Here is a 57,255-nt window from a genome sequence, read left to right as displayed (position 1 = left end):
GCTGGGGCCCGGCCACCGCATCGTCACCATTCTCTGCGACTATGGCAGCCGCTATCAGTCGAAGCTCTTCAACCCCGCCTTCCTGCGCGACAAGGGCCTGCCCGTGCCGGCCTTTCTCGAGCGCCGGAGCGACATCGCCATTCCCTATGAGCCGGTGACCTGATGGCCTTCGAGACTGCCCTGCTCTTTCGCGACGACGCCTATGAGACCCGCGCCGAGGCGACGGTTCTCGCCGTCAACGAGCGGGGCGGCGTCATCCTCGACCGCACGGTCTTCTACCCGACCGGCGGCGGCCAGCCCGGCGACCGCGGCGAGCTGATCCGCGCCGACGGTTCGATTCTCCCCGTTGCGACGACGGTCTATGGCGAGACGAAGAGCGAGGTGGTCCACGTCCTGCCGGAGGGCGCCGTGCCTCCGGAGGTCGGCGAGCGGGTGAGCCTCGCGGTCGACTGGCCGAGCCGGCAGGGCCACATGCGGATCCACACCGGGCTGCACCTCCTCTCGGTCGTCCTCCCCTTCCCGGTCACCGGCGGGCGGATCGGCCCGGAAGAAGGCCATCTCGATTTCGATATCGACGGCACCGTGCCGGCGAAGGAGGAGATCGAGGAGAAGCTCAACGCCCTTGTTTCGGGCGATCATCCGGTGACGACGGAGTGGATCACCGACGAGGAGCTGCTCGCCAATCCCGGTCTCGTCAAGACGATGAGCGTCAAGCCGCCGATGGGCAGCGGCCGGGTCCGGCTGGTGCGGATCGGCTCCGTCGACCTGCAGCCCTGCGGCGGCACCCATGTCGCCTCGACCGCCGAGATCGGGCCGCTCGCGATCGCCAAGATCGAGAACAAGGGCCGCCAGAACCGCCGCGTCCGCATCCGCCTCGTGTAAGGGAACATCCGATGACCGGCCCGCTCGTCTCGACCGAATGGCTCGCCGAACGGCTCGGCGCGCCGGGGGTGAAGGTGGTCGACGCCTCCTGGTATCTGCCCGCCGCCAACCGCGACGCGCTCGCCGAATACCGCGCCGGCCACATCCCCGGCGCCGTGTTCTTCGACATCGACGCGATCTCCGACCGTGCCTCGCCGCTGCCGCACATGCTGCCCTCGGCGGGGGATTTCGCCGCCGCGATGGGTGCGCTCGGCCTCTCCGACACCGACACGATCGTCGTCTATGACGGCGCCGGCCTCTTCTCCGCACCGCGCGTGCGCTGGACGCTGCGCGTCTTCGGCGCCCGCGACGTGTTCGTGCTCGATGGAGGCCTGCCGCAATGGCGCGCCGAGGGCCGGCCGCTCGAGAGCGGCGACGCCGCTCCGGAGGCGGCGACCTTCCACGCCGCGCTCGATGCCGAGGCCGTCGCCGGGATCGGGACCGTCGCCGCGGCGCTCGGCGCGGACGGCGTGCAGGTGGTCGACGCCCGCCCCGGCGACCGCTTCCGCGGCGAGGCGCCCGAGCCGCGCCCGGGCCTGCGCTCCGGCCACATGCCGGGCGCCCGCAACGTGCCGGCGAGCGCGGTGATCGCCGACGGCCGGCTCAAGGACGGCGCCGCGCTCGCCGCGCTCTTCGCCGACGCAGGCGTCGACCCGACGCGCCCGGTGATCGCGAGCTGCGGCTCCGGCGTCACGGCCGCCGTCGTGGCGCTGGCGCTCGAAACGATCGGCGCGCCGCAACCGAAGATCTATGACGGTTCCTGGGCGGAATGGGGCGGCCGGCCGGAGACCGCGGTCGTCACCGGCCCCGCCGACTGAGCGGCCCACCCCGGGCGGCCGACATCCGCCGGAACTTCGCCCGAATGGCGCCATTTTGCGTTCAGGCACGGTTCAGGCGCCCTGCGGCAGTCTCGCCGCCAGGGTGCCGCGATCCGGCGCCGATGAAACAGAGAATGCGGCCAATGGGGGCGGCCCCGGCGTCCCGAACGCCGGGCCGGCAGAAGAAGGAACGTTCATGAGCACTTCGAGGATCATCCTGCTCGGCACGGTCGCGGCGATCGCGCTCGCCGCGCCGGCGGGCATCGCGGCGGCGGCCAGCGAGGCGCCGATCGTGCTCGCACAGGCGGACGGCCGCGTCGCCGCGGCGCAGGCCGCGGTCGACGAGGCGGAGGCGGCGCTGCGCGACGCGGAAGCGAGCGGCGGCGATGTCCGCGCCGCCCGCCGTGCGCTCGCCCGCGCGCTGCAGGAATTGAAGGCGGCGCAGGGCGCCGGCGGCGAGGAACCGCCGCGCGAGCGCCGGCGCGAGCGCGCCGAGGAGCCCGCCCCGGAGGCCGCACCGGCCGAACAGGCCGCGCCGCCGGCGGAGGAACCGCCGCGCCGCGAGCGTCGCCGCGACCGGGACGAAGAGGCCCAGCCGGCTCCGGAAGCCGCATCACCGCCCGAGGCCGCGCCGCCGGCGGAGGAACCGCCGCGCCGCGAGCGTCGCCGCGACCGGGACGAAGAGGCCCAGCCCCCGCCCGCGCCGGAAGCCGCCCCGCCGCCGCCGGCGCCCGAAGCTGCACCCCCGCCGCCCGCTCCCGAGGCTGCGCCGCCGGCCGAGGAGCCGCCGCGCCGCGAGCGCGAGCGTCGGCGGGATCGCGACGAGCAGCCCGCGCCGCCGCCGGAAGCCGCTCCGCCCCCGCCTGCTCCCGAGGCTGCGCCGCCGCCCCCTCCGCCCCAAGCGGCCCCCCCGGCCGAGGAGCCCCGCCGCGATCGCGATCGACCGCGTGATCGCGACGGCCAGCCGCGCGACCGCGATGCCGGCCCGCCGCCGCGGGATGGCACGCCGCCGCCTCCGCGCGACGGACGCGACCGCGGTGATCGTCGCGACGAGAACGGCCGCGACCGGGGCGAAGGCCGGCCCGATCGGCGGCGCGACGGCGATGCGGAGATCATCCGGCGCGACGATGGCCGCATCATCATCCGCACGGATGAAGGTGTGACGATCCAGCACGACGATACGCGGCGCTTCCGCCGCGATGCGCGCGATGTCGAGGAGGAGGTGCGGCCGAACGGCGACCGTGTCACCACCATCACGCGGCCGAACGGCGTACAGATCGTGACTGTGACGGATCGCGACGGCAATCTCATCCGCCGCATCCGGATCGACCGGAACGGCGACGAGACGGTGCTGATCGACAATGTCCGCGATCGGCGCGACCGGCCGCGGCGGGATCGCGACCGCCCGGACTTCGACTTCGGTCTCGATCTGCCGCCCGTGGTGATCGACATTCCACGCGACGAGTATATCGTCGATGCCGACCGGGCGAACGCGCGGGACATCGAACGCGCCCTCGAGGCGCCGCCGGTCGCGCGGGTCGAGCGTGATTACACGCTCGACGAGATCCGCCAGAACCGGCGGCTGCGCGACAAGATGCGCCGCATCGATCTCGATGCGATCACCTTCGACACCGGTTCGGCCGAGGTCCGGGGCGGCGAGATCGACAAGCTCGACGCGCTCGGCCAGGCGCTCGCCCGCGCCATCCGGCGCAACCCGAATGCCGTCTATCTGATCGAGGGCCACACGGACGCCGTGGGCACGGAACTGTCGAACCTCGAACTCTCGGACCGCCGCGCCGAGTCGGTCGCCTCGATCCTCACGGAATACTTCAATATCCCGCCGGAAAACCTTGTCACGCAAGGCTATGGCGAGGAGGAGCTGAAGATCCCGACGGACGGACCGGAACGCGCCAACCGCCGCGTCGCGATCCGCCCGATCGGCGGCCTGCTCAACAGCGGCCGGTAACCCGTCGACCCACACGACAAAGGGGCGCCTCGCGGCGCCCCTTTTTCGTTTCCGCACCGCCGGCCGGGACCGGCCCCGGCAGACGGCGGCCCTCAGTGCAGGATCTGGCTGAGGAAGAGCTTGGTCCGGTCGTGCTGCGGATTGGTGAAGAAGGCTTCCGGCTCGTTCTGCTCGACGATCTGGCCGGCATCCATGAAGATCACGCGGTTCGCGACCTGGCGGGCGAAGCCCATTTCGTGCGTCACGCAGACCATGGTCATCCCCTCCTCGGCGAGGCCGACCATCACGTCGAGCACTTCCTTGATCATTTCCGGATCGAGCGCCGAGGTCGGCTCGTCGAACAGCATGACGCGCGGATTCATGCAGAGCGAGCGGGCGATGGCGACGCGCTGCTGCTGGCCGCCGGAGAGCTGGCCCGGATATTTGTGCGCCTGCTCGGGGATCTTGACCCGCTTCAGATAGAGCATCGCCACCTCCTCCGCCTCGCGCCGGGGCATGCGGCGGACATGGATCGGCGCGAGCGTCAGATTCTCGAGGATCGTGAGGTGCGGAAAGAGGTTGAAGTGCTGGAACACCATGCCGACCTCGCGCCGCACCTCGTCGATCTTGCGCAGGTCGTTGGTGAGTTCCTTGCCGTCGACGACGATGCGGCCCTTCTGGTGCTCCTCGAGCCGGTTGATGCAGCGGATCATGGTCGATTTGCCCGAGCCCGACGGGCCGGCGACGACGATCCGCTCGCCGCGCATCACCTTGAGGTTGATGTCGCGCAGAACGTGGAACTCGCCGTACCATTTGTTGACGTCGACCATCTCGATCGCCACCTCGGTACTCGACACCCGCATCTTCGACCGGTCGACGGCCAGTTCCTCGCCGGGGGCGGCGCTAACGTCCGACATCGTCTCTCCCCTTGTTCATCTCTTGTAGCCGGTATCGAGCCGCCGCTCGACGAAGCCGGCATATTGCGACATGCCGAAACAGAAGATCCAGTAGACGAAGGCGGCGAAGATATAGCCGCTGATCCCGGTGACCGGCGAGGCCCAGGTGGCGCTGTTCGCCGAAGCCTGGATCTGGCCGAGGAAATCGAACAGGCCGATGATCAGGACGAGCGTGGTGTCCTTGAACAGCGAGATGAAGGAGCCGACGATGCCGGGGATGACGAGCCGCAGCGCCTGCGGCAGCACGATCATCCGCATCATCTGCCAGTAGCCGAGGCCGAGCGCGCGGGCCGCCTCGTACTGGCCGCGCGGGATCGCCTGCAGGCCGCCTCGGATCACCTCCGCCATATAGGCCGAGTTGAAGAGGGCGACGCCGACCAGCGCCCGGAACAGCTTGTCGATCGTCACGCCCGAGGGCAGGAAGAGCGGCAGCATCACCGAGGACATGAAGAGCACGGTGATCAGCGGCACGCCGCGCCAGACCTCGATGAACACCACGGAGGCGAGCCGCACCACCGGCATGTTGGACCGCCGCCCGAGCGCGAGCAGCACACCGAGCGGCATCGACGCCGTCATGCCGGTGACCGCGACGACCAGCGTCACGAGCATGCCGCCCCAGTTCGCGGTCTCGACATGTTCGAGACCGACATCGACGGACACCGCGAGGAGCACGACCGCGAGCACGGCGAGCGCGGCGGCGAGATTGCGCAGCGTGCGGGCGACGGAAGCGCCCTGCCAGGCGGCGAGCGCCGCGGCAAGCGCAAGGAGCACGGCGCAGACGGCGCCATATTCGATCCAGAAGCGGAACGCCGAGGGTGCCATCACGTCGTCGGGAATCAGCCCGCCGTCGAGTTCCAGACCGCCGCCGGTCAAGAGCACGAAGGCGACGACCGGGAAGACCAGCAGCATGAAGGCGAGCGTCGCGCCCTTCGCCGGGATGCGCGGCACCATCAGGAGCACGAGCCCGAGCGCCAGCATGGCGTAGACGAGATCGACCCGCCAGCGCTCGTCGATCGGATACCGGCCATAGATGAACTGCGGCAGATAGGCCTTCACATAGGCCCAGCAGGCGCCATTCGCGGCGAGGCAGGCCTCGCGGCCCTCGCCGCTCCACACGGCATCGACGAGGGTGAAGCGCACGGTCGGCACGACGATTGACACGATCAGGGCGATCGCGAGCAGCGTCAGGACCGTGTTCCACAGACTCGAAAACAGGTTGGTCCGCAGCCAGCCGGCGACGCCGACGGTCGAGCGCGGCGCCGGCTGGGCCGGTGCCATCGCGGCGCGGACATAGACGGACGGGTTGCTCATCCGGCCGCTCCCCCTAGCGCTCGACCAGCGCGACGCGCCGGTTGAAGGCGTTCATGATGATCGAGGTGAGCACGCTGAGCCCCAGATACACTGCCATCCAGACGCCCACGATCTCCACCGCACGGCCGGTCTGGTTGAGCACGGTGCCGCCGACCGAGACGAGATCGGGATAGGCGATCGCGACCGCGAGCGAGGAGTTCTTCGTCAGGTTGAGGAACTGGTTGGTGAGCGGCGGGATGATCACCCGCATCGCCTGCGGCACGACGACGAGACGCAGCGTCTGGCCGGGCCGCAGGCCGAGCGAGGAGGCGGCCTCCGTCTGGCCGTGACTCACCGCCCTGATGCCCGCGCGCACGATCTCGGCGATGTAGGCCGCGGTGTAGATGGTGAGGGCGAGCAGGAGCCCGACGAGCTCGGGGATGACGACGAGGCCGCTGCCGCGTTCGAAGCCGCGCCGCAAGAGCGGTCCGGTCTCGTTGAACACCGGCATGCTGAAGGAGATCGGGCGCCCGACGAGGAAGAAGACGAGCACCGGCAGGCCGACGATCAGCGCCAGATGGACGGGCCAGACCCGCGGCGGACGGCCGAGCTCCTCCCGGCGCGACGCCGCCCAGCTGGAGACGATGATCGAGACGGCGACGCCGCCGAGCAGCGCGATGCCGATCAGGCCGGCATCCGGACCGAACACCGGGCGTGGCAGGTAGACACCGCCGATGTTGAGGTGAGCGATCCCGAACAGACTCCATTTCGAGCGCATGTCCGGCACGGAGCGGAGCACCGCGAAATACCAGAAGAAGATCTGCAGGAGCAGCGGCGTGTTGCGGAAGATCTCGACATAGGCGGCCGCGATCTTGGCGATCAGCCAGTTGCGCGAGAGCCGGGCGATGCCGATCAGAAAGCCGAGAAGGGTCGCGAAGACGATGCCGAGCACAGCGACGAGCAGCGTGTTGATGAGCCCGACGAACAACGCCCGGCGATAGCTCGACGCCTCGGAATAGTCGATCAGCGACTGGATGATGCCGAAGCCGGCGGTGCGGTCGAGAAAGCCGTCGCCCGGAACGAGATTGAGCCGGCGCAGATTGTCGAGCGCATTCGAATAGATGTCGTAGCCGATCCAGCCGACGACGAGAATGAGCGCGACCTGGTAGAAGAGACCGCGGAAGCGCGGATTGTTGATCAGAGACGACGTACGGTCCACCGGCGGACCGCTCACATCCGTTGACGCCATATCCCCTCTCGAGCCAGGGCGTTCATCCGCCCGGTTCCCGATTCCGTTGCGCCGTGACCGTTTTCGGCCTTGTCGGCGCCTCGCCCGTCAAAACCGGGGCCGCCGGTGAGCGGCCCCGAGGATGTGTCTCGATCAGCGGATCGGCATGCCGTATTGCAGGCCGCCCTTGGTCCACAGATTGTTGAGGCCGCGGGCGATGCCGAGCGGCGTCGAGGGACCGACATTGCGGTCGAAGATCTCGCCGTAATTGCCGACCTTGGCGACGATATTGGCCGCCCAGTCGTTCGACAGGCCGATCGCGGAGCCGAACTCGCCCTCGGCGCCGACGAAGCGCTTGATCTCCGGATTCTCGGAGGTCTTCATCTGCTCGACATTCGCCTGGGTGATGCCGAGCTCCTCGGCATTGACGAGCGCGTAATAGGTCCACTTGACGACGTTGAACCACTGGTCGTCGCCCTGGCGCACCACCGGGCCGAGCGGCTCCTTCGAGATGATCTCCGGCAGGATCATATGATCGTCCGGAGCGGCGAGCTTCAGGCGCTCGGCATAGAGACCGGAAGCGTCGGTCGTATAGACGTCGCAGCGGCCGGCCTCATAGGCCTGAAGAACTTCTTCGTTCTTCTCATAGGCGACCACTTCATAGGGCATGTTGTTCGAGCGGAAATAGTCGGCGAGGTTGAGTTCCGTCGTGGTGCCGGTCTGCGTGCAGACGCGCGCATTCGACAGTTCGAGAGCCGAGGAGACGCCGAGCGCCTTGCGCACCAGGAAGCCCTGGCCGTCATAATACATCACGCCGGCGAACTTCAGGCCGAGCGAGGTATCGCGCGACATGGTCCAGGTCGTATTGCGCGACAGGACGTCGATCTCGCCCGACTGCAGCGCGGTGAACCGCTCCTTGGCATTGAGCGGGGTGAACTTGACCTTGGTCGGATCGTTGAAGATCGCGGCAGCGAGAGCGCGGCAGAAATCGATGTCGAGGCCCGACCACTCGCCCTTCTCGTCGGCGGTGGCGAAGCCGATCAGGCTCGGATTGGCGCCGCACTGAACGAAGCCCTTCGCCTTGACGTCGTCGAGCGTCGCGGCCGAAGCGGCCCCGGCGAGCCCGAGCGCGACGCCGATGGCGGCTCCGAAAACGGCAGTGAAATTGATCCTCATCATGCAGCCCTTCTGTTTGGCGCGTTACCCGCGCGATCATCGGAAGAAAGCGGGCCGCACGCCCACACCGTGCGCATCGTGCCGTTCCCCATCGAGGCCGGCAAGCACCGGACCCGCCCGCTAAGCCCCCTCGGCGGACCGCCGATCCCCTCGCATCCCTGCGGGATCGGCGTTGACCCCCGCATTCGAGGTCATTATTCGACCTCGGTCAAGCCGATACACGGTCTAATTGACTCCGGTGCGCGAGTTTTTTTCGTAGCCGAAATTTGCGGGGTTTCATGTCCTCTCCCGACGAAGGCGCGCCGCGCCGGCCGGCCACTCGCCTTGTTCGCGCCGGCCGTGACGGCGATCTGACCGGCCCCTTCGTCAATCCGCCGGTCGTGCACGCCTCGACCGTGCTGTTCGAGACGGTGGAAGCGATGCGGCCGGGCGGCCAGCGCTGGACCTACGGCCGGCAGGGCACGCCGACCACCGCGGCGCTCGAGGGCGCGGTCGCCGAACTCGAGGAGGCGGAAGGCGTCGTTCTCTGCCCGTCCGGCCTGTCGGCGATCTCGACCGCCCTGCTCTCCGTACTGTCGGCGGGCGACCATCTCCTGATGGCGGACAGCGTCTACGGGCCCGCGCGCAGGCTCGTCGACACGACGCTCGCCCGGCTCGGCATCCGCACCACCTTCTATGATCCCCGGATCGGCGTCGGCATCGCCGACCTCTTCGAGGAACGGACGCGGGCCGTCTATGTCGAGAGCCCGGGCTCCTACACCTTCGAGATGCAGGACGTGCCGGCGCTCGCCGCCGTGGCGCACGAGCGCGGCGCGGTGCTCGTCGCCGACAACACCTGGGCGACGCCGCTCTTCTTCAAGCCGCTCGTCGCGGGCGCCGATCTCTCCATCCAGGCCGGCACCAAATATCTCGGCGGGCATTCGGATGTGATGATCGGCACCATCGCCGCGAACGCACGGGCTTTCGGAAAACTGCGCGAAACGCACCAGGCGCTCGGCCTCACCGCGGCCCCGGACGATGTCTATCTGACGCTGCGCGGCATGCGGACTCTCGCGGTGCGCATGGAGCGGCAGATGCGGTCCGGCCTCGAGGTCGCGTGCTGGCTGCAGGGCCGGCCGGAGGTGGCGCGGGTGCTCCATCCGGCGCTTCCCGGCGATCCCGGCCATGCGCTCTGGCGCCGCGACATGACCGGGGCGAGCGGGCTGTTCGGCGTCGTGCTCAATGGCTGGAGCGATGGAAAGGCCGCCGCCTTCCTCGAAGCACTTTCGCTTTTCGGCATCGGCTATTCCTGGGGCGGGTTCGAGAGTCTCGCCGTGCCGGCCCGGCTCGCCGGTCTGAGGACCGTCGCGCCGTTCGAGGCCGGCGGAGCGCTCGTCCGCCTCCATATCGGCCTAGAGGACCCGGCCGACCTGATCGAGGATCTCGAGGCGGGCTTTGCCCGCGTCGGCAATCTCAGCTGACGACCGGGGCGCCGTTCGCCTCGCGCTTCTCGCGGCGGATGAACCAGATGTTGCGCAGATAGATGAAGAGGCCGGCGGCCTGGCCGAGGATGAACACCGGGTCCTCGCGATAGATCGCATAGACGAGCAGCATGCTGCCGCCGAGGATCGAGAACGTCCAGAACGCCGCCGGCACGACGCTGCGGCGGGCGCGCTCCGAGGCGATCCACTGCACCACGAAGCGCATGGTGAACAGGAACTGCGCGAGGAGTCCGACCACAACCCAGATGTCGAGCTGGTCGATGAAGACGGAATGAAGCCAGCGGCTGAAGCTGGCGAGGACGTCAGGGGCCATTCGAGCCGATCTCCGAAACGGTGGGTACGTTCCGCCGCCTCCGGCGCAGCCACCACACACCGAACAGATCGAGCGCTCCGACGAGCGCCCGATCGAGAATGCCGTATTTGGAAACGCCGTGGCGGCGATTCCGGTCCACGACGTCGACATGGGCGACGCCATAGCCTTCGCGCAGGACCAGCGCCGGCAGATAGCGATGCCAGCCGTCGAAGAAGGGCAGCAGCACGAACACCTCGCGCCGCACCGCCTTGAGGCCACAGCCCGAATCGCGCGTTCCGTCCTTGAGGATCGCGCCGCGCAGCCGGTTGGCGAAGCGTGAGGCGAGCCGCTTGGCGCCGCTGTCGGTGCGCTTCAGCCGCTGCCCCGCGACGATGCCGAGCTTCGGGCCGCCGCGCTCGAGCGCCGCGAGCAGCGCCGGCATATAGGCGGGGTCGTTCTGGCCGTCGCCGTCGATCGTGACGATCACCGCGCCCCGCGCTGCGAGTACGCCGGAGCGGACCGCCGCGCTTTGTCCCGAACGGCCGTCGTGCCGGACGCCGCGGATCCTGGGACTGCGCCGGGCCAGACCGGCGATCACCGTGGGCGTCGCGTCGGTCGAGGCGTCGTCCACGAGGACGATCTCGTAATCGACGGCGCGGAGCGCCGCCTCGATCTCGCCGACGAGTTCCGGCAGGTTCTCCGCCTCGTTGCAGGCGGGAATGACCACGGAGACCGCGGGCGCACCGGCGGTGGACGGCCCGGTCGGCCGAAGAGCGGCTGTCGTCATCACCTTCCCCGGATGGGCGCCTGCCGAAGCGACAAGGCTGTGCCGAGCGCCGCGAGGAGCGCCCGGCCGCCCCGAGGCCGCGCCAGGAGCCGCCGCAGTGCCGCGGTGCGCGCCCTTATAGAGTCGGGACCGTGCCGTGCAAAGCCCCAGCCGCAACGGCGAAACACCGCGGCGAGCCACAGCGAGAACAGGATGCCCACGGCGAGGCCGGCGATGATGTCGCTCGGATAATGTGCGCCGACGAACACACGGCTGATCGCGACGCCCAGGCCGAAGGCGAGGAACGCCCCCTGCCGGCGCGGAAAGACCAGCGCGCCGATGACGAGCAGCGCTCCGGCCGTCGTCGAATGGCCGGACGGGAAGCTCTGCCAGGTCCAGTCGAAGCGGAACGGCTCGAAGCCGAGCCAGCCGATCTCGCCAAAGGTCTGCGGCCGCCCCCTCCCCACCAGTTCCTTGGCGATGTTGACGAGGATCGCCGCCCCCCCAACCGCACCGAAGATGAAGGCGGCGAGCGCACCGATCTCCGCCCAGGCGGCGCGCGCCCGGGGCTCGACCCGCCGCCAGTCGCCGCAAAGCAGAAGAAGGACCAGAAGGCCGCTCGGCACCAGCGTCCAATAAGAACGGCCGAGTTCCGAGAGAACGGCGAAGAAGGCGATCACCGGTGCCGGCGAATCCTGCGCGATTGCGATCGAACGCCGGTCGAGGCCGAGGCCGACCGCGAGGATCGCCGCGGCGAGGACGAGCGTCACCGCGGCCGCACTGACGATCATCGCGTCGACGCGGCGCGGCGGCCGGGTGCGGCGGCCCGCGGCCCGCCGGGCGTGCGACGCCACGCCGGCGAGATTGGCGCGGAGCCCTCCGCCCGACGCCGACATGGTCACCGCGGCGCGCCGGCGAGCGTATAGAGCTCCATGCGCTGCGTCCGGTCCTTCGACAGATTGTAGCCGAACACCGTGCCGTGGCCGACGACGTCGAGACCGAGATCGTCGATCCGGGAATTGAAGCTCTCCAGCTCGCGCCGGTCGACGAAGGCGAGCCGGCAACCACCGCCGGCAAGGAAGTCGGCCGCGTCGTCGCCGCCGCCGAGCACGGTCTTCGTTCCCGCGATGAAGACGAGGCTGGGCTCGCCGAAACCGGCGCTGGCGAATTCCGGCTCGGGGCAGGTCAGCACGGCGCGGCCCGCCGCGACGAGCCGCTCGCTCAACCGGAGCGCCTCGAGGCCGGGCAGGACGAAGCCGAACACGCCCAGATAGGTGACGAGCGCTCCGGCGACCGCGAAGGTCGAGCCGGCCACGGCCGAGTGGCGATAGACGAGGCCGGCGACCATGCCGATCGCGACCGCCGGCACGAGGATCGCGAGCCCGGCGATCGGCAGCGGCTCGCCGAAATGGAAGGAAAGCAGCACGGAGGCGACGGCGAGCGCCGCCGCCATGGTCGCGCCGCCGAAGCTCGCGAGCCCGGTCAGCCAGCCGCGCACCCGCCCCCCGCCCTCGTCGAGCGCCGTCGCCACGGCGAGCGCGATCAGCGGATAGACCGGCAGGACATAATGCGGAAGCTTCGTCGGCAGCGCCTCGAAGATCAGGAAGAGCGGCACACCGGACAATAGAGCGAAGCGGATGGCGGGGTCGCGCAGCCGGTCGAAGATCGATCGGATCGCCGGGACGAGCGCGATCGAGCCGGGCCAGAAGGTGACGAGCGCGAGCAGCGCATAGGTGCCGGGCGGTGCGCCGTGCGATTCGACGCCGCTCGACACCTTCTGCAGCATGTCGCGGCCGACCGACTCGCGGAAGAAGGTCAGCCCGCTCGTCGCGGTAATGGCGATGAACCAGGGCAGCGCGAGGAGGAGCATCCAGACCGCGCCGAGAGCCGGCCGCAGCGGCGCCAGCCAGCGAAGATCGCCGCGCTCGACGGACAGGGCGAGCGCGGCGAGCGCGACGAGGCCCGGCCCGATCGGGCCCTTGATCAGGATACCGAGGCCGAGCGCGGTCCAGAACAGAAAGGGCAGCCAACGGCCGAGCGGCGCGCCCCGCCCGACATAGGCGCGCGCCAGCACGCCGAGCGCCACCGTGCTGGTGAGGAGGAGCGCGGCATCCGTCTTGGCGAGCCGCGCCTCGACGCCGAGCACGAGGCAGGAGGCCATCATCAGCCCGGCGAGCAGCGCGGCGCGCGGCCGGCCGAAGGCGAGCGCCATCCACCAGACGGCGCAGGCGCTGCCGATCGCGGCGAGGAACGAGGGCAGCCGATAGATCCAGATCGGCGCCGCGGCGCCGTCCCCCGAGAGATGGACGGCCGCCGCCTGCAGCCAGTAGATGCCGACCGGCTTCTTGTAGCGCGGCTCGGTCTGGAAGCGGATGTCGAAATAGTCGCCCGTCTCGACCATCTGCTTGGTCGCCTGCGCGAAGCGCGGCTCGTCGCGGTCGGACGGCGCGAGCGTCACGAGGCCGGGCAGGAAGGCGAGGAAGGCGACCGCCGCGACGAGGGCGAGGCTCGCCGACCGCGAGGCGGCGACCGCGCCGAGAAACCGTTCGACCGCCTCGGCGAGGCGGCCGATCATGCCCGCTTCGGGCGCGGAGGCCATCGTTCCGACCGTCGCCACGTCGTCCTCGCTCGTCCAGGGCCCCCGACGCGGCTTACAGGGAAGCCGGCCGGGCGGCAACATCGAACGCGCGCGGCGCGCGGTCTCAGAACACCACGACGGAGCGGATCGACTCGCCCTTCTCCATCAGTTCGAAGGCCGTATTGATCTCCTCGAGCGGCATCACATGGGTGATCAGCGGGTCGATCTCGATCTTGCCGTCCATATACCAGTCGACGATCTTCGGAACGTCGGTCCGGCCGCGGGCGCCGCCGAAGGCCGATCCCTTCCAGACCCGGCCGGTGACGAGCTGGAACGGCCGGGTCGAGATCTCGGTGCCGGACGGCGCGACGCCGATGATGATCGACTCGCCCCAGCCGCGATGGCAGCATTCGAGCGCCTGGCGCATGGTGTGGACATTGCCGATGCACTCGAAGGAGAAATCGGCGCCGCCACCGGTCAGGTCGACGATCGCCTGAACGACCTTGTCGCGGCCGACCTCGTCCGGATTGACGAAATGCGTCATGCCGAAGCGGCGCGCCATCTCGGCCTTGGCGGGATTGAGATCGACGCCGATGATCTTGTCGGCGCCGACCATGCGGGCGCCCTGGATGACGTTGAGGCCGATGCCGCCGAGGCCGAAGACCACGACATTGGCACCCGGCCAGACCTTCGCCGTGTAGACCACCGCGCCGATGCCCGTCGTCACGCCGCAGCCGATATAGCAGATCTTCTCGAAGGGGGCGTCCTCACGCACCTTCGCGACCGCGATCTCCGGCAGCACGGTGAAGTTCGAGAAGGTCGAGCAGCCCATATAGTGGAAGACGGTGTCGCCCTCGCAGGCGAAGCGGCTGGTGCCGTCGGGCATCAGGCCCTGCCCCTGCGTCGAGCGGATCGAGGTGCAGAGGTTCGACCGGCGCGACAGGCAGGTTTTGCACTGCCGGCATTCCGGCGTGTAGAGCGGGATGACGTGATCGCCGACGCGCACGCTCGTCACACCGGCGCCGACCTCGCGGACGATGCCGGCGCCTTCGTGACCGAGGATCGCCGGGAACTTGCCCTCCGAATCGAGGCCCGACAGCGTGTAGGCGTCGGTGTGGCAGACGCCGGTCGCCATGATCTCGACGAGCACCTCGCCCGGGCCCGGACCATCGAGCGACACGGTCTCGATCGTCAACGGCTTCTTCGCCTCCCAGGCGACGGCGGCGCGGGTCTGCATGGCCTCTTCTCCTCCAGTGAATCGCGGGCGCCATGCTACGGAGCGGCGGGCGATCCGGCCAGTCCTCGCGGCGACCGAGCGCGTTCGCGTGTGGAACCCCTCCCCGCCCGGCCTGTTGGTCAGGCGAAGGAGATTGAACCATGTCCGATCCCGCGCAGCCGACCCGCACGCCCGAGCAGCCGCAGCCGCTGCACGACCCGCAGCCCATGCCGCAGCCGCCCGAGCCGACACCGGAAAGCGAGCCCGGCAATACGCCGTCCGAGCTGCCGCAGAGCGAACCGCAGGAGATTCCGGCGACCAATCCGCTCGGCCGGGTCCGCGGCGAGCCCTATCCCGTCGACGATGCGGGCATCGACGACCAGGCGGGCGCCGAACCGGATTACATCCCGCCGCTCGGCCAGGACCTGCCGCGGCTCTGATCGGCAGAAGACGATCACCCCCGACATTCCGAGGGGCCGGAGGAACCAGAAGGAGAAGAAGATGCCGCGCATTTCGGACGCGAAGGTCCTGATCATTTCGGCCGACGGCTTCGAGGAATCCGAGCTGAAGACGCCGCTCGAAGAACTGCGCCGGGCCGGCGCGACCGTCCAGATCGCCTCGCCGGGCGGCAAGCCGGTCAAGGCCTGGGCGGAGAAGAACTGGGGCGACACGCTCGACGCCGACCTCGCCATCGAGGCGGTCGACCCTGCCCGCTATGACGCCCTCGTCATACCCGGCGGCCAGATCAACCCGGACATCCTGCGCCGGGACGAAAAGGCCGTCGCGCTGGTGCGCCGCTTCGTCGACGACGGCAAGGTGGTGGCCGCGATCTGCCACGGCCCGTGGCTGCTCGTCGAGGCGGATGCGTTGCGCGGCCGGACGGCGACATCCTTCGGCTCGATCAAGACCGACGTGAAGAACGCCGGCGCGAACTGGGTGGATCAGGAGGTCGTGACCGACGAGGGCATCGTCACCAGCCGGTCGCCCCAGGATCTCGACGCCTTCGTCGGCAAGATCATCGAGGAGATCGGCGAAGGCCGGCACGATCGCCGCCGCGCGGCCTGACGCCGCCGCGAGCCGGATGCGAAAAGGGCCTCCCGCGGCGCCGCGGGAGGCCCTTTTCGTTGTGCTGGGAAGCTCAGAAGCGCAGGCCGAAATCCGCCCTCAGGCCGTGATCCTGTGCGTCGTCGCCGATCCGGCCGCGATAGCCGATATCGAAGCGGGCGGCCTCGGAGAGATCGACGGCCAGGCCCGCCTCGACGAGCGCCGCGTCGGTGCCGATCGGCGCGCCGGCGACCGTGAAGGCGATGCCGCCGTCGAAGGCCTGGCCGATGGCCGCCTCGGTGTCACCAAAGGCGTGCTGCCAGGCGACGGTGCCCCGCAGGGACGCCATCTTCTGGCCGAGCAGGAAGGCGCTCGAGGCGCGGATGCCGAGCGTCGCGAAGGCGGTGTCGTTGCCGCTGTCGTCCACGACGAGCGCCGAGAGCCCGCCCGTCTCGGTGAAGCCATCGGTCGCGAGATGGACATAGGCGAGGCCGGCGAAGGGCTCGAAGCGGGCATGGTCGGTCGAGATCGTGTAGCCGACCTCGCCGAAGACCTGCGTCGTCCCCGCGTCGTAATCGCTCTTCAGCGTCTCCTCGAGGCCCGGCACCGCGATATGGCGCGTGCTCGAGATGCTGTGGAAGCTGTAGGCGAGGCCCGAACGGACGGCGAAGGGTCCCGACGTCGTGCCGGCATAGAGGCCGAGATGGACGTCGTCGCTGTCGGCCGACGACGTCCGCGCGTCGGCGTCGGCGCTCGTCACGCCATAGCCGACCAGCGCACCGAGCCGCCAGCCGCCGACCGCGCCGTCGGCGCCGATCAGCACGCCGCCCGTCGAGGTGTCGATGCCGGCGGCATTGCCGTCACCGTCCTGGCTGCCCCAGGCGCCATAGCCGCCCATCCAGTAGCTGAGCCGGTCGGCGGCGGCGGCGAGACGGTCGGCGCCATCGGGTCCGTAGCCGAGCGCCTGCGCGACCGGCGCGTCGAAGGCGGAGTCGAGGCGCATCGTCGCTGCATCGCGGACGAAGCGGCTGTTGACGATCAATGCGCCGGCGAAGGAGGCGTGGATCTCGCCGGAAAGCTGGTCGAGAATCCCGGCCGCCTCGGCGTCGTCGGCGGCGAAGGCAACGGCGTTCCACACCGCGCTCGATGTCGGCAGCGAATCGGCGCCCGCCGCCGTCTCGGCCTGATTGCGCGTCACAGCCGCGTCGACGAAGCCGCGGCCGTTGCGGGTCAGCGTCAGCACGACGTCGTTGTCGTCCGCCCCGGCGTCATAGACGACATCTGCGTCGAGGAAGGCGAAATCGCGGATCGAGCCGAACTGCGCGACAGAGGCCTGCCCGCTCTGGTTCTCGATGATCACGAAGGGCGAATCGATCACCGAGACGGAAACGCCGGAAGAAGGCCAGGGCACGATGTCGAGCCGCGCGGCCGAGACGTCGACCTCGCCGGTGACGATCAGCTTGTCCCAGCCGCCGACGCCGATTTCGACCCGCAGCGTGCCGCTATTGGTATAGTCGCCGTCGATCGTCTGCGTGCCGATGGAATTGCCCGGCGCATGGACGCCACCGGCGAGCACGACCGTATCGCCGATCGTGCCGACGCCGCCGAGGGTCGCCCCGGAATAGACCGTCACGTCGCCGCCCGAGAGGTCGCCATTGACGCGCAGCGTGCCGCCCTCGACGTCGACCGCCCCCGAGAAGCCGGGGGAATCCGCCGACAGGATGGTCTCGCCGGCCAAGGCGCGGATCGTGCCCGCCCCGTCCATGACGAGGTCGAAGTCGTAATCCTCGGCCGTGTGATTGAAGAGGACCGTTCCGTCACCATCGCCGAAGACGATCTTGGGGGCGGTGACGGTGCCCGGCGCGGCGGCAGGGCTGTCGGACTCGGAGCCGATGACCAGCGTGCCGACGCTCGACGCGATGCCATAGGCGATGCGGATCTCGTTGGCGGCCGAAATGGCGCCACCCTCGGCCACCACGATCACGCCCTCCCCGGCGTAACCGACATAGAGATTGCCCGTCATGCTCCGATCGACATTCGGCACGGCGGAAAGCGACGAACCCGCCCCGGCGACGACGATGCGGCCGAACGAGCCGAGATCCATGCCGGCGCCGACCGAACTGCCGGTGACGTGGGCACCGTCGAGGATGAAGACGAGGCCGTTGCCATCACCGCCGGACGTGTTGCCGCTGACGCCGCCGACATAGAACCAGCCGTCGGTCGTCCAGGACGTGGTCGGCCCGACGACGCCGAGGATCGCGATCGTCGCCTCGGACGAGCCGATATAGGCGTCGTAGGTCTCGACCGTCGCGCCATCGTCGACGACCATCTGGCCGCCCGTCATGCTGATGTTGCCGGCGGAAACGTTGATCGCCGTGCCCTCGCCGGTGAAGAACGCCGCGCCGTCCTCGCCGACATAGAGGCCGGTCCCCGTGAAGGTCAGGGCGCCGCCGTCGCTCACCTCGAGATAGCCCGAAGCCCCGACGCGGCCGAGATCCATGCCGCCGGCATTGAAGAGCGTCGAGCCCGCCCCGGTGATCGTCAGTTCACCCGCTCCGGTGCCGGAGTCGCCGTCATAATCGAAGGTCGCGCCACCGACGCCGATCCGTCCGGTCACGGCCCCGGCGCCGTTGGAAATCACCACCTCGCCGTCGCCGGCCTGACCGATGATCAGGTCGATCGTGTTGGTCCAGAGCGAGCCGGCGCCATCGACGAGCACCGAGCCGTAGCCGCCGAGCTCGCGCCCGAGACGCCCGTTCTTCGTCTCGAGCTCGCCGCCACTCGTGATCTCGACCACGCCGACACCGCTGTCGCCGATATCCGTCCTGTCGCCGATATCCGTCCAGATCGCACCCGCACCGTCGATCTCGACGACGCCCGTCGCTCCGGCGTCGTAGCCCAGAACGCCTCCGGGAAGGCCTGTCGTGCCGGTGGTCAGATGCTCTCCCGGGCCGACCCGGACCGTCCCTGACTCGCCCGACAGAATGCCGACGGCGAGATCGTCGTGTGTCTCGTCGCCGTGGACATCGTAGACGGTGCCACCCGTCTCGCTCACGAGAAGCGCCTGCGCCGCTCCGGACCCCGACGACAGGGCAACCATGAGCGCTCCCGCAGCGGCCGACGTCGCGAGCCGCTGCCGCAAGGACGTTTCCCGCATCATTCCTCCCCCTTCCCGCGCTCAACGCCGCCGCGGGCCGATCTGCTCAGAACAGAGTTTGAAACTACAGGTGGTAGGAGGATCCTGACAAGTGCCCTTGTTATTTCTTCGGAGGGGGCAGTTACTCGAGTGACGCGGCGGCCACACCCGCGGTCATGCCGGCGAGGGAGCCCGGCAGGACGGTCGGCTGCTGCGCACCGCGGGCGCGGAAGCCGAGTTTCAGCGTCTTGCCGGATTTGAGCGCCTTCATGAGCGGCGCGTCGACCGGAATGCGGGCGATGCAGCCGACCGCGAGACAGGTCTCGAGCTGATAGGCGAACGGCCCGCTCTCGTCGATCGCCCCGACGATGCCCGCGGCCAGATCGAGCCCCAGGGGAACCATCACCGCGAGGTAGACGACGCCCGATTGCGGATCGCGGCCGAGATTGAACTTCGCGACGGCCTTCTTCGAGTCGTTCGAGACGAGCGTCTGGCTGAGCGCGCAGGCCTGGCCGCCATTGAGCGCCTGGCACTCGTATTTCCAGTCGCCGAAGGTCTGGCCCTCCGCCGCGGTCGGCGGGGTTCCGCTGCGCGTCGGGGCCTGGGCCGCCGTCGCGCCGCCGAGCGCCAGCACGAAGGCGAGCGCGCCCAGAAGCGCGCCGGCCGTCCGCCCGCGGCCGCCGCGCCGTCCCATCAGGCGCGGCTCGTATTCCGACCAGTCCCTGTTCACCATTTCGCCCGCAGCCCCGCCTGCCCGTCATAGGCCGTCGCTTCGCCGTCGCCGATGCCGTAGGCGCCCTTGACGTCGGCATAGATCGACATGCCCGAGGCGACCGCCGCCTCGAAACCGGCGTTCAGCTCGACCCGCGTCGAGGCGGTGCCGGCGCTGATCGCGTAACCGTCGACCACCGTGGTGCGCCGGTTCGAGAGATCGTGCGCCACCGCGACGCCGAGATAGGGCGACATCACGCCGATCCGCTGCTCCGCCCGCATGCCGCCGCGCAGCAGCAGCGAGTCCGGGTCCTCGACGTCGACGCCGTCGACCCAGGCGCTGTCGATATCGCCGAAGCGCGTCGTCTGCCAGACGACCTGACCCCAGGGCGTCACCTTCGCCGTATCGGAGCCGATCGCATAGCCCGCCTCCGCCGCCACGGTGACGGTCTGGCCGTCGATCTCCGAGCCGCTCGCGGCGGTCGGCGAGATGGTCCAGCTGTGGCCGCCATACTGGGCGAGGGCGTCGAAATAGCCGCGCCCGTCGGTCCAGCTCGCATAGCCGCCGGCCGACCACAGATCGCCGTTGAGATCGGCGTCGCCGGTCTCCGTCGCGACCGTGCCGGAGGACTGACCGAACGAGCCGACGACGCCGAGCCGGACCTCGCCCATCCGGGCGATGTCGATGCCGACCTGGCTATAGGACACGGTCTGGGTCGAGTCGATGCCGTCATCCATCTCGGTCCGCTTGGCGCCGAAGCGCGCCCAGCCGCCGCGCACGCCCTCGGGATCGAAGCCGCGCCGCTCCGCATAGGTGCCGAGGATGTCACGCTGCGCCTGGTTGGCGGAGCCGGCGAGCATGGCGAGAGCGTAGGTCTCGTCCTGCACGATCGTCTCGAGCCCGTAGACCGCGACCGTCGTGTTGCTGTCGCCGTCGAAGAAGTCGGCCTCGGTCGTCACCGTACCGAGCACGGTGACATCGTCGCGGGCCGTCTCCTCGCGGCGGACGAGCCGGACCTCGCGGCCGTTCTGGGTCAGGCGGTTGGCCTGCACCACCGTGCCGGTGAAGTCCTCGTCGCCGATGCGGATCAGATCGATCGCCTCGATATTGCCGAGCGCCACGGAGCGATCGCCGTTGAGCGCGGCGAGCGTCACGTTGAGCACGCCGTTGACCGCGCCGCCGATGTTGATCTGGTCGTAGTCGCCGCCGCTGCCGGGCGTCGGATCGCTCTTGCCGAACACCACTTCGAGCAGCGTCGTCGCGCCCGAAGCGATCTCCGGATTGCTGATGTCGGAGAGGCTGTTGAGATCGCCGCCGATCACCGCGAAGCCCGGCGAGGCGCCCGGCGTCAGAAGGCCGTTGAGATCCAGATTGCCGCCGAAGAAGACGTTGCCGCGGATCACGCCGTCGTCGACATAGCCGTTGCCGGCGACATAGAGCGGCGTCTCGATCTTGGTGCCCTGGATGTTGGATCCGGCCTCGGCCTTCAGATCGCCCGAGATCTGGCTGCCGTCGGCGAAGGTCGCGCTCGCGCCGGCCTTGATCTCGAGGCTCGCCGACTCGACGAAGCCCGACCAGCTCGCGCCGGTCGAGATCGTCACATTGGTGATGCCACCGCCGGTGCGGGCGTCCTGGTCGAGAATGTCGCCGGCGACGACGACGTTCTGGCCGATGAAGAAGTTGACGATGCCGTCCGAACCGTCGCCCTCGCGCTCGACGAGCAGGAGCACGCCGTTGCCGGCCGAGACCGTCGCGCCGGTGTTGAGCGTGAAGGTGGCGACCTTGCCGCCCTCGTCGAAACCGGCATAGGCGAAGGGCGCGCTGAGATCGGCGGCGCCCAGGCTCACCGAGCCGCTCGTGGCGATCGTGCCGCCATTGAAGATCGACAGCGCCGACTGGCCGGCATTGGTGGTCGTGACCGACCCGCCGGCGATGGTGATCTCGGCGCCGTCCTCCGCGAAGAGGCCGACCCCCACCGAGGCGTTCTGGAGAAGCTGCCGGCTGCCGGCGCCCGAGACGCCGAAGCGGCCGGTGCCCGAGACGCTGCCGGAGAAGGTATCGGCGGCGTTGGCGCCGGTCACCGTCAGCGTACTGCCGCCGAGCAGGATCGAGCCCGCCCCGTCGAGCCGGGCGATGTCGGCGCCAAAGCCGTCATCGAGTCCGCCCACGTCGAACGTGCCGTCGAGCGCGAGCCCGGCCGAGGCCGCGATGCTGCCGGTTCCGGTGAGGGCGAGCGTCGCGGTCTCGCCGACGGTCGTCACGCCCGTGAAGGTGTTCGTGCCGGAGAGGGTCTGCGTGCCGCTCTCGATCTCGACATTGCCATCCTCGCCGGCGAGCACGCCGGAGAACGTATCCGAAGCGGCGGACACGGTGAGCGTCTTCCCCGCCAACGCCACCGTGCCGCCTCCGGCGAGCGCAACGATGCGCGCGCCGGACGTCGTCGCCTCGAGGTCGAGCAGACCGCCGGCATCGACGGTCACCTTGGCGGAATGCTCGATCGAGCCATCCTCTTCGAGGGCGAGGGTCGCACCGTCGCGGACAGCCGTTTCCCCCTCGAACCCGTTGGCGCCGGAGAGCTTCTGCACGCCGGCCGCGATGATGAGGCCGCCCGTGCCGCCGATCGTGCCGGCGAAGGTCGAGCCGTCGCCGCCGCTGATCGACAGCGTCTGGCCGCCGAGCAGGACCTCGCCGCCACCGAGGCCGGCGAGCGCCACGATCGAGACGCCGTCGGTGGTCGCGCCCGAAACGTCGAGCGTGCCGTGCACGGTGACGCGCTCGGACTGCGCGATGCTGCCGCCATCCTCGAGCGCCACGGTGGCGCCGCTGTAGACGGTGGTCGCGCCGGTAAAGCTGTTGGTGCCGGCGAGCGCGAGCTCGCCGCTTTCGCCTTCCGCCGCCCACACCGCGAGCGTGCCCTCCCCGGAGATCGTGCCGTCGAAACGATTGTCCTGGTCGACGCGCACCGCGAAGCCATTGCCGCCGAGCGTCACTTCGCCCGTCGCCGCACCGCCGAGATTGGCGATCTCGGCGGTCGCCGCCGTGTCCGACCCGGTGGGAACGAGGCCCGAAATATCGAAGCGGCCATCGACGGTGACCGACTTCGAGCCGGCGATGCTGCCGGCGCCGGAGAGCGCGAGCGTCATGTCGGCGCCGACGACCGTCGCGCCCTCATAGGTGTTGGTGCCGGTCAGCGTCAGGCTGCCGCCATCGCCATCACCCTTCTTCAGCGCGAAGCCGCCGGGTCCCGAGATCGTTCCGGCGAAGGTCGAGCTGCCGGACTGCTCGAGCGTCAGGCTCGAAGCGTCGGGCGGTTCATAGCCATCGGGCGCCGTGTCGTCCTCGGCGAGGCCGAGGCGGATGTCGCCGCCGCCGGTGAGGCCGTCGGCCTTCAGCGTGCGGTCGCCGCCGAGCAGCCAGAGCGTGCCGTCGCCATTGTCGAACGTACCGTGGACCGTGAGGTTGTCGGCCATCACCATCAGACCGCCGGAGTTATCGACGTCGGCGGTCGACAGCGCGGCGGCGATGACGAGCGTGCCGGTGTTGTCGAGCGAGCCCGTCGTGAGGCCGGCGGCGAGCACCATCATGCCGTCGTTCTCGACGGCGCCCAGTGTATTGGCGGCGCCGAGCACGAAGGTCGCGCCGGCGTCGATCGAGAGATCGCCCGTCATCGTGCCGTAGACGGAGAGCGTGCCGGAGCGCAGTTCGGTGCCGAGGCTCGCCGTGTTGCTGCCGGTCAGGGTGAGCGAACCCGTGTAAGCCCCCGGTGCACCGCCGCCGACGATCAGCTTGCCGGTGCCGCCGATATTGCCGGTGATCACGGCGCCGTCCGTCGTCACGCTCGTATTGTCGACGACGACGATCTGGCGGGTGCCGCCGTTCAGATCGATGTTGTTCTTGAAGGTGACCTTGCCCTCGGCCTCGCTCGCGCCGAAGACGAGCGCGGCATCGCCGGCGCCGGTGGCGCTGAAGAAGCCGGCCGTGCCGCCCCAGACGAGCGTCTTCGGGGTCGCCTTGCCGCCGAGATTGACCGTCAGGTCGCCGCCGGTCGCGGCGAAGCCGCCGCTGCCGGTCCACTGCACCCGGTTGCCGAGGTCTCCGACCTCCCGGTTGAACTGGCCGGACGTCATCAGTACGCCGGCATTGGCCGAGGAGATCGTGCCGTCGCGGCCGGCGCCGGCAAAGTTCACATTGCTGTACTGGTGCAGGCCGACGCCCTCGTCAGCCTCCAGCATGCCGCCTTCGATGCGGGTCTGCCCGGTATAGGTGTTGACGCCGTTGAAGATCGTGTGGCCCTCACCGATCGTCAGGCCGGCGCCGTCGCCGAGCGCATAGGAGCCGCCGGCATAGCTGCCGACGCTGTCGTCGGCGATCGAACCGTTGAAGACGACCGTGTTGCCCGCGCCCGGAACGATGCGGACCGTCGAGCCCTTCATCATGAAGAGATCGGAACCAGCCGACTGGCCGGCCTCGCCGCCATTGAGGCTCGAGCCGCCCATCGTGCCGTTGTCGCCGAAGGTCGAATTGCCCTCGATGGTGAGCGAACCGCCCGACCGCACGAAGATCGCGCCGCCGAGGCCGTCGCCACCGCCACCGCCGAAGCCGTCGCCATCGCTGCCGTCACCGGCGCCGAAGCCGCCCTTGCCGCCGGCACCGGCCTCGCCGTCCGCCACGGAGACGCCCGAGCCGTGCGTGCCGCCGGCGCCACCCTGGCCGCCGCCGGCGCCGAAGCCGCCATTGCCGCCGGTTCCGCCATCGCCGCCGTCGCCGCCATCGCCGTTCGAGCGTGCGGCGTCGCCGCCATCGCCGCCATTGCCGCCCGCGCCGCCGCCGAAGAACTCGCTGCCATTGCCGCCATTGCCGCCCTGACCGCCATCGCCGCCCGCGGCGACATCGCCGTTCGACAGCGCCCGGCGCCACTCGTCGAGGGCGGCGGCCGCAACACCGACCGCGGCGGAGGCCGCGGCGACCTTGCCGGTCTGCGCGATCGCATCGGCGATATCGGGGAACGGGAACGGTGCGCCTTCCGGCGTGTACATCGCCGCGAGCGAGCCGATCTCGAGCGCGAGATCGGCCGAGGCGAGGCCGACCGCGGCGATCAGCGTGTCGTTGGTGCCCGAGCCGTCGCTGCCGTCGCCGCCGTCGCCGCCGCGACCGCCGACGCCGGTGGTGGCGTTCTTGCCGACGTCACCGCGCCGCCCGTCCTGACCTTCGCCGTCATCGGAGCCGCCCAAGCCGTTGTTTCCGCTTCGGCCATTGCCGGCGCTGGCGAGCGGGGCGGTGAGCCCGTTGAGCGCGCCGCCGGTGCTGAGCGGCGAATCGAAGCTCAGATTGCCCTTCAGCAGGCCGTCGAGATCGGCCGAAGCGACCGCGGCCGAGAGCGTCACCGTCTTGCCAACGACGCTGATCACCGTCGTGCCGGGCGGAATGCCCGGACCCGAGACGACCATGCCGGCCCTGACCGTGCCGAGCGAGGCGGCATCGGCGACGGTGATCTGGGTCTGGCCGCCGCTCGCCGTCACCGCCTGGAACGGCGAGAAGGCGATGTTCGACGGCAGATCCTCGATCACCTTGTCGAGGATGACGACGCCGCGCGCCGCGTCGATGCCGACGATCCTGGCGTCGGCGGGTATGCCGCTGCCGGTGACGCTCATGCCGACCGTCAGCCCGGTCACGCCGTTCGGCAGCAGGACCTCGGTCTGGCTGCCGACGACGGTCACCGGGTTGAAGGCGGCCTCGAAGGCGCGCGGCGGGTTGTCGGGATCGAAGGAGAAGCCGGACGGCTTCTCGACCGTGATGACACTGCCTTCGATCTTGGTGATCTTGACGCCCGCCTCCGGCAGCCCCTCGCCGGTCAGCACCATGCCGACCTTGAGCGCGGCATTCTCCGAGACGAGCGTGATGCTGCCCTCGGAGCCGGAGCCGTTCGCCGCCGCCGAGACCTGCGAGGCGTCGAAACCGGTGAGGCCGATAAAGGTGAGGCCGCTCGGAATGCCGGGGAAGTAAGTCGGCGGCGTGTAGGTGTGCGCCTTGCTGAGTGTGATGACGCCGGTCGACGGATCGACGCTCTCGACGACGGTGCCGGCGGGAATGCCCGTGCCGGTCACGGTCGAGCCGAAGGCGAGCTTCGCCGCCACGGTCGGGTCGAGCTGGATCTGGTTGCTGGCGAGCGTCGCGGTCGCCGCGTAGGTATCCGGCGCGGTGACAAGGTCCGCCGGAATCTCCACATTGTCCGTAAAGGTAATCGTCTTGCCGGAGATGGAGGCGATCGTCGCCGGCGTGTCGGAGCCCGGCAGGAACACCGACATGCCGACCTTCAGCATCGCGTTCGCCTGCGGCAGCTCGATTTCCTTGACGTAATAGGTGCTGCCGTCCTCGATCAGCGTCGGCTTGACCTGGAAATTCCCGATCGCGTCGATGCCGATGTCGTTGGCGCGCAGATTGTAACCGACGGTGCCGAGCTTGCTGCCGGGTGCGCTGCCGCCGGTGCCGCCACGCGCCGTGTTGTCGTAGAAGTCGACGTTGCGGATCGTCAGCGAGACGTTCTCGTCGACGAAGAACACACCGCCGAGGCCCGCGCCGCCGCCGCTGCCCGCGCCGCCGGTGGTGACGAAATTGCTGAAGACCGCGTCCTCGACGAGCCACTCATTGGTGCCGCTGCCGACCTCGGTCATGACGTCCGAATCGGCCGCAACGCTCGAGCGGACCGAGCCGTCGGTCAGCATGGTCCCGACCGTGCCGCCGCCATCGATCTGCTTGCGGTCGTCCGCCCGTCCTTCCCCGGCACCGAGCGCCGCCATGCCGAGGGTCAGCGCGAGGACGGAAACGCCGGTCAGCGCCTGCCGCCGCACGGCCCCGAGCTTCGAGCGCACCGGCGCAGGGCCGGGCGTACCAGTCGCGATCTGCATCTATTGCGCCCCCGCAATACCGCGCGAACCCAGCGCGGATGGATTGAATGTGGGGCGACACTAATGTCGGCAAATTTATCAAAATTTCGCAATATTACGGATGCTGATGTTACGTAGGGACATCACCTGAGGGCAATCGCGTCACAGAACTGGTAGCCCCAATTGCGAATCGAGCGGATCGGCTTGTCATCGGAGCCCACCTGGCGGAGCTTCGCCGCGAGGCGGAAGATCGCGACATTGACGGCGTTGCGCGTCAGCTCCTGTTCGCCGCGGTCGAGAATCTCGACGATCTGCCAGGTCTCGAGCTTGTTGCCTGCGGCGCGCGCAAAGGCGGCGAGCAGCGCAACCTCCTGGAGGGAAAGGTGCGCCTCGCCCGCCGGTCCGCGCACCGCCGAGGCCGCGATGTCGAGGGTGAGCGGGGGGGGAGCGGCGGCGCGCTGGATGCGCCGTCCGAGCGCGCCGATCGCCGCGCTCAGCTCCTCGAGCGAGACGGGCTTGGTCAGATAGATGTCGGCGCCGCTGCCATAGCCGCGCTGCTTGTCGGCGATCCGGTCGCGCGCGGTGGCCATGATGATGCCGACATCCGGCTGGGTGGCGCGGATCCGGGCGGCGAGGCTGATGCCGTCCTCGCCCGGCAGACCGATGTCGATGACGAGCACGTCGAGCCGTACCGCCTCGCGGTGCTCGATCAGCGCCTCGGCCGAATCGAACCCGATGGTCCGATAGCCGTTGCTGCCGAGGGCGGCGAGCATCGCCTCCCTGAGATCGTCATTGTCCTCGATCACCGCGACGGTCAGCACGGCAGCCACAGGATGAAGCGCACCCTTCCCTCCTCCTCGCCATAGCCGATCGTGCCGCCGAGCAGTTCGACGAGGCCATTGACGATGTAGAGCCCCAGCCCGGAGCCGCTCTTATGCTGCGCGCCCGGCGTGCGATAGAACTTCTCGAACACCTTGCCGGCGTCGGGGAAGCCCGCTTTGCCGGGCTTGTTGTCGAAGGCGACCCGGAGTCCGGCCACGCCTCCGTGCTTCTGCGGCACCGCCCGGATGCCGATCGTCGAGCCCGGCGCGGAGTATTTCGCGGCGTTGTCGATGAGATTGTCAAAGATCACCGAGAGAAGCTGCCGGTCGGTCGTCACCGGCGGCAGCGCGTCGGCGTCGATCCGGACGCGCTCCGCGGCCGCCGAGCGCGCCACCGCGGTCGCGAGCATCGCCGCGACGTCGATCCGTTCGCGGCGCACCTCGAGCAGGTTCTGTTCCAGCCGGTCGGCATAGGCGGTCCGCTCGATGATCCCTTCCATGTTGTCGAAGGCGGCGCCGATCAGTCGTTGCTGCTCGTTCGGCCCCTTCAGCGCGCTCACCGCCATTCGGGCGACCGCGATCGGGGTCCGAAGTTCGTGAGTCAGCATGGCGAGGAAGCGGCCCTGAAGATCGGTCTGCGCCCGTTCGATCGCAAGTTGCTGCCGGGCGAGCCCCAGATTGAGCTCCATCTCGGCCGCCCGCCTCTGCTGCTGGAGCGAGCGCAGCCGCAGGAGGAGGAACATCGGCAATGCGGAGAGCAGGCCATGCACCAGCATCGCGTCGAGATTCCAGCTCGTCGCGCCGCTCAGGCCGACGAGCGGCACCATCGTCATCAGGAGCGCCACCGACTGCGCGGAATAGGCGATGCGCAGCGCCCTGCGGCCCGGCGGGGCATCGATCCGCGTCGTGAACACGGCGACGATCGCGAACGGCCCGACGAGGAGGACGAGCATGGCATTGAGCTGCAGCGCGAAGCGCACCTGGCCCGCGAAGAAGAGTACGAGAGCCAGCACGCCGAGCGCGATCATCCCGTCGAGCGGCAGAAGCGTGATCCGCCGGGGCCGCGCCTGCCGGATCAGCGTCGTACCCGTGAGGATGCTGAGCATGCCGCTCAGGAGGACCCAGAGGCTCGTCACAGCGTCGACGAAGCCCGGCGGCGCCGAAGCGAACAAGAAGGCGCCATAGCCCATGATGAGGGTATTGTAGGCGATCACTGCGAAATGGCTGATGACGAAGAGGCCGATCACCCGGTCGCGGCGCAGCACATAGTCGTTCACCGCCCAGGCCCAGATCGCGATCATGATCGACAAGGTCAGGTACTGCCGAAAGTCGAGCCAGCGGTCCCGCATCGCCGCGACGCTGCCCTCGAGCGCCTCCGCCTGGATGAGGATGGTGCTCGTCGAGGCGACGCGCAGGAAATAGACCGTGCCGCCCGGTGCCGGGTCGACGAGAAAGCCGAGGGCAGCGCTCGACACCTCGCGGTCGGCATAGGGAATGCGATCACCCGACAGCTGGGCCCGCCAGCCGGACGGCGCCGTGCGATCGGGCCGATAGAGCGTCACCTCGTCGAGATAGGTCGGCCGCACCCGCAGGACGAGGGCGGCGCCGGTTGCCGAAGGGCGGATCTCGAGCCGCAACCAGAAAACGGACGCCGTGTAACCCTTGGCGACGATGGCGGGCGCCGGCTGGAAGGCCATGCCTGCAACCTCCGCGACCGTGAGCCGTCCGGTCGCATCCTCGTAGAGGCCGCGGCTGACGACATGATCGTCGGCGGCGAACGCGGGCACAGCGCCCAAGGGGGCGACGAGCAACAGCGCAAGAAGAAGGACGACCATCGGGGCTCCGGGGGGCGGGAGGCCGGACCGCCGCGACGCGAGCGGCAGCACCGCTCGTCCCGTCGGCAGCCGACGACGCCCATGGGACACGGCGCGAGCCGCCGAAATCAAGACGGCAGCGATCGCCCCGGCCACAACCCCTGCGCTCGCCCCGCTGCGACGGATCGACGCGCGGCCGAACGAGGAGCCCAAGACACCGCCTTCGGTTTCTCCAGAGCCCTTCCTTCGCGCGGAGCGCGTATCGGGCCGTGATGATTCGGAGCGCGTTTCGTGTTACAGTTCAAAACGTTTCCAAACTGGAAGCCGGGGAGATTCGGAATGATCGCGCGTCAAGGCTATTCCGCCGTGCAGATCGGACTGCACTGGCTGATCGTTCTGCTGGTGCTGTTCCAGCTCGTGTTCGGGGAGAGCATGGCCGAACTCTTCCGGGCGGAGCTCCGGGCAGAGCCGCTGCCGGCCGACGCGGCGCTCGGCGAGGCCCATATCTGGGTCGGGTTCGCCATTCTCGCGGCCGTCGCGCTCCGTCTCGTCCTCAGGCTCGTCCAGGGCGCGCCGCCACCGGCGGAAGGCAGCGCCTTCACCCGCCGGCTCGCCGCAGCGACGCACATCCTCTTCTATGTGCTGCTCTTCGCCGTGCCGATCCTCGGCATTCTCGCCTATTGGTGGCAGCCGGAACTCGGCGAGGTGCACGAGCTTTCGAAGCCCGCCTTCATCGTCCTCATCATCCTGCACGTCGCCGGGGCTCTCTATCACCAGTTCGTCAAGCGCGACGATGTGCTGATGCGGATGATCCGCCCCGCATCCTGAACTCCCGTCGGACCTGCCCGGGCGCGCGGGGCAGCCCCCTGCCCGCCCAGGCGGCAGCTGCCTCGACGTTGGGCAGCGCTGGCGGCGCGTCGGCGGAGACGCCGCCGCTCCGGCGCGGCTGGCACAGCCGATGCATGTTACTCGATCGAGTTGGCGGCTAGGGTTCCGGTCTCGAGATGAGACGCTGGTCCGAGAGCTGCCGCCGGGGCGGGAGACATCCGCCCCCGGGCACGGCGGGACAAAAGCCCGGGAGACCTCGCACGCCTCGGGATGGGCAGGCCGGGTCTCGCCCATCCTCCAACGCTTGTCGGAGGACCGGACCATGTCGCAAAAGACCGCCTCGCCCGTGATCCGCGCCGCGACGGGCTGAGACCGCCGATGCGGCTCATCAACCGGCGTCCGTCGCGCGGATTCTCCGTCTTCCTCGCGCTCCTGCCCTTCCTCGTCGGGCTGGTCGCCTATGCGATCGCCTCGGATCTCCGGCTCGCCGCCAATCCGGGCGACAAGCTGCTGCCCGCCTTCTCGACGCTCGCCGACGGCATCCGCCGCATGGCCTTCGTGCCGGATCCGCGCACCGGCGACTATCTGATGCTCGCCGACACGCTGGCGAGCCTCGAGCGGCTCGCTGCCGCACTCGCCATCGCCGCGCTGATCGGGCTCGTCCTCGGCCTCGTCATCGGCCTCGTGCCGCTCGCCCGGGCGTTGCTCGGGCCGCTCGTCGCCGTGATCTCGATGGTGCCGCCGCTCGCCCTGCTGCCGATCCTCTTCATCGTGCTCGGCCTCGGCGAGGCGGCGAAGATCACGCTGATCGCGATCGGCGTCACGCCCTTCCTCGTCCGCGACCTCGCCGCGCGCGTGGAAGAGCTGCCGGTCGAGCAGTTGATCAAGGCGCAGACGCTCGGCGGCTCGACCGCCCAGATCGCGCTCCGCATCGTGCTGCCGCAGCTCCTGCCGCGACTCCTCGATGCGCTGCGCCTCTCGCTGGGGCCGGCCTTCCTGTTCCTCATCGCCGCCGAGGCGATCGCCTCCGAATCCGGGCTCGGCTACCGCATCTTCCTCGTCCGGCGCTATCTCTCGATGGATGTGATCCTGCCCTATGTCGCCTGGATCACCCTCCTCGCCTTCCTGATCGATCTCGCGCTCAAGCGCCTGCAGCGCCGGTTCTTCCCCTGGTTCGCGGCGAGGGCCGGCCAATGACCGCCGCCATTTCCGTCCGCAATGTCTGGAAGGAATTCGGCGACCAGATCGTGCTCGAGGACGTCTCGATCGAGATCGCGCCGCGCGCCTTCGTCGCGCTCGTCGGCCCCTCCGGCTGCGGCAAGACGACCTTCCTGCGCATGCTCCTGTCGCAGGAACAGCCGAGCCGCGGCACCATCCTCGTCGACGACCGGCCGATCGCGAAGGAGCCCGACGCCGATCGCGGCATCGTCTTCCAGCGCTATTCGGTATTCCCGCATCTGACGGCGCTCGGCAATGTGCTGCTCGGCGCCGAGTTCGCAGGGGCGAAGGCGACCGGCCGGCTCTTTGGCCGCGCCCGCGCGGCCGCGATCGAGGAGGCGCGCGCGCTCCTCACCGAAGTCGGCCTCGCCGGCCAGGAGGAGAAATATCCCGCCGCCCTCTCCGGCGGCATGCAGCAGCGCCTCGCGCTCGCGCAGGCCCTGATGAGGAAGCCCCGCATCCTCCTGCTCGACGAGCCCTTCGGCGCGCTCGACCCGGGCATCCGCGCCGAGATCCACGGCCTGATGCGGTATGTCTGGAACAGCTGCGACATCACCGTGGTGATGGTGACGCACGATCTCTCGGAGGCCTTCGGCCTCGGCACGCGCGTCGTCGCCTTCGAGCGGCCGCGCGGCCGGCCGGAGGAGCGCGCCCGTTACGGTGCGCGGATCACTCGCGATTTCGCGCTCTGGCCGCCGCGCCGGCCCACCGCCCTCGCCGCCTCTTCCCGCTCCGGCCGTGACGACGCGGCCAACCCGGAGCCCCGCCGGGACGACCCGGCCGCCCTCCCCGAAGGTTCCTGAGATGGACACGATCGTTGAGCCGACCGAAGCCGACCGCGCCGCGATGGAGGCGCACCGCGCCCGCTACGAAGCGCTGAAGGCCGCCGGCACCGGCGCGGCGCCGCTCGCCCTGCCGCCGCCGACCGGCCTCGCCGAGGCGCCGCTCGATCCGGCGCGCATCGTCGCGCGCGAGACGGTGCCGGGCGGCTGGTATTCGACGCTCCGGCTCGCGCGCGGCGAGGCCTTGCGCCTCATCGACACGGCGGGCAGCGGTGCCGCCGCCCTCTTCGCCTGGAACGCCGCCGACCCTTCCGAGCGGCTCAACCATGCCGATACCGTGAAGGTGCAGTGGACCACCCGTCTCGCCAAGGGCCGCGTGCTGCTCTCCGACATGGGCCGCGTGCTGCTCTCGATCGTCGAGGACACCACGGACGGCGCGCACGATCCGCTCGTCGGCGTTTCGAACGCCGCCGGCACGCTCGCGAAATACGGCCCCGGCACCTTCCGCAACGGCCGCGACAACCTCGTCCAGGGGGCGCTGAAGCTCGGCCTGTCGCGGCGCGATCTCGCCCCGGTCGTCACCTTCTTCGCTCCCGTCATCGTCGCCTCCGACGGCCGCTTCGCCTGGGGCGAGGCCGCTCGGCAGGCCGGCGCCTTCGTCGAGCTGCGCGCCGAGATGGACCTCCTCCTCGTCGTCTCGGCCGCGCCGCACCCGCTCGATCCGCGGCCGGACTACGCGCCGGGGCCGATCGAACTCGTCCGGCTGCGCACCGCTCCGGTCGCCGCCGACGATCCCTGCCGGACGGCCACGCCCGAGGCGCGCCGCGCCTTCGAGAACACCGATTTCTGGCTCGCCGGCTGAGGAGAGGACCACCATGAGCATCCATTCCCTCTTCGACGGCGCGCCGGCGCACGTCGCCCCCGCGCCGCGTCTCGATGTCGAGGTGCCCGCCCGCGCCCCCTGGTCCGGTGTCGTCCGGAAGGGCGAGCGGCTGCGGCTGATCGATTCCCGCGGCCAGCAGGCCGTCGATACGCTGTTCTACCGCGCCGACGATTTCGCCGAGCGCTACAGCGCGCAGGACACGCTGCGCGTCCAGGGCTCGGCCTATATCTCGACCGGCACGCGGCTGATCTCGAATGAGGGCCGGGTCATGCTGACGGTGGTGGCCGACACCTGCGGCCGGCACGACACCTCGGCCGGCGCCTGCTCCTGCGAGAGCAACACCGCCCGCTTCGGCCGCGAAACGAAATTCCTGCACGCCTGCCGCGACAATTTCGTGCTCGAAGTCTCCCGCTGGGGCATGACGAAGCGGGACATCGTGCCGAACATCAACTTCTTCATGAACGTGCCGATCGCCGAGAATGGCGATCTCGTCATCGATGACGGCATCTCGGCACCGGGCTCCTGTGTCGAGATGGTCGCGGAGATGGATGTGCTCTGCGTCATCTCGAACTGCCCGCAGGTCAACAATCCGTGCAACGGCTTCAATCCGACGCCGATCCGCGTCCAGATCTATCCGTCCTCCGGCCTCTAGGATGTTCGGCAAGGTTCTGATCGCCAATCGCGGCGAGATCGTCGGCCGGGTCGCGCGCACGCTGAAGCGGATGGGCATCCGCTCCGTCGCCGTCGCCTCGGAGGCGGACCGCTTCAACCGGGCGGTGCTCGAGGCCGACGAGCATGTCGTGATCGGCCCGGCACCGGCCGCCGAGAGCTATCTCGACATCGGCCGCATCGTCGATGCCTGCCGCAGGACCGGCGCGGAGGCGGTCCATCCGGGCTATGGCTTCCTGTCGGAGAACGTCGCCTTCGCGCAAGCCCTCGCCGCCGAGGGCATCGTCTTCATCGGCCCGCGGCCGGAGCATCTCTCCGCCTTCGGCCTCAAGCACACCGCGCGCGCGCTCGCCGCGGCGGCCGGCGTGCCGCTGCTGCCGGGCTCCGGCCTGATCGACGACCTCGGCGCCGCGCGCAGCGCGGCGGCCGCGATCGGCTATCCGGTGATGCTCAAATCGACGGCCGGCGGCGGCGGCATCGGCATGCAGCTCTGCCGCTCCGAGGCCGATCTCGCCGAGCGCTTCGCCGCGGTGAAGCGGATGGCGGCGGCGAGTTTCGGCGATGCGCGGGTCTATCTCGAACGTTTCGTCGAGACCGCCCGCCACATCGAGGTGCAGATCTTCGGCAATGGCCGGGGCGCGGTGGTGGCGCTCGGCGAGCGCGACTGTTCGCTGCAGCGGCGCAACCAGAAGGTCGTCGAGGAGACGCCCGCCCCCGGCCTCTCCGAGGAGGCCCGCGCCGCGCTGCTCGCCTCCGCCGTCGCGCTCGGCCGTAGCGTCTCCTATGAATCGGCCGGCACGGTCGAATATGTCTATGATGTCGGCCGCGGTGCCTTCTCCTTCCTCGAGGTGAACACCCGCCTGCAGGTCGAGCATCCGGTGACCGAGGCGGTGACCGGCATCGACCTCGTCGAATGGATGATCCGCCAGGCGGCCGGCGAGGACGTCCTCGCGACCGCGCCGCCGATCCGCCTCGACGGCGCCGCGATCGAGGTGCGACTCTATGCCGAGGATGCCCTGCAGGGCTTCCGCCCCAGCGCCGGCCGGCTCACCGCCGTGCGCCTGCCGCAGACCGCGCGCGTCGACGGCTGGATCGAGACGGGGAGCGAGGTCACCCCCTTCTATGACCCGATGCTCGCCAAGCTGATCGTCACGGGGCAGGACCGGGCGGCCGCCGTCGCCGCGCTCGGAACGGCGCTCGCCGAGACCGAGATCGCCGGCATCGAGACCAATCTCGCCTTTCTGCGCGCCGTCGCGGCGAGCGCCATGTTCCGCGAGGGCACCGTCTCGACCGCGGCGCTCGGCAGCCTCGCGGTACGGCCGCAGGTGATCGAGGTGATCGCACCGGGCGCGCAGTCGAGCCTGCAGGAACTGCCCGGACGGATCGGCCTGTGGCCGGTCGGCGTGCCGCCGAGCGGGCCGATGGATGCCCGCTCCTTTCGCCTCGCCAACCGCATCGTCGGCAATGAGGAGACCGCAGCCGCGCTCGAACTGACGATGAGCGGACCGGCCCTGCGCTTCCATGCCGAAGCGACGATCGGGCTCGCCGGCGCCGAGATGGACGCCCGGCTCGACGGCGTCTCCGTGCCGCGCGGCCGGCCGGTTGCGGTCGGTGCGGGGCAGACGCTGGCGCTCGGACCCGTCGCAGGCCCCGGCCAGCGCGCCTATCTCGCCGTGCGCGGTGCGTTCACCGCGCCCGAAATGCTCGGCTCGCGCGCCACCTTCGCGCTCGGCGGCTTCGGCGGCCATGCGACCGGCACGCTGAAACCCGGCGACGCGCTGCATTTCGGCGCCCGCGAACCGGTCGGCCCGCCGGCCTCGGTGGACCTGCCGACGCTGTCGCACGACTGGACCCTCGCGGCCGTTTATGGTCCGCACGGCGCGCCGGACTTCTTCACCGCGCGGGACGTCGAGACGCTGTTCTCGACGCCCTACGAGGTGCATTTCAACAGCGCCCGCACGGGGGTCCGGCTGGTCGGCCCGAAGCCCGACTGGGCGCGGACCGATGGCGGCGAGGCCGGGCTCCACCCGTCCAACCTGCACGACAACGCCTATGCGGTCGGCGCGATCGACTTCACCGGCGACACGCCGATCATCCTCGGTCCGGACGGGCCGAGCCTCGGCGGCTTCGTCTGCCCCGCCGTGGTGGCCGACGAGGACCTCTGGAAGATCGGCCAGCTGAAGCCCGGCGACACGATCCGCTTCGTTCCGGCGGCCCGGCCGGAGGATCCGGTCGCCGGTCCGGCGATGCCGGCGCTCGGCGCCGCGGTGGTCGGCAAGGGGCCGGCCGAGGCCGATGTGCCCGTCGTCTATCGTCGCCAGGGCGACGCCAACCTCCTCGTCGAATACGGGCCGATGACGCTCGATATCGGCCTTCGGCTCCGCGTGCATGCGCTGATGGAGGCGCTCGAAGCGACGCGGCTGCCGGGCATCGTCGAGCTGACGCCGGGCATCCGCTCGCTGCAGATCCATTACGATCCCGACCGGCTCTCCCGCACGCGGCTCGTCGACGCGCTCGCCGAGCTCGAAGCCGGCCTGCCGCGGCCGGAAGCGATGACGGTGCCGAGCCGGATCGTCCACCTGCCGCTGTCGTGGAACGACCCGGAAGTCCGCCTCGCCATGCGGAAGTATCAGGAGCTCGTGCGGGCGAACGCGCCCTGGTGCCCGGACAACATCGAGTTCATCCGCCGCATCAACGGGCTCCCCGACGAGACGGCGGTCAAGGAGACGATCCTCGCCGCCGACTACCTCGTGATGGGTCTCGGCGACGTCTATCTCGGCGCGCCGGTCGCCACCCCGCTCGATCCGCGCCACCGGCTCGTGACGACCAAGTACAATCCCGCCCGCACCTGGACGCCGGAAAACGCGGTCGGCATCGGCGGGGCCTATCTCTGCATCTACGGCATGGAGGGACCGGGCGGCTATCAGCTCTTCGGCCGCACCATCCAGATGTGGAACAGCTGGCGCGCCACACCGGCCTTCGAGCCCGGCAAGCCCTGGCTGCTGCGCTTCTTCGACCGGATTCGCTTCTTCCTCGTCGACGAGGCCGAGCTCGCCGAGGCGCGCGCCGCCTTCCCGCACGGCGCCTACCCGGTCGCCATCGAGGAGACGCGCTTCTCCTATGCCGACCATCTCGCATCGCTCGCCGCGGCGGAGCCGGAGATCCGCGCGGCGAAGGGCCGCCAGCAGACGGCTTTCGAAGCGGAGCGGGCGCGCTGGAAGGTGGAAGGTCTCGACGGCTATATCCAGGAGACGGCCGCCGCCGCGATGCCCGAGGCCGACATCCCGGAGGGCTGCACGGCGCTGCGCGCCCATGTGCCGGGCAGCGTCTGGAAGCTCGTCGCCGGGGAAGGTGCGCGGGTCGCGGCCGGCGACGCCATCGTCGTGCTCGAATCGATGAAGATGGAGATCACCGTGCCCGCCGCGATGGCCGGCCGGGTTCGGCAGTTGCGCGTCGCGCCCGGCGGACTGGTTCGGGCCGGCGACATCATCGCCGTGATGGAGACGGAAGAATGAGAAGAACGACCCCGCCGCGGCCCTGCCGCTCTGTCCCGCTTGGGCGGAACGACGCGCGATGACCGCCGAGGCCGCATCCCCGCCCGATCGCATCTCCGTCGCGGTCGTCGGCGCCCATCTTTCCGGCATGCCGCTCAACCGCGAGCTCGCCGCGCTCGACGCGGCGCTCGTGCGGGCCGCGAAGACCGCGCCGGACTACCGGCTGTTCGCGCTCGCCGGCACGGTGCCGCCGAAGCCCGGCCTGGTGCGCGAGCCGGGCTTCGCCGGTCCGGGCATCGCGCTCGAGGTCTGGTCGCTCGATCCGGCGGGTTTCGGCCGGTTCGTCGCCGGCATCCCGAAGCCGCTCGGCATCGGCAAGCTGACCCTCGACGACGGCTCGGAGGTCTCGGGCTTCATCTGCGAACCGGCCGGGCTCAATGGAGCCCGCGAGATCACCGAGTTCGGTGGCTGGCGTGCCTATGTCGCGGCGAAGGCCGCCGAAGCGGCCTCCGCCTGATCCTCGCCCGATCGCCTCGAGGCATGAAGGCATGAAGGCATGGCGGCGTCCCGCGCCGCCATGCCTTCGCCGAGGCCTCAGAGCGCGCCGTCCGCCGCAGCCTTCATGAAGGTCGGATCGAAGCGGAGCTTGACGTTGCCCGCATCGCCGAGCACCTCGCCGTCGCCGAGCGCGATGCCGATCACGTCGGCCGAAGGCGCGCCGCTGCCGAGCAGACCCTTCGCGAACAGGAACTGCCGCACCGCGTCCATCTTCGCCTTCAGCTCGGGGCTGGTCGCAAAGCCCACCGCCTCGGCAGGCGTCGGGAACAGCTTGGTGGCGGCGAGCTGCGCCTCGAAGCCGGCCTGATCGGTTCCCGAGGCTGCCCCCATCGCCGCGCGTGCCGCGGCACCTTCCGGCGTGTCCGCCGTCATCACCGCCATCGTGTCGTACCAGATGCCGGCGAGCGCCTTGCCGAATTCCGGATTGTCGGCGAGCACATCGGTCTTCGCCACCATCAGGTCCATGATCTCGCCCGGGATCTTCGAGGAATCGAAGATCGCCTTGCCATTGCCGGCGGCGAGGATTTCCGAGGCGAGCGGGTTCCAGGTGACGACGGTGGTGACATCGGCGGTCGCCGCCGCGGCGACCATATCCGCGTCCGAGGTGTTGACGACGGTGACGTCCTTCTCCGCGAGCCCGGCGCTTTCGAGCGCACGGGCGAGCAGGTAGTGCGACACCGACAGTTCGACGAGATTGATCTTCTCGCCCTTCAGCGCCGCGACGTCCGCGGCGTTCTTGGCGATCACCATGTCGTTGCCGTTCGAATAGTCGCCGACGATCACCGCGGTCGTATCGACGCCGCCGGCCGAGGGGATCGACAGCGCGTCCATGTTGGTCACCGTGACCGCATCGAAATCGGCGGCCGTGTACTGGTTCACCGACTCGATGTAGTCGTTGAATTGCGTCACCTCGATCGAGATGCCGTATTTGTCCGCCCATTTCTTGACCACGCCGTGATCGGCCGCCCAGCCCCAGGGCATCCAGCCGACATAGATCGACCAGGCGACCTTGAAGTCCTTCTTCGGCGCGGCTTCGGCCGGGGCGATGGCGAGCGGCGCCGCGGCGAGCGTGGCGGCGAGAACGAGGGGCAGTGAACGGATGAAGCGCATGCGAGACCTTCCCGGCTCGGGTTCCCAAGGGTGGAAGAGGCCATTCCCCTTCCGCGCGTGAGGTCTCCCGGGCTTTTGTCCCGCCGTGGACCCGCCCGGAGCGGACGGGCGACCGCTCTCGGTCGCAGCGCCTCCGAAGAGGCCGGAACCCTAGCGATCAACTCGTGTCGGGCGAAGCAATCCGTATGCCAGCAAGGCCGCACGCCGGGACGCGCCGAGCGGATCCGCGGCCGAACGCGGCAAGCGCGCCGTACCTTTGGGCAACGACGCGTTATGTCGACGATGTGGGCATTTGCCGAAAGTTATGGCCAGACTGACATGGATCGTCGAATGAGTCCCTAGGTTTCGACGATCTTTGCCTTCATCGAAAAGTGGCACGGCGCTTGCGAGCCTCCGGGGCATCCGATCCCAGCGCGGAACCCCCCATGGCCGCCACGACCTCGAGAGACGGAACCTATCTGCTGCTGGTGCCGGCAGCGGCGATGTTCTTCCTCTTCATGATCCTGCCGCTCCTCGTGCTCTTCGTGATCGGCTTCAATCCGCCGGAGCGCGGCCTCCTCGCCGTCCAGCCGCAGCTTTCGCTAGAGAATCTCGTCCGGTTCTTCACCAATCCGCTCTTCTACGGCTCGCTGCTGACCAGCCTGCAATTGAGCGCGATCACCGTCGTCTTCGACGTACTGCTCGGCTTTCCCCTCGCCTACATCATGGCCCGGACCTCCAGCCCGCGCGTCTTCACCGGGCTGTCGATCCTCGTCCTCGCCTCGATGCAGCTCGACATGACGATCCGCCTCTACGGGATGATCGTGATCTTCGGCAACAACAATGGCCTGATCAACCAGCTTCTCGTCTCGCTCGGCCTGCCCAAGCTGCAGCTCATCTACAACCGCACGGGCATAGCGCTCGGCCTCGTGCAGGCGACGCTGCCCTTCATGGTCTTTTCGCTGATCAGCATCCTGCGCAATCTCGACCGCAGCTATGAGCAGGCGGCCCGCTCCCTCGGCGCCTCGCGCTGGCGCGCCTTCTTCGACATCACCCTGCCGCTCGCCACCCCGGCGGTCATCTCCGGCGCCGTGATCGTCTTCTCGCTGTCGATCAGCTCCTACATCGTGCCGATCCTGCTCGGCAGTTCGCGCGTCTCGACCATCTCGATGCATCTCTACCAGCAGGTCAGCGAGATGGGCTTCTGGCAGTTCGGCTCGGCGCTCGGCCTGATCATGCTCGCCGTCAGCCTCGGGGCCATCCTCGTCTCCTTCTCGCTCAGCCAGCGCTATGCCGGGAGCCGCTTCTGATGGAGACGAGCGAGAGCCCCTTCGTCTTCAAGGCGATCGCCGCCGTCGCGCTGCTGCTTCTGCTCGCGCCGACCGTCGTGACCGTGGTCGCGGCCTTCAACGAGGGCAATTACCTGCAATTCCCGCCGCAGGGCCTGTCGCTGCGCTGGATCGAGGCCTTCCTCACCGGCCCGCTGTTTCGCGAGAGTTTTACCTTCTCCTTTCGGCTCGCCTTCTGCGCGACGCTCATCTCGACCGTGCTCGGCACGGCGGCCGCGCTCGCGCTCGTCCGGCTGCGCTTCCGCGGCCGGGAGGTGCTGCGGGCCGTCATGCTGGCGCCGATCGTCCTGCCCGGCATGGTGCTCGGCCTCGCCCTCCTCTCCTTCTATGCGGCGATCCAGATGGGCCTCTTCCGGACCTTCTCGGGCCTTCTCCTCGCCCATGTCCTCGTCACGCTGCCCTTCGTGATCGCGACCGTGGGGGCCGCGCTCGCCCGCTTCGACCGGTCGCTCGAAGAGGCGGCGCGCAGCCTCGGCGCCGGACCCGTGCGCGCCTTCTTCGACGTGACGATGCGCGTGACGGCGCAGGGCATCCTCGCCGGCGCCACCTTCGCCTTCATCGTCTCCTTCGGCCAGTTCGACATCTCGCTGTTCCTGGCGACGAGCGAGATGCGGCCGCTGCCGGTCGCGCTCTACGATTCCATTCGCTACCGCACCGATCCGACCATCGCCGCCGCCGGCGTGTTCGCGATCTCCACCGTCTTCCTGAGCATGACGCTCGTCCACGTCCTCACCAACAGGAAAGGGAAGCGCGCCGCGCCGAAAGGCTGACGCGAACAAGGACGGACTTTCTGAAGCCAACAACGACGCAGGGACACGAGAGATGGACAAGACCACGAAGGACACGGATCGGCTGATCCGGACGATCGAGACGATGCAGGCCCGCTATGCCGGCGGCGAGATGAACCGGCGCACGCTGCTTCAGGGCCTCTTCGCGCTCGGCCTGTCGAGCACGGCGGTGGCGCTCGTGATGAGCGACAAGTCGGTCGCCCATGCCGCCGAAGGCGGCCCGGCGGAGGTGCTGTGGGACGGCAAGCCGTTCGACGCCGGCGGCGAGACCGTGACGATCGCCCATTGGGGCGGCGAGATGGAAGATTTCGCCCGCAAGGGAATCATCGACAAGTTCGAGACCGACTTCAACTGCAAGGTCGTCTACGATTCGAATGCGCCCTGGTTCTCGAAGATGTCGCTCGCCGGGCCGGACAATCCGCCGATCGACCTCTATAACGGCAACCTGCCCGAGGCGATCAACCTCGAGGCGCGCGGCTTCTTCACGAGCCGCGAGGAGCTGAAGGCGAACGTCCCCTCGCTCGCCGACATGTGGCCCGACATCGCCTTCTACGGCCCCGGCGTCATCTGGGCGCTGCACGTCATGGGCATCGCCTACCGCACCGACGTCATCACCACGCCGCCGAACTCGCTCGCCGAGCTGTGGAACAAGAAATACGAGAACACCCGCGCCATCTACGGGCCGATCAACGACCTGCAGGCGATCCTCTTCATGTCGGTGTCGAAGATCTGGGGCAAGGACCAGTACGACATGCAGACCGGCTTCGACAAATTCGTCGAAGGCAAGCCCTGGATCATCTCGCCCTTCACCGGCGAGACGATGAACCTGATGGAGCGCGGCGAGGTCGAGATCGCCTGGCAGACGGATGGCGAGGCGCTGCTGCAGAAGGAGCGCGGCCTGCCGATCGACTGGGTCGCGGCGAAGGAGGTCTCGCCCTTCAACCAGATGCATTCGGCGGTCTCGAAGGGCTCTTCGCCGATGAAGAAGAAGCTCGCCTACGCCCTGCTCGAGCAATATTGCAGCCCGGCGGGCCAGACCATGTGGTCGGACGCGCTCTACTTCCACCCGATCAACCTGAAGGCGACCATCTCGCCGAAGATGACGCAGTTGGGTTACAAGGGAACGGCGGATGATTTCGCCGGCCTGTTCATGCCGGATTGGCGCTGGTACATCTCGAACCAGTCGCAGATCGTCGACACCCTGAACGCGATCTTCTCGAGCTGATCGGTTCGAACAGGCCTGCCCCCGGCCGCGGTCACGACCCCTGCCCCCGAGAGCCGTGACCGCGGCCGACCCCACCCATGACCGACGGAGCGCGAGCGAGATGAGACAGGTCGAGCTGATCGGCGTCGCCAAATCCTATGGCGAGGGCCCGCCGGCCGTGGCGCGATCCGACTTCTCGGTGGAGAAGGGCGAATTCTTCTCCCTGCTCGGCCCGTCCGGCTGCGGCAAGTCGACGACGCTGAGGATGATCGCCGGCTTCGTTGCGCCGTCGAGCGGCACCATCCGGCTCGGCGGCGAAGACGTCACCGCCCTGCCGCCGGAGCGTCGGGCGATCGGCATCGTCTTCCAGAACTACGCCATCTTCCCGCACATGACGGTGGCGCAGAACATCGGCTACGGCCTCAAGCTCAGGAAGCACGACAAGGCCACGATCGCCGCCGCGGTCGGCCGGGCGCTCGAACAGGTCGGGCTCGTCGGCTATGAAAACCGCTCCCCCTCGCAGCTCTCGGGCGGCGAGCAGCAGCGCGTCGCGCTCGCCCGCGTCATCGTGCTCGAACCGCGCCTGCTCCTCCTCGACGAGCCGCTCTCCGCCCTCGACAAGCGGCTGCGCGACGAGATGCGCGTCTGGCTGAAGCGGCTGCAGCACGAGCTCGGCATCACCACGATCTATGTCACGCACGACCAGGACGAGGCGCTCTCGCTGTCGGACCGGATCGCCGTGATGAGCAAGGGCGTCGTGCAGCAGATCGGCACGCCGGCCGAGATCTACGAGCGGCCGGCGACCCGCTTCGTCGCCGATTTCATCGGCGAATCGAACCTCTTCTCCTGCCGGGTCGAGGGCGCGACGGGTGCGCTCGCAACGGTCGCGCTCGACGACGGGTCGAAGGCGCTCGCGCCCGCCACCGAGGCGGCGGGACGCCGCGCCACGCTGATGGTGCGGCCCGAGCACGTTCTGATCGGCGCCGCCGACGCCGCGAACCGCTATCCGGCGACGATCGAGGAGATCGCCTATCACGGCGCGCATCTGCGCTTCACCGCCCGGCTCTCGCCCAGCCTCATCGTCCGCGGCGAGCGCGTGAATGTCGGCGGCGGGATGCCATCGCTCGGCGAGCGGGTCACCATCGGATGGCAGCCGGAGAGCGGCGTGCTGATCCCGGACGCTCCCTGATGCGCATCGCCGTCGTCCACGCCACATCGCCCGAACACGGGCTCGACGCCGCGCAGACCGCCCATATCCACGCCTCGGCGCCGGCCGGCGCGACGCTCCGCATCAGCCTGCCGGCCGCGGGGCCGCGCTCGATCGCGAGCCGCTACGAGGACGCGCTCGCCATGGCCGGCGTGCTCGCGCAGGTGCGGACCGCGGAGGCGGAAGGCGCGGATGCCGTGGTGATCAACTGCACCGCCGATACGGCCCTCGAAGCCGCGCGGGAGTCGGTGTCCATTCCCGTTCTCGGCCCGTCGGAAGCCGCGCTCCACCTCGCCGCCCAGCTCTCGAATCGCTTCTCGGTGCTCACCTTCGCGGCCCGCATCGCGCCGCGCTTCGAGGCGATGACGCGCGGTTTCGGTTTCCCGGAGAAGCTCGCCTCGGTCCGCTCGGTCGAGACGCCGCTCGAAGGGCTCGACCGCGGCGACGCGCTCGCCCGCGATCTCGCCGCCGCCTCGATCCGCGCCGTCGAGGAGGACGGCGCCCATCTCGTCGTGCTCGGCTGCACCGATTTCGAGATCGTCGCCGATGCGCTCGCGGTGCGGCTCGCACGCGAAGGGGTCCGGGTGCCGGTCGTCCGGCCGCTGCGGGTCGCGCTCCACCTTGCGGCGACGCTCGCGACGATCGGCCTGTCGCACAGCCCCCTCACCTATCCCCGGCCGGACCTCCTCGCCTGAGAGACGGCCCCTTCGCCCGCGGGCGGCCCGTCCCCTGCCGGCGCCGGAGCGGGCCGGCGGTTTGCCGTGCGAAGACGATCCGCACTGGACGGCGGCCCCCGATCACGGTCTCAATCGTCGCCGCGCAGCCGGCTGCGGCCCGTACCCCGAGGAGGATTCTCTCTTGCCGACGCTTCTGAAGACCGTGACGGTTCCCGATTTCGGCGTGCCGCTCGCCCGCCCGACGATCCCCGCCGCGACCTATGAGACGCGCTGCCGCGAGGCTTACCGCCGTGCCGGCGCCGACTGGCTGGTCGTCTATGCCGACCGCGAGCATCAGGCGAACATCGCCTTCCTGACCGGCTTCGAGCCCCGCTTCGAGGAGGCGCTGCTGCTGCTCGGTCCCGGAGACCGCCGCATCGTCGTGACCGGCAACGAGAACGAGAGCTTCACGGCTGTCGCCGGCCTGCCGGGAATCGAGACGCTGCTCGCCCAGTCGATGAGCCTGATGGGCCAGGACCGGACGAGGAAGCCCCGGCTCGTCGACGTGCTCGCCGAGGCCGGCATCGCCCGCGGCGCCACGATCGGCCTCGTCGGCTGGAAATATCTCGAGCCGGAAGAATGGGGCCTCGCCGCGCCCGCCTTCTTCGTGCCGCAGATGATCGTGGCGGCGCTCGCTGCCGCTGCGGGCTCGGCCGAGGCGCTCCGCGACGCGACGCCGGTGCTGATGCATCCGACCGGCGGGCTCCGGTCGGTCGTCGACGCCGACGAGATCGCGCTGCTCGAATGGGGCGCGGCGCGCGCCTCCGCCGCGCTCTGGCGGGTGCTGCGCGGCCTGCGGCCGGGCGAGAGCGAACTCGAGGCGGCGGCGCGTGTCGGCTATGCCGGCGAGCCGATGTCCTGCCACATGATGCTCGCCTCGTCGGATTCCTCGGCGCCGGTCGTCGGCCTCGCCAGCCCGACCCATCGCGTGCTGACGAGGGGCGACGGCGTCTCGACGGCGGTCGGCTATTGGGGCGGCCTGTCGGCGCGCGCCGGACTGCTCGTCGACGAGGACGAGGCCTTCCTCGCCAAGGCGCGCTGCTATTTCGAGGCGCTCGCCACCTGGTACGAGACCGCGGATCTCGGCGTCGAGGGCGGCACGCTGTTCGCGGCGGTCACCGAGGTGCTCGCCCGCGAGGGTTTGCGCTCTGCGCTCAGCCCGGGCCATCTCGTCGGCTATGACGAGTGGGTGAACTCCCCCGTCCGCCCCGGTTCGACCGAGCGGCTGGCCTCCGGCATGCCCTTCCAGGTCGACGTCATCCCGGTGCCGATGAAGGACGGGCAGGCGCTCAACTGCGAGGATCCGGTGACTTTCGCCGATGCCGCGCTCCGCTCCGAGCTCGCCGCACGCCACCCCGAGGTGGCGGCGCGCATCGCGGCGCGGCGGCGCTTCATGGCGGACGAGATCGGCATCGCGCTCAAGGAGTCGATCCTGCCGATGTCGTCGATGCCGCTCTGCCTGCCGCCCTTCTGGCTCGCCACCGACCGGCTGCTCGTCCGCGGCTGAGCTCGCCGCGGGCGGTAGGCCCGCCATCGCCCGCGCCGATCAGAGCGGGAACTGCAGGAGCTCCGAGAGGACGAGACCCGCCGCGCCGAGCAGCGCGGCGCGGTCCTCCGTCTCGCCGAGATGGAAGGCGAGTTCCCCGGTGCCGCGGTCCGGCACGAGACGGCGGACATGGGCGGCGATCGCCGCCTTCAGCCGCTCGCCACCGCCGACCACATCGCCGTGCAGGATGTAGGAGTTCGGCGCCACGGTCTGTTCGAGATTGGCGATGCCGACCGCGACATTGCGGGCATAGCGGTCGAGCAGTTCGCCCGCCGCCGCGTCGCCGGCCTCGGCGAATGCGACGAGCCGGGCCGAATCGATGCGCTCCGGCTCGGCGATGCCGGCCGCCTGCGCTTCCCGCCGCAGCCAGCCGAGCGTCGCGATCGTCTCCCAGCAGCCGCGCCGGCCGCAGGAGCAGACGGCGCCGTCGACCTGGACGAAGGTGTGGCCGAGCTCGCCACCCGCCCCGCTCGGACCGCGATAGAGACGCCCGCCGAGATAGAGCGCGCCGCCGAGCACCTCGCCGGTATAGACCGCCGCGAAATGGCGGGCGCCGCGGCCCTTGCCGAACCAGCGGTCGCCGACGAGCAGCGCCCGCGGGTGGTGATCGAGGAAGGCCGGCAGGCCGAAGCGCCGCGTCAGCGCCGCGCCGAGCTGCAGGCCGTTCATCGCCGGCGCGAGATTGACGGCGATGATCGAGCGCCGGTCGGTGTCGACCATGCCGCCGACGGCGACGCCGATGCCGAGCGGCTCGCGATGCGCCGCGGCGAGCGTCCGCTCCGTCGCGGCGGCGATTGCCCGCTCGATGGCATCGGAGCCGCGCGACGGGCCGAAGGCCTCGACGTGCTCGGCCGAAATCCGCCCTTCGAGCGTCACGAGACAGGTGCGCACCGAATCCGGCATCAAGAGCATGCCGCAGATCGGCCGCGCGTCCGGCGCGAACCAGAGCGGCCGCGCCGGCTTGCCGCCGCCCTCGCTCGAGGGGATCGGCTCGCCCTCGACGAGCACCTGCTGGTCGAGCAGCGGCTGGACGATTCCGGAAATCGTGGTCCGGTTCACACCGGCGCGACGCGCGAGTTCCGCCCGGCTCGTCGGACCGAGATCGAACAGGGCCTGCAACACCCGCCCCCGGTTGGCGGAGCCGACCATGGCCGATGACAGCAGCGACGCCTGTGGCCGCGGCGCGCCCTCGCCATCCTCGAAGGACCAGTCGGGCGCCGCCGCTTCGAAGACGCCCTCACCATTGCCTCGGCCGCTCATCACCCGATCCGCTTCCCCCGGGGACGCGGCGGCCCTGCGCGCCCCGCCGCGCCGAAGACTCGCCGTCCGGTTCTTCTTTAGCCGAAGGGGCCACCGTTGACGAGCAGCTATGTTTGTGCGAGCCTCAAACTAACATGGTTCGAGACGGCCGTTCCCTGGGGAGGGGGCAGGCCGTCGCGATCAAAGAGCGCGGCCGAACGAGCCGTGCCGATACCGGCAGAGGAGAGAGGGATATGAAGACGGTTTCCGCGTTCCGCGTTTCGCGGCGCAGCCTGATGAAGAGCGGTGCCGCATTGGCCGGCGCCGCCGCGCTCGGGGGAACCTTCCCCAATATCGTCCGGGCGCAGGGGAGCGGTACGCTGCGCGTGCTTCTCGCCGGCGACCCGTTCTATTACGCGATCGAGGGGCTGAAGGACCAGTTCCAGCAGGAGACCGGCATCACGCTCGAGATCGAGGCGATCTCGACGGAGGCGCTGCAGGCCCGGCTGACCTCCTCCTTCATCAGCAACGAACCCGATGCCGACGTGATCTCGGTCGACCAGATGTGGCTCGGCCAGTATCTCGAGAGCAAGTGGATCCTGCCGCTCAACGAGTTCATCAAAGCCGACAGCGATACGGCGATCGACGACTTCATTCCCGAAGTCCTCTATTCCATGAACACCTGGCGTGGACAGGTCGGCACGCTGCCGGTCGCCTCCTATGGCCAGATGGTTCTCTACCGCAAGGACTTCGTCGACGAGGCCGGCATCAAGATCCCCGAGGACGGCAGCTGGACCTGGAGCGACTATCTCGACACGGTCAAGGCGCTCCACGGCAAGAGCTTCGGCGGCACGACCATGAGCGGCACCGTGCTCGCCGGCCAGCAGCCGGCGCCGGTCGTCCACATGTTCACGCAGCTCGCGGCGAGCATGGGCACGCGCTGGTTCAAGAGCTTCCCGACCGGCTCGGCCTGGGACTTCACGCCGACGGTCGACAGCCCCGAGAACCGCGAGGCGCTGAAGCTCTTCCTCGAGCTCTACAAGCTCTCGCCGGCGGAATCGGTCGGCTACAACTGGTTCGACGCCGGCATGCGTTTCGCCAAGGGCGATATCGGCATGTTCTACTGGTGGACGCCTTACGCCTATCTCTGCCGCAAGGACGGCTACATGACGGGCAAGGACTCCGTCGTCGCCGACAAGCTCGGCATCGTCCGCCTGCCGAAGGCCCCGGACCATCACCAGGTCGTGTCGCTCGGCGGCCACAGCCTCGGCATCGCCGGCAACACCGGGAAGCGCGAGGCCGCCTGGCAGTTCGTCAAATGGGCGACCTCGGCGAAAACGCAGAAGGCGATGGCCCTCTACGACAAGTATGGCTACCAGTTCTCGGACTTCGCCCGGCCCTCGCTCTACGCCGATCCGGACCTTCTGAAGATCTACCCCTATCTGCCCGGCCAGATCGGCGACATCCGCGCCGGCAACGGCAAGATCGTCCGCCCGCCCTGCCCGGTCTACACGACGCTCGAGGGCATTTACGGCCTCAACCTCAACAAGGTTCTCACCGGCGCGATGACGCCGGAGGCGTGCCTGTCGGAGACCTCGACCTTCTTCGAGACGATCCTCAAGGGCAATTTCCTGATCCCCTATCAGCAGGCGTCCTATGACGACACGCTGGAGGCGACCAAGGCTCTCATGGCATCCCTGGCCTGAGCCTTGACCGAGCGGGCGAGGCCACTCCCTCCCGCCTCGCCCGCCCTTCTCCCGCCCCGCGGAGCGCCGATGACCGTCGCCCTGTCCCTTGCCGCGTCGCCGCGCCGGCGGCGCCTGCCGGCCGCCCTGCCCTGGCTGCTGATCGCGCCCTCGGTGCTGTTGCTGCTGGCGCTGATCCTCTTCCCGCTCGTCTTCGCGCTGAAGAACAGCTTCTACTTCTGGAATCTGCAGATGAGCCCGGTGCCGATGGGCTATATCGGCGCCGACAATTACCGCATGGCCTTCTCGGCCTCGTTCTTTCTCGGCGCGCTGCGCACCACGGTCCTGATGACGCTGGTCGGCACGGCGGTCGAATTCCTGCTCGGCCTCGGCATCGCGCTTCTGCTGCTGCGCAACCTGCGCGGCATGCGGCTGACGCGCGTGCTCCTCATCATGCCGACGACCATCGCGCCGATCGTCGTCGGCTTCCTCTTCCGCTACATGTATGATCCGAACGGCGGCCTGATCCCCTGGCTGCTGCAATCGGCCGGCATTCCGCTGCCCGCCGCCGGCCTGCTCGGCTCGTCGTCGACGGCGCTCTGGGCGGTTCTCTTCGCCGACGTCTGGCAGTGGACGCCCTTCTTCGCGATCGTGCTCTATGCCGCGCTCCTCGCGGTCCCCGAGGATGTGCTCGAGGCGGCCCGGCTCGACGGCGCCTCGGCCTTCAAGCTCCTCACCCACATCAAGCTGCCCTTGATCCGCAAGACCGCGCTGATCGTGGTGATGCTGCGCTTCATGCAGCTCTTCAACACCTTCGATCTCGTCGTTGTTTTGACGAAGGGCGGACCCGGCGCCTCGACCCGCACGCTCGGCTACAGCCTCTATCAGGCCGGCCTCGTCGACTTCAACATCGGCCTCGCGAGCGCCATGACCTGGCTGATCGTCATCGTCGTCAATGCGATCATCGGCCTCTTCGTCTTCTTCGCCTTCAGGGACCTCGACTGAGATGGCCCGTTCGGAAACCTTCAGCGGACGCGCCTTCGGCTATCTCGCCATGCTGGCGCTGCTCGTCGTCTTCATCGGACCGATCGTCTGGTTCGTGCTGCTCGCGATCCGCCCGGCGGACACCTTCTTCGCCATGCCGCCGGTGCTCCGCTTCCAGCCGAGCTGGGAGTCCTTCCGCTACACCTTCGTCGAGCCGGGCAACAACCTGCCGCAGCTGCGCAACAGCCTGATCGTCGCGGCGGGCGCCGTGCTCCTCAACCTGCCCTTCTCCTTCCCGGCCGCCTATGCGCTGTCGCGCTACCGCCTGCGCGGCCGCAAGCACATCATGCTCTGGTATCTCGGGCTGCTGATGGCCCCGCCGGTCGCCTTCCTCATCCCCTATTCGATCCTCGCGAGCGCGGCGGGTCTCAAGGGCACCTATCTCTCGATGATCCTGATCGCGCAGACGCTGACCGTGCCCTTCTCGGTCTGGCTGATGCGCAGCTTCATCGACGAGGTGCCGGTCGAGCTCGAAGAGGCGGCGCGGATCGACGGCGGCGGGCTGTGGACCATCCTCACCAAGGTCGTCCTGCCGCTCGTCACCCCCGGCCTCATCGTCACGTCGATGTTCGCCTTCGTGTTCTCCTGGAACAACGCCGCCTTCCCGCTGGTGCTCGCCAACCGCGCCACCGCGACGCTCCCCGTCGGCACGCTGCAATATTTCGGCACCGCCGGCGTGACCTGGGGGTTCATCGCCGCCGCCGCGGTCGCCGCGATGATCCCGCCCATGCTGATCTTCCTCGTGCTCGACCGCTATGTCGTCCGAGGCCTGACCTTCGGTTCCGTGAAAGGGTGAATGGTATGTCGTTGAAGAAGGCCCGTTTCGGCGTGGTCGGCGCCGGCCTGTGGGGCTCGTTCCACTGCCGCACGCTCGCGGCACTCGCCGGCGCCGAGCTGGTCGCGGTGTGCGATCTCGATCCGGCCCGCGTCGCGGCGATGCAGGCGGAATTCGGTGCGCCGAAGACCTATACCGATTATCGCGCGCTGATCGCCGACCCGGACGTCGATGCGGTGACGGTCGCGACGCCCGATTTCGCCCATGCCGACATCGTGCTCGCGGCGATCGAGGCCGGCAAGCACGTGATGAGCGAGAAGCCGCTCGCCACGACGCTCGCCGAGGCGGAGGCGATCGCCGAGGCGGCCGCGAAGCGCGGCGTCACCGTGATGGTCGACTTCCACAATCGCGTGAACCCGGCCGTTTCAGCGCTGCGCGACGCGATCGGCGCCGGCGAGATCGGGCGGCCGCTGCACGCCTCGGCACGGCTCAGCAACACGCTCTTCGTGCCGCACGAGCTGCTCTCCTGGGCCGCCCGGTCCTCGGCGCTGTGGTTCCTCGGCAGCCATGCGGTCGATGCGCTCCGCTTCGTCATGGGCGCCGAGGTGACGCGCGTCCAGGCGATGGTCCGCCGCGGCCATCTGGCGGCCGGCGGCGTCGACACGGCCGACGTCCACCTCTCGCTGCTCGAATTCGACAATGGCGCCATCGCCCAGCTCGAGAACAGCTGGGTGATGCCGCGCGACATGCCGCTCGTCTTCGACTTCAAGCTCGAGATCGTCGGCGAGACCGGCCTCGTCGCCGCCGACACGGCGCAGAACGGCGCCTTCCGCAAATATGCGGGCGCGGGGTTGCGGACGACGGACCTGTTCGGCGTGACCCCCGCCGCGGGCGGCCGCATCGGCGGCTTCGTCATGGAGGCGATCGCCCGCTTCGTCGACGCGGTGACGATCGGCGCGCCGGTGATCGCCGACGCGCGCGACGGTCTCCAGGTGACGCGTGTGCTCGCCGCGATCGAGGAGGCCGCAGCGACCGGCCGGACGATCACGCTCGCGTCCGGCGTCGCCTGAGGCGAGACAGCGCGCCCGGCCGCCGGACCGGCGGGCGCCCCCTCGCCGCCAGCCGAGCCTCAGCGCCAGCCGAGGCCCGGGGCGACGTGGGTGAGAATGGCCTCGATGACATGCGTGTTGTAGTCGACGCCGAGCTGGTTCGGCACGGTGAGGAGCAGCGTGTCGGCCTCGGCGATCGCCTCGTCGCGCCGCAACTCCTCGATCAGCCGGTCGGGCTCCGCCGCATAGCTGCGGCCGAAGATGGCGCGCGTGCCCTCGTCGATGAAGCCGATCTGGTCGCGGCTGTCGCCGTTGCGGCCGAAATAGGCGCGGTCGCGCTCGTCGACGAGCGCGAAGATGCTGCGGCTCACCGAAACACGCGGCGCGCGCGTGTGGCCCGCCTCCTTCCATGCGGCACGGAAGGCGCGGATCTGCTCGGCCTGCTGGACATGGAAGGGCGCACCGCCCTCGTCGAACTTCAGCGTCGAGCTCTGCAGATGCATGCCGAGCTTCGCCGCCCAGACCGCCGTGGCGTTGGTCGCCGCGCCCCACCAGATGCGCTCGCGCAACCCTTCCGAATGCGGCTCGAGCCGCAAGAGGCCGGGCGGATTGGGGAACATCGGGCGCGGATTGGGCTCGGCGAAGCCCTCGCCGCGCAGGAGCTGCAGGAAGATCTCGGCGTGCTGCCGCGCCATCCCGGCGTCCGTCTCGCCCTCGGGCGGGACATGGCCGAAATAGCGCCAGCCGTCGATCACCTGCTCGGGTGAGCCGCGGCTGAGGCCGAGCTGCAGCCGTCCGCCGGCGATGAGGTCCGCGGCGCCGGCGTCCTCGGTCATGTAGAACGGGTTCTCGTAGCGCATGTCGATCACGGCGGTGCCGATCTCGATGCGGCGCGTCTTCGCGCCGACCGCGGCGAGCAGCGGAAAGGGCGAGGCGAGCTGGCGCGCGAAATGATGGACGCGGAAATACGCCCCGTCCGCGCCGAGCGCCTCGGCCGCCACGGCGAGATCGATCGACTGCAGCAGAGCATCGGCCGCCGAGCGCGTGCCGGAATGCGGCGAGGGCGACCAATGGCCGAACGAGAGAAAGCCGATCTTCTTCATGTCGTCGTCTCCGGGTCCGGCGCCCGAAGCGGAGCGACCGCCTCTGAGGCGCGCCGGTTCGGCCGGCGGACCGCCCGCGAGCGATCCGCCACACCGAGCGATGGCGGGCTCTCCGCTTAGCCCGATCCGGTGGCCCGCGCCAGCGAGGCGACGGGTGACACCCCGTTCACCATCCTGACGCTACCGCGGCGCGCTCGCCCGGCCGGAGCGGCCGCCCGGCAGCTTCTACCCCTTCAGAAACGCCCGCAACGCCTCGCTCTCCGGGCCGTCCTTCTCCTCGTCGGCGGCGATGCGGCGATAGAAGGCGGCGGCGGCCGAGAAGAAGGCGTGCTCGGGATGCTCCGGGCCGATATAGGCCGCGATCTCCTCCATCTCCGCCACCCAGCGCGCCGCCTTCGGCAGCATGTCCGGGATGCTGCGGCGGTAGCCGGCGAGAACCGCCGCCTGGCTCGCGGCGAGTTCGTCACGCAGGATCGCGGCGGCGCCGGCCCGCTCCGCGGCGAGGATCAGCGACGCGCCGAGCGCGATCTGGCCCTTGGTGATGCCGCCATAGCTCATCTTCAGCGCAGAGGCGGCGCCGATGCCGCCCGGCACCACCTTCGTCGTCAGCCCATGGGCGGCGAGCACCGCCGCGCGATCGGCCGCCGCGCCGCTGAGGAAGAGCGTCGGCTCCGGCCGGTCCGGCGCGCCGGGCGGAAAGCCGATGATGCTGCCGTCGACGAAGACCGCGCCCGCCTCCTCGACCGAGCCGCCGATCGCCTTCGCCGTCTCGGGGCCGATCGCGTTGAGGTCGACATAGACCGGCTTCGTCCCCGCTCTCGCGATCGTCGCGGCGAGCCGGCCGGCCGCCGCGACGGCGTCCGACGGCGGCAGCACGGCGAGGATGATGTCGCTCGCCGCCACCTCGGCATCCGAGGCCGGGATCATCCCCGCCGCAGCGGCCCGCTCGCGGCTCGCCGCGCTGCGCCCCTCGAGCGCGATCCGAACGGTGAGACCGTTGTCCACCAGGCGGCGGCCGATCGCGGCGCCCATGCCGCCGGCGCCGAGCATGCCGATCGAGGGGGTCATGCGCCCGCCTCCGGGAGGATCGCCGCGATCCCGGCCCGGGCGATCCGGCCGTCGACATCCGCCGCACTGCCGCTCACCCCGACCCCGCCGACGAGCGCGCCCTCGACCAGGATCGGCACGCCGCCCTCGAAGGGGATGACGCCCGGAAGGGCGAGCACGGCCGGCCCGATCGCCGCGACCATGTCGGAGAAGGCCTTGGTGGGCCGGCGGAACATCACGGCCGCTCGCGCCTTCGCGGTCGCCACCTCGACGGTCGCCGCATGGATGCCGTCCATTCGCGAGAAGGCGATGAGATGGCCGCCATCATCGAGCACCGCGATGCTCACGCGGGCAGCGGCGGCCACCGCCTCGACCTCCGCCGCGGCAATCAGCGCCCTGGCGGCGGCGAGCGACAGGGTCGGCTTGCTGCCGAACAGGGATGAGGTTTCGCTCATGCGGTCGTCTCCCGAAGGCTGGAGGGCTGGGCGGGCGTCTCGCGGGCGAAGTTGAAGATCGCCTTCCGCCAGCGGGTATAGGTCACGGTGGCGCACAGCCCGCCCCGCGCATAGGGCTCGGCGGCGATGAAGGCCTCCGCCATCGCCCTGTCCTCGACCGCGAGGATGTAGAAGCTGCCCGCACCGACCGCGCCGCCGTCTTCGAGTTTGGCGCCCGCGGCGAGCAGCAGCCCCATATGGGCAGCGAGATAGGCGAGATGCGCGGGCCGCAGCGCCTCGCGCGCGGCGGCGCTGTCCGGATGATGAAGCGTATCGACGAGATAGGGCATCGTCGCCTCAGACCGGCGCGGGCGCTTCGGCGACAATCCTCCGTCCGGTCGCGATCAGCGCCTCGAGCTGCGCCATCTCCTCCGCGGTGAGGTCCATCAGCGGCGCGCGGACGGGCCCGGCCGGCTCACCCACGGCCCGAAGCCCGGCTTTGACGATCGACACGGCATAGCCGCGGCGCCGGTTGCGGATCGCGACGAGCGGCAGATAGAACTCGCGCATCAGCCGGTCGAAGACCTCGGTCTCGCCGTCCCGGACCGCCCGATAGAAACGCTTCGCGACCGCCGGCAGGAAGGTGAAGACGGCCGAGCTGTACGACGTCACGCCGACGGCAAAGCACTGCGCGGCGAGGATTTCGGCCGTCGGCACGCCGTTGATCAGCGTGAAGCGGTCACCGCCCTCGAGCTTCAGCTTCAGGATCGTCTCGAAATCGCCGACGCCGTCCTTGACGCCGAGAAAGTTCGGATGCCGCTCGGCGAGCCGCAGCGCCGTCTCGGCATCGAAAATGCCGTTGTTGCGGCTGTAGGCGATCACACCGATGCCGACGGTCTCGCAGACCGCGCCGACATAATGCGCGAGACCGGCCTGATCGGCGGTGGTCAGATAGGGCGGAAAGAGCAGGATGCCCGGCGCGCCGAGCCGTTCCGCCGCCCGTGCGGCACGCCGCGCCGTTGCGAGCCCGTGGCCGACGCCGGCGATCACAGGAACATCGCCGGCTTGGTCGATCGCGACGTCGAGCAGGGTCTCGTATTCGTCCGGATCGACCGAGAAGATCTCGCCCGCCCCGCCGATCGGAACGAGCGCCGCCGGCTGCTCCGCGGCGAGGGTCGCGACGTGGCGCGCCATGCCGTCGGCGTCGATCGCACCATCGTCACGGAACGCCGTGGCCGGGAAGGCGAGGATGCCCTCGGAGAGGGCTTTCGCGAGCTTGATCAGACTGGAATCCACGTCATCCTCGTTCCGCACCGTCCCCGGAGGGACCCGTTCCTGAAGGTCGAGAGGGTCGGACGCCCGCCGGCGTCAGCGTCCGCGCACCGCGTCTTCGGCCGCCGCGGCACGCCGCGCGGCCGCACGCCGCCGGCCCATGAAGCCCGCAGCACCCACCGCGAAGACGAGGATGCCGCCGTTGAAGATGTATTCGACGTAGAACTGCGCCCCCATCTGCTGCAGGCCGGATACGGCCACGGCGAGCAGCGCGACGGCGATCACCGTGCCCCAGACATTGACGCGGCCGGGCCGCACCGAGGTCGAGCCGAGCAGCGCCGCCGCGAAGACCGGCAGCAGCATGTCGGGGCCGGTATTGGTCTGGCCGACCCGCAATTGCGAGGCGAAGATCACACCGGCCATCGCGGCACAGACGCCCGACACCGTGAAGGCGATGACGATCCGGCGGCGCGCATTGATCCCGGAAAGTTCGGCCGCGCGACGATTGGCGCCGACCGCATAGAAGCGCCGCCCGGCAGGCAGGTATTCGAGGAAGACCCAGAGCACCAGCGCCACGGCGAGCGCGATCAGCGCCACATGCGGGATGCCGAAGCTCTGGGCCGCGATGGCGATGAAGCCGGGATCGAGCCGCCCGGACAGCTGCTGCCCGCCCGTATACCAGTTGGCGAGGCCGAACAGCACGGTGCCCGAGCCGAGCGTCGCGATGAAGCTGTCGATCTGGGCATAGGCGACGAGCCAGCCATTCGCGACACCGACCAGTCCGCCGACCACCAGAACGGCGAGGATCGCCACCGGCCAGGGCAGCCCGGCATTGATCATCAGCCCGACGACCAGGCTGTTGGTGAGCGCGATGATGTAGCCGGCCGACAGATCGAACTGGTTGGTCGTGAGCGGCAGCATGATGCCGAGCGAGACGAGCACCACCACCGACTTCGTATCGACGATGCCGCGGAACGTGAGCGCGGTCGGGAAGGTGTTCGGCCGGATCAGGCTGAAAGCGATGACGAGCGCGACGAGGATGATCAGCAGCGCATGGTGGCTGAGGAGATGGCCGAGCGGGCTGCGGGTGGAGGACGCCTTGCGCGCGGCGGCCGCGGTCTCGATCGAGTTCACTTCGGAGAATCCTTGTCGGACGCGCTCGCATGGAGCGAGATCTGCGCGACGGTCACGTCGGCGCCCGTGAGCTGCCGGACGATGCGGCCGCGGTCGAAGACGAGGGCGCGATGGGCGAGCCCCGCGACCTCCTCGAAATCGGACGAGACGAGGAGAGCGGCGTGGCCGTCGCGCATCAGCCGCGTGATGATCTGGTAGATCTCGGTTTTGGCGCCGACATCGACGCCGGCCGTCGGCTCCTCGAGCACCAGAACGTCGCTCGCCGCGGCGACCCAGCGCGCCAGCACAACCTTCTGCTGATTGCCGCCCGACAGCGTGGCCGCCATGCGCTCGGGGTCGTGCGGATCGATCGCGAAGCGGCGGGAGAGGTCGAGCGCGGCGCCGCGCTCGGCGTCGCGGAATCCGAAGCCGCCCGCACCGAGGAAAGCGGGGTTGAGATAGATGTTCTCACGCACCGCGAGGCTGGCGGCGATCGCCTCCTCGGCCCGGCGGCCGGAAACGAAGCCGATACCGGCGGCGATCGCGCCCGCGATGCCCGGCGGCACGAGCGCCCCGCGCACAAGGACACGGCCCGCCTTCGGCGGCAGCACGCCGGCGATCGTCCGGCCGATCGCCTCGTGGCCGGCGCCGCGCAGGCCGACGAGCGCCAGGATCTCGCCCTGGCGGAGCGTCAGATCGACGGGCCCGAAGGCTTCGACGGAGAGCTTCTCGACCGTGACGAGCGCCTCGCCCGTCTCGACCGCCTTTTCCGGATAGAGCTGGTCGATGGCGCGGCCCGTCACCGCTGTGACGAGGCTCGCGGGGGTGAATTCGGCGAGCGGCCGGGACGCCACCACCATGCCGTCGCGCAGCACCGTGACATGATCGGCGAGCGTGAAGATCTCGTCCATCCGGTGGGTGACGTAGAGCATGGCGACGCCGCGGGCCTGGAGCCGCCGCAGCACTCCGAAGAGCACCGCGACGTCGCTCGCCGGCAGCGCCGCTGTCGGCTCGTCGAGCACCAGCACCTTCGCATCGCGGGCGACGGCCCGGGCGATCGCCACCATCGAGCGCTCGGCCATCGA

46 protein-coding genes, 1 pseudogene and 2 riboswitches (2 of these 49 only partly in view) are annotated in these 57,255 nt (G+C 69.7%); of the genes and pseudogenes, 24 read left to right on the top strand and 23 right to left on the bottom strand.

Features of this window, described 5'->3' with window-relative positions:
• From GGQ63_RS19625 to GGQ63_RS19610, 4 genes are all read left to right on the top strand, one after another.
• Window positions 1-163, top strand: the end of a protein-coding gene (locus GGQ63_RS19625) for a cysteine synthase A (protein WP_183858305.1). 878 nt of this gene lie to the left of the window's left edge; the window shows 163 of its 1,041 coding nt (coding positions 879-1,041); its start codon lies off the left edge, out of view; it ends in the stop codon at window positions 161-163.
• Complete coding sequence (locus GGQ63_RS19620; RefSeq protein ID WP_183858304.1) at window positions 163-882, top strand: alanyl-tRNA editing protein; 720 nt, start codon at window positions 163-165, stop codon at window positions 880-882. The genes GGQ63_RS19625 and GGQ63_RS19620 overlap by 1 nt, the downstream gene beginning before the upstream one ends.
• Window positions 883-893: 11 nt before the next feature.
• Window positions 894-1,739, top strand: a complete 846-nt coding sequence (sseA, locus tag GGQ63_RS19615; RefSeq protein ID WP_183858303.1) for a 3-mercaptopyruvate sulfurtransferase — start codon at window positions 894-896, stop codon at window positions 1,737-1,739.
• Window positions 1,740-1,935: 196 nt separating this feature from the next.
• Entirely contained in the window at window positions 1,936-3,705 is a 1,770-nt protein-coding gene (locus tag GGQ63_RS19610) for an OmpA family protein (protein ID WP_183858302.1), read from the top strand.
• Window positions 3,706-3,797: 92 nt separating this feature from the next.
• On the opposite strand, the gene GGQ63_RS19605 is transcribed toward GGQ63_RS19610, so the two are convergent.
• From GGQ63_RS19605 to GGQ63_RS19590, 4 genes are all read right to left on the bottom strand, one after another.
• Entirely contained in the window at window positions 3,798-4,601 is an 804-nt protein-coding gene (locus GGQ63_RS19605; protein ID WP_183858301.1) for an amino acid ABC transporter ATP-binding protein, read from the bottom strand.
• A gap of 15 nt (window positions 4,602-4,616) precedes the next feature.
• Window positions 4,617-5,951, bottom strand: coding sequence for an amino acid ABC transporter permease (locus GGQ63_RS19600; protein WP_183858300.1), 1,335 nt, complete (start codon window positions 5,949-5,951; stop codon window positions 4,617-4,619).
• 13 nt (window positions 5,952-5,964) lie between these two features.
• Window positions 5,965-7,179: an amino acid ABC transporter permease gene (locus tag GGQ63_RS19595; protein WP_183858299.1), complete on the bottom strand. Its 1,215-nt coding sequence runs from the start codon at window positions 7,177-7,179 to the stop codon at window positions 5,965-5,967.
• 132 nt (window positions 7,180-7,311) lie between these two features.
• Complete coding sequence (locus GGQ63_RS19590; RefSeq protein WP_183858298.1) at window positions 7,312-8,337, bottom strand: amino acid ABC transporter substrate-binding protein; 1,026 nt, start codon at window positions 8,335-8,337, stop codon at window positions 7,312-7,314.
• 275 nt (window positions 8,338-8,612) lie between these two features.
• Here GGQ63_RS19590 and metC point away from each other — a divergent pair, with 275 nt between their 5' ends.
• On the top strand, window positions 8,613-9,794 hold the full coding sequence (gene metC, locus GGQ63_RS19585) for a cystathionine beta-lyase (protein ID WP_183858297.1): 1,182 nt from the start codon (window positions 8,613-8,615) through the stop codon (window positions 9,792-9,794).
• Here the strand turns inward: metC and GGQ63_RS19580 are convergent.
• From GGQ63_RS19580 to GGQ63_RS19560, 5 genes are all read right to left on the bottom strand, one after another.
• A complete protein-coding gene (locus GGQ63_RS19580; RefSeq protein ID WP_183858296.1) occupies window positions 9,787-10,128 on the bottom strand; it encodes a lipid-A-disaccharide synthase N-terminal domain-containing protein in 342 nt (113 codons plus the stop codon). The genes metC and GGQ63_RS19580 overlap by 8 nt on opposite strands.
• The gene (locus GGQ63_RS19575; protein WP_183858295.1) at window positions 10,118-10,894 is read right to left on the bottom strand and encodes a glycosyltransferase family 2 protein; all 777 of its coding nucleotides are present in this window, start codon (window positions 10,892-10,894) and stop codon (window positions 10,118-10,120) included. The genes GGQ63_RS19580 and GGQ63_RS19575 overlap by 11 nt, the downstream gene beginning before the upstream one ends.
• On the bottom strand, window positions 10,894-11,769 hold the full coding sequence (locus tag GGQ63_RS19570; protein ID WP_246429894.1) for a phosphatase PAP2 family protein: 876 nt from the start codon (window positions 11,767-11,769) through the stop codon (window positions 10,894-10,896). The genes GGQ63_RS19575 and GGQ63_RS19570 overlap by 1 nt, the downstream gene beginning before the upstream one ends.
• A gap of 2 nt (window positions 11,770-11,771) precedes the next feature.
• Window positions 11,772-13,490: a glycosyltransferase family 39 protein gene (locus GGQ63_RS19565; RefSeq protein ID WP_183858293.1), complete on the bottom strand. Its 1,719-nt coding sequence runs from the start codon at window positions 13,488-13,490 to the stop codon at window positions 11,772-11,774.
• A gap of 85 nt (window positions 13,491-13,575) precedes the next feature.
• Window positions 13,576-14,688 (bottom strand): S-(hydroxymethyl)glutathione dehydrogenase/class III alcohol dehydrogenase, encoded by a 1,113-nt coding sequence (locus GGQ63_RS19560; protein ID WP_183858292.1) that lies wholly within the window; start codon window positions 14,686-14,688, stop codon window positions 13,576-13,578.
• Window positions 14,689-14,828: 140 nt separating this feature from the next.
• On the opposite strand from GGQ63_RS19560, the gene GGQ63_RS19555 reads away from it, so the two are divergent.
• On the top strand, window positions 14,829-15,107 hold the full coding sequence (locus GGQ63_RS19555; RefSeq protein ID WP_183858291.1) for a hypothetical protein: 279 nt from the start codon (window positions 14,829-14,831) through the stop codon (window positions 15,105-15,107).
• Between the two features lie 61 nt (window positions 15,108-15,168).
• The gene (locus GGQ63_RS19550) at window positions 15,169-15,732 is read left to right on the top strand and encodes a DJ-1/PfpI/YhbO family deglycase/protease (protein ID WP_183858290.1); all 564 of its coding nucleotides are present in this window, start codon (window positions 15,169-15,171) and stop codon (window positions 15,730-15,732) included.
• A gap of 73 nt (window positions 15,733-15,805) precedes the next feature.
• Here GGQ63_RS19550 and GGQ63_RS19545 read toward each other — a convergent pair whose 3' ends face one another.
• The 5 genes from GGQ63_RS19545 to GGQ63_RS19525 all read right to left on the bottom strand — a co-directional run bounded on the left by GGQ63_RS19545 (window position 15,806) and on the right by GGQ63_RS19525 (window position 29,099).
• The gene (locus tag GGQ63_RS19545) at window positions 15,806-18,766 is read right to left on the bottom strand and encodes an autotransporter domain-containing protein (RefSeq protein WP_183858289.1); all 2,961 of its coding nucleotides are present in this window, start codon (window positions 18,764-18,766) and stop codon (window positions 15,806-15,808) included.
• A 223-nt stretch (window positions 18,767-18,989) separates the two neighbouring features.
• Window positions 18,990-19,580, bottom strand: a complete 591-nt coding sequence (locus tag GGQ63_RS19540; protein WP_183858288.1) for an invasion associated locus B family protein — start codon at window positions 19,578-19,580, stop codon at window positions 18,990-18,992.
• The gene (locus tag GGQ63_RS19535; protein WP_183858287.1) at window positions 19,574-26,464 is read right to left on the bottom strand and encodes an autotransporter outer membrane beta-barrel domain-containing protein; all 6,891 of its coding nucleotides are present in this window, start codon (window positions 26,462-26,464) and stop codon (window positions 19,574-19,576) included. Before GGQ63_RS19535 ends, GGQ63_RS19540 begins: the two co-directional genes overlap by 7 nt.
• 122 nt (window positions 26,465-26,586) lie before the next feature.
• Window positions 26,587-27,273, bottom strand: a complete 687-nt coding sequence (locus tag GGQ63_RS19530; protein WP_343061226.1) for a response regulator transcription factor — start codon at window positions 27,271-27,273, stop codon at window positions 26,587-26,589.
• The gene (locus GGQ63_RS19525) at window positions 27,258-29,099 is read right to left on the bottom strand and encodes a sensor histidine kinase (protein WP_183858286.1); all 1,842 of its coding nucleotides are present in this window, start codon (window positions 29,097-29,099) and stop codon (window positions 27,258-27,260) included. Before GGQ63_RS19525 ends, GGQ63_RS19530 begins: the two co-directional genes overlap by 16 nt.
• Before the next feature lie 318 nt (window positions 29,100-29,417).
• Between GGQ63_RS19525 and GGQ63_RS19520 the strand changes: the two genes are divergently transcribed.
• The 7 genes and pseudogenes from GGQ63_RS19520 to GGQ63_RS19490 form a co-directional block, all read left to right on the top strand.
• The gene (locus tag GGQ63_RS19520; protein ID WP_183858285.1) at window positions 29,418-29,906 is read left to right on the top strand and encodes a cytochrome b; all 489 of its coding nucleotides are present in this window, start codon (window positions 29,418-29,420) and stop codon (window positions 29,904-29,906) included.
• Between the two features lie 146 nt (window positions 29,907-30,052).
• A riboswitch (guanidine-I (ykkC/yxkD leader) is annotated at window positions 30,053-30,161 on the top strand.
• Window positions 30,162-30,284: 123 nt separating this feature from the next.
• A complete protein-coding gene (locus GGQ63_RS19515; protein WP_183858284.1) occupies window positions 30,285-31,103 on the top strand; it encodes an ABC transporter permease in 819 nt (272 codons plus the stop codon).
• Window positions 31,100-31,927: an ATP-binding cassette domain-containing protein gene (locus GGQ63_RS19510; RefSeq protein WP_183858283.1), complete on the top strand. Its 828-nt coding sequence runs from the start codon at window positions 31,100-31,102 to the stop codon at window positions 31,925-31,927. Before GGQ63_RS19515 ends, GGQ63_RS19510 begins: the two co-directional genes overlap by 4 nt.
• Before the next feature lies 1 nt (window position 31,928).
• Window positions 31,929-32,768 carry an urea amidolyase associated protein UAAP1 gene (locus GGQ63_RS19505; RefSeq protein WP_183858282.1) on the top strand — a complete coding sequence of 280 codons (840 nt, stop codon included), beginning with the start codon at window positions 31,929-31,931 and terminating at the stop codon, window positions 32,766-32,768.
• A gap of 13 nt (window positions 32,769-32,781) precedes the next feature.
• Complete coding sequence (locus GGQ63_RS19500) at window positions 32,782-33,441, top strand: urea amidolyase associated protein UAAP2 (protein WP_183858281.1); 660 nt, start codon at window positions 32,782-32,784, stop codon at window positions 33,439-33,441.
• Window position 33,442: 1 nt separating this feature from the next.
• Entirely contained in the window at window positions 33,443-36,973 is a 3,531-nt protein-coding gene (locus GGQ63_RS19495) for a 5-oxoprolinase/urea amidolyase family protein (RefSeq protein ID WP_183858280.1), read from the top strand.
• 46 nt (window positions 36,974-37,019) lie between these two features.
• Window positions 37,020-37,469 (top strand): annotated as a pseudogene (locus GGQ63_RS19490) (allophanate hydrolase-related protein); the annotation flags it as partial.
• A gap of 77 nt (window positions 37,470-37,546) precedes the next feature.
• On the opposite strand, the gene GGQ63_RS19485 reads toward GGQ63_RS19490, so the two are convergent.
• Window positions 37,547-38,620: a putative urea ABC transporter substrate-binding protein gene (locus tag GGQ63_RS19485; RefSeq protein ID WP_183858278.1), complete on the bottom strand. Its 1,074-nt coding sequence runs from the start codon at window positions 38,618-38,620 to the stop codon at window positions 37,547-37,549.
• A gap of 62 nt (window positions 38,621-38,682) precedes the next feature.
• Window positions 38,683-38,785, bottom strand: a riboswitch (guanidine-I (ykkC/yxkD leader).
• Window positions 38,786-39,045: 260 nt separating this feature from the next.
• Here GGQ63_RS19485 and GGQ63_RS19480 point away from each other — a divergent pair.
• From GGQ63_RS19480 to GGQ63_RS19455, 6 genes are all read left to right on the top strand, one after another.
• On the top strand, window positions 39,046-39,909 hold the full coding sequence (locus tag GGQ63_RS19480; RefSeq protein ID WP_183858277.1) for an ABC transporter permease: 864 nt from the start codon (window positions 39,046-39,048) through the stop codon (window positions 39,907-39,909).
• Window positions 39,909-40,718, top strand: a complete 810-nt coding sequence (locus GGQ63_RS19475) for an ABC transporter permease (protein ID WP_183858276.1) — start codon at window positions 39,909-39,911, stop codon at window positions 40,716-40,718. The genes GGQ63_RS19480 and GGQ63_RS19475 overlap by 1 nt, the downstream gene beginning before the upstream one ends.
• 52 nt (window positions 40,719-40,770) lie before the next feature.
• Entirely contained in the window at window positions 40,771-41,961 is a 1,191-nt protein-coding gene (locus GGQ63_RS19470; RefSeq protein ID WP_183858275.1) for an ABC transporter substrate-binding protein, read from the top strand.
• 100 nt (window positions 41,962-42,061) lie between these two features.
• Complete coding sequence (locus GGQ63_RS19465) at window positions 42,062-43,129, top strand: ABC transporter ATP-binding protein (protein ID WP_183858274.1); 1,068 nt, start codon at window positions 42,062-42,064, stop codon at window positions 43,127-43,129.
• Window positions 43,129-43,842, top strand: coding sequence for an aspartate/glutamate racemase family protein (locus GGQ63_RS19460; RefSeq protein ID WP_183858273.1), 714 nt, complete (start codon window positions 43,129-43,131; stop codon window positions 43,840-43,842). The genes GGQ63_RS19465 and GGQ63_RS19460 overlap by 1 nt, the downstream gene beginning before the upstream one ends.
• A gap of 163 nt (window positions 43,843-44,005) precedes the next feature.
• The gene (locus tag GGQ63_RS19455; protein WP_183858272.1) at window positions 44,006-45,370 is read left to right on the top strand and encodes a M24 family metallopeptidase; all 1,365 of its coding nucleotides are present in this window, start codon (window positions 44,006-44,008) and stop codon (window positions 45,368-45,370) included.
• Window positions 45,371-45,409: 39 nt separating this feature from the next.
• Here GGQ63_RS19455 and GGQ63_RS19450 read toward each other — a convergent pair whose 3' ends face one another.
• Window positions 45,410-46,669, bottom strand: coding sequence for an ROK family protein (locus tag GGQ63_RS19450; protein ID WP_183858271.1), 1,260 nt, complete (start codon window positions 46,667-46,669; stop codon window positions 45,410-45,412).
• Between the two features lie 233 nt (window positions 46,670-46,902).
• On the opposite strand from GGQ63_RS19450, the gene GGQ63_RS19445 reads away from it, so the two are divergent.
• The 4 genes from GGQ63_RS19445 (at window position 46,903) to GGQ63_RS19430 (ending at window position 51,222) form a co-directional block, all read left to right on the top strand.
• Complete coding sequence (locus GGQ63_RS19445) at window positions 46,903-48,354, top strand: extracellular solute-binding protein (RefSeq protein ID WP_183858270.1); 1,452 nt, start codon at window positions 46,903-46,905, stop codon at window positions 48,352-48,354.
• A 69-nt stretch (window positions 48,355-48,423) separates the two neighbouring features.
• Window positions 48,424-49,338: a carbohydrate ABC transporter permease gene (locus tag GGQ63_RS19440; protein WP_183858269.1), complete on the top strand. Its 915-nt coding sequence runs from the start codon at window positions 48,424-48,426 to the stop codon at window positions 49,336-49,338.
• A 1-nt stretch (window position 49,339) separates the two neighbouring features.
• Window positions 49,340-50,173, top strand: coding sequence for a carbohydrate ABC transporter permease (locus GGQ63_RS19435; RefSeq protein WP_183858268.1), 834 nt, complete (start codon window positions 49,340-49,342; stop codon window positions 50,171-50,173).
• An 11-nt stretch (window positions 50,174-50,184) separates the two neighbouring features.
• A complete protein-coding gene (locus tag GGQ63_RS19430; protein ID WP_183858319.1) occupies window positions 50,185-51,222 on the top strand; it encodes a Gfo/Idh/MocA family protein in 1,038 nt (345 codons plus the stop codon).
• Window positions 51,223-51,281: 59 nt separating this feature from the next.
• Here GGQ63_RS19430 and GGQ63_RS19425 read toward each other — a convergent pair whose 3' ends face one another.
• From GGQ63_RS19425 to GGQ63_RS19395, 7 genes are all read right to left on the bottom strand, one after another.
• Window positions 51,282-52,304 (bottom strand): LLM class flavin-dependent oxidoreductase, encoded by a 1,023-nt coding sequence (locus tag GGQ63_RS19425; RefSeq protein WP_183858267.1) that lies wholly within the window; start codon window positions 52,302-52,304, stop codon window positions 51,282-51,284.
• Between the two features lie 225 nt (window positions 52,305-52,529).
• On the bottom strand, window positions 52,530-53,372 hold the full coding sequence (locus GGQ63_RS19420) for an NAD(P)-dependent oxidoreductase (protein WP_183858266.1): 843 nt from the start codon (window positions 53,370-53,372) through the stop codon (window positions 52,530-52,532).
• Complete coding sequence (locus GGQ63_RS19415; RefSeq protein WP_183858265.1) at window positions 53,369-53,806, bottom strand: GlcG/HbpS family heme-binding protein; 438 nt, start codon at window positions 53,804-53,806, stop codon at window positions 53,369-53,371. The genes GGQ63_RS19420 and GGQ63_RS19415 overlap by 4 nt, the downstream gene beginning before the upstream one ends.
• Window positions 53,803-54,135 (bottom strand): YciI family protein, encoded by a 333-nt coding sequence (locus GGQ63_RS19410; protein ID WP_183858264.1) that lies wholly within the window; start codon window positions 54,133-54,135, stop codon window positions 53,803-53,805. Before GGQ63_RS19410 ends, GGQ63_RS19415 begins: the two co-directional genes overlap by 4 nt.
• A gap of 7 nt (window positions 54,136-54,142) precedes the next feature.
• Window positions 54,143-55,081 carry a 5-dehydro-4-deoxyglucarate dehydratase gene (locus tag GGQ63_RS19405; RefSeq protein ID WP_183858263.1) on the bottom strand — a complete coding sequence of 313 codons (939 nt, stop codon included), beginning with the start codon at window positions 55,079-55,081 and terminating at the stop codon, window positions 54,143-54,145.
• Window positions 55,082-55,153: 72 nt separating this feature from the next.
• Window positions 55,154-56,191, bottom strand: coding sequence for an ABC transporter permease subunit (locus GGQ63_RS19400; RefSeq protein ID WP_183858262.1), 1,038 nt, complete (start codon window positions 56,189-56,191; stop codon window positions 55,154-55,156).
• Window positions 56,188-57,255: the 3' portion of a sugar ABC transporter ATP-binding protein gene (locus GGQ63_RS19395; RefSeq protein WP_343061225.1), read on the bottom strand. Its footprint extends 450 nt past the window's final position; 1,068 of the gene's 1,518 nt are visible here — the last part of the coding sequence; the start codon falls outside the window, past its right edge; its stop codon occupies window positions 56,188-56,190. The genes GGQ63_RS19400 and GGQ63_RS19395 overlap by 4 nt, the downstream gene beginning before the upstream one ends.

The organism is Prosthecomicrobium pneumaticum, from assembly GCF_014199915.1.
GTDB classification, from domain to species: Bacteria; Pseudomonadota; Alphaproteobacteria; order Rhizobiales; family Kaistiaceae; genus Prosthecomicrobium; species Prosthecomicrobium pneumaticum.
Note: the sequence above shows the minus strand (reverse complement) of the source record. Positions and strands in the feature narration are given on the sequence as shown.

What these genes read in the sequence shown, in the direction of transcription:
- GGQ63_RS19540 (WP_183858288.1), bottom strand. Translation starts at nt 19,580, where the DNA reads ATGGTGAACAGGGACTGGTCGGAATACGAGCCGCGCCTGATGGGACGG.
- GGQ63_RS19605 (WP_183858301.1), bottom strand. Translation starts at nt 4,601, where the DNA reads ATGTCGGACGTTAGCGCCGCCCCCGGCGAGGAACTGGCCGTCGACCGG.
- GGQ63_RS19500 (WP_183858281.1), top strand. Translation starts at nt 32,782, where the DNA reads ATGAGCATCCATTCCCTCTTCGACGGCGCGCCGGCGCACGTCGCCCCC.
- GGQ63_RS19460 (WP_183858273.1), top strand. Translation starts at nt 43,129, where the DNA reads ATGCGCATCGCCGTCGTCCACGCCACATCGCCCGAACACGGGCTCGAC.
- GGQ63_RS19465 (WP_183858274.1), top strand. Translation starts at nt 42,062, where the DNA reads ATGAGACAGGTCGAGCTGATCGGCGTCGCCAAATCCTATGGCGAGGGC.
- GGQ63_RS19575 (WP_183858295.1), bottom strand. Translation starts at nt 10,894, where the DNA reads ATGACGACAGCCGCTCTTCGGCCGACCGGGCCGTCCACCGCCGGTGCG.
- GGQ63_RS19470 (WP_183858275.1), top strand. Translation starts at nt 40,771, where the DNA reads ATGGACAAGACCACGAAGGACACGGATCGGCTGATCCGGACGATCGAG.
- GGQ63_RS19420 (WP_183858266.1), bottom strand. Translation starts at nt 53,372, where the DNA reads ATGACCCCCTCGATCGGCATGCTCGGCGCCGGCGGCATGGGCGCCGCG.
- GGQ63_RS19510 (WP_183858283.1), top strand. Translation starts at nt 31,100, where the DNA reads ATGACCGCCGCCATTTCCGTCCGCAATGTCTGGAAGGAATTCGGCGAC.
- GGQ63_RS19515 (WP_183858284.1), top strand. Translation starts at nt 30,285, where the DNA reads ATGCGGCTCATCAACCGGCGTCCGTCGCGCGGATTCTCCGTCTTCCTC.
- GGQ63_RS19595 (WP_183858299.1), bottom strand. Translation starts at nt 7,179, where the DNA reads ATGGCGTCAACGGATGTGAGCGGTCCGCCGGTGGACCGTACGTCGTCT.
- GGQ63_RS19590 (WP_183858298.1), bottom strand. Translation starts at nt 8,337, where the DNA reads ATGATGAGGATCAATTTCACTGCCGTTTTCGGAGCCGCCATCGGCGTC.
- GGQ63_RS19440 (WP_183858269.1), top strand. Translation starts at nt 48,424, where the DNA reads ATGACCGTCGCCCTGTCCCTTGCCGCGTCGCCGCGCCGGCGGCGCCTG.
- GGQ63_RS19580 (WP_183858296.1), bottom strand. Translation starts at nt 10,128, where the DNA reads ATGGCCCCTGACGTCCTCGCCAGCTTCAGCCGCTGGCTTCATTCCGTC.
- GGQ63_RS19485 (WP_183858278.1), bottom strand. Translation starts at nt 38,620, where the DNA reads ATGCGCTTCATCCGTTCACTGCCCCTCGTTCTCGCCGCCACGCTCGCC.
- GGQ63_RS19535 (WP_183858287.1), bottom strand. Translation starts at nt 26,464, where the DNA reads ATGCAGATCGCGACTGGTACGCCCGGCCCTGCGCCGGTGCGCTCGAAG.
- GGQ63_RS19560 (WP_183858292.1), bottom strand. Translation starts at nt 14,688, where the DNA reads ATGCAGACCCGCGCCGCCGTCGCCTGGGAGGCGAAGAAGCCGTTGACG.
- GGQ63_RS19495 (WP_183858280.1), top strand. Translation starts at nt 33,443, where the DNA reads ATGTTCGGCAAGGTTCTGATCGCCAATCGCGGCGAGATCGTCGGCCGG.
- GGQ63_RS19445 (WP_183858270.1), top strand. Translation starts at nt 46,903, where the DNA reads ATGAAGACGGTTTCCGCGTTCCGCGTTTCGCGGCGCAGCCTGATGAAG.
- GGQ63_RS19480 (WP_183858277.1), top strand. Translation starts at nt 39,046, where the DNA reads ATGGCCGCCACGACCTCGAGAGACGGAACCTATCTGCTGCTGGTGCCG.
- GGQ63_RS19555 (WP_183858291.1), top strand. Translation starts at nt 14,829, where the DNA reads ATGTCCGATCCCGCGCAGCCGACCCGCACGCCCGAGCAGCCGCAGCCG.
- GGQ63_RS19620 (WP_183858304.1), top strand. Translation starts at nt 163, where the DNA reads ATGGCCTTCGAGACTGCCCTGCTCTTTCGCGACGACGCCTATGAGACC.
- metC (WP_183858297.1), top strand. Translation starts at nt 8,613, where the DNA reads ATGTCCTCTCCCGACGAAGGCGCGCCGCGCCGGCCGGCCACTCGCCTT.
- GGQ63_RS19415 (WP_183858265.1), bottom strand. Translation starts at nt 53,806, where the DNA reads ATGAGCGAAACCTCATCCCTGTTCGGCAGCAAGCCGACCCTGTCGCTC.
- GGQ63_RS19570 (WP_246429894.1), bottom strand. Translation starts at nt 11,769, where the DNA reads ATGTCGGCGTCGGGCGGAGGGCTCCGCGCCAATCTCGCCGGCGTGGCG.
- sseA (WP_183858303.1), top strand. Translation starts at nt 894, where the DNA reads ATGACCGGCCCGCTCGTCTCGACCGAATGGCTCGCCGAACGGCTCGGC.
- GGQ63_RS19425 (WP_183858267.1), bottom strand. Translation starts at nt 52,304, where the DNA reads ATGAAGAAGATCGGCTTTCTCTCGTTCGGCCATTGGTCGCCCTCGCCG.
- GGQ63_RS19525 (WP_183858286.1), bottom strand. Translation starts at nt 29,099, where the DNA reads ATGGTCGTCCTTCTTCTTGCGCTGTTGCTCGTCGCCCCCTTGGGCGCT.
- GGQ63_RS19435 (WP_183858268.1), top strand. Translation starts at nt 49,340, where the DNA reads ATGGCCCGTTCGGAAACCTTCAGCGGACGCGCCTTCGGCTATCTCGCC.
- GGQ63_RS19520 (WP_183858285.1), top strand. Translation starts at nt 29,418, where the DNA reads ATGATCGCGCGTCAAGGCTATTCCGCCGTGCAGATCGGACTGCACTGG.
- GGQ63_RS19550 (WP_183858290.1), top strand. Translation starts at nt 15,169, where the DNA reads ATGCCGCGCATTTCGGACGCGAAGGTCCTGATCATTTCGGCCGACGGC.
- GGQ63_RS19600 (WP_183858300.1), bottom strand. Translation starts at nt 5,951, where the DNA reads ATGAGCAACCCGTCCGTCTATGTCCGCGCCGCGATGGCACCGGCCCAG.
- GGQ63_RS19450 (WP_183858271.1), bottom strand. Translation starts at nt 46,669, where the DNA reads ATGAGCGGCCGAGGCAATGGTGAGGGCGTCTTCGAAGCGGCGGCGCCC.
- GGQ63_RS19505 (WP_183858282.1), top strand. Translation starts at nt 31,929, where the DNA reads ATGGACACGATCGTTGAGCCGACCGAAGCCGACCGCGCCGCGATGGAG.
- GGQ63_RS19610 (WP_183858302.1), top strand. Translation starts at nt 1,936, where the DNA reads ATGAGCACTTCGAGGATCATCCTGCTCGGCACGGTCGCGGCGATCGCG.
- GGQ63_RS19410 (WP_183858264.1), bottom strand. Translation starts at nt 54,135, where the DNA reads ATGCCCTATCTCGTCGATACGCTTCATCATCCGGACAGCGCCGCCGCG.
- GGQ63_RS19475 (WP_183858276.1), top strand. Translation starts at nt 39,909, where the DNA reads ATGGAGACGAGCGAGAGCCCCTTCGTCTTCAAGGCGATCGCCGCCGTC.